Origin of the sequence: Microtetraspora glauca (assembly GCF_040656155.1) — a bacterium.
Lineage (GTDB): Bacteria > Actinomycetota > Actinomycetes > Streptosporangiales > Streptosporangiaceae > Microtetraspora > Microtetraspora glauca.
Genome location: NZ_JBFALK010000013.1, coordinates 55,691 through 112,847 on the forward strand (window position 1 = coordinate 55,691; position 57,157 = coordinate 112,847).

The window sequence follows — 57,157 nt, forward strand, 5'->3', positions numbered from 1 at the left end:
CTCCTCGGGGCGCGTCCTGGCGGTGGACACCCCTGACGGGTTGATCGCGCGAGCGGGCGGCGAGCAGCGGATCGTCTTGACGTCCACGGCCCAGGTCACGGCGCTCACGGCGTTGCCCCAGGTCACCGGCGTCCACCGGGACGGTGACGAGGTCATCGTCACCGGAACGGGCGATCTGCTCGCCGCGGTGGTCGGCGCGCTCCCCCCGGACCAGCTCGCCGGTCTGCGCACCGAGCGGATCACGTTCGACGACGCGTTCCTCGCGCTCACCGGCCACGCCCCCGGGTGAGGAGCTCGTCCCGCCGCCCGGCTCCGAACACCGAAGCCGCTCCGGAGCCGGCTCCCCACGCCGGCGACCGTCACCGCCGGACCCGGCTTCCCACGCCGGCGACCGTCACCGCCGGACCCGGCTTCCCACGCCGGCGACCGTCACCGCCGGACCCGGCTTTCCTCACATCCTCACCGTGACTCCTGGAGAACCCCGATGCTGGTCCAGAAGCAACTGATCCTCACCGAGTCGAAGCTGTTCCTCCGCGAACCGGCCGCGGTGTTCTTCGCGACCGTCCTTCCCGCCACACTGCTGCTGGTGCTGGGCGGTTCCATCCCCGGCTTCCGCGACGCCGATCCGTCGATGGGAGGCGAGCGGGTCATCGACACACAGCTTCCCGGGATGATGGTCCTGCTCTCCGTCGTGACGCTGGCGCTGAGCACGCTTCCCTCGGCGCTGGTCGCCTACCGGGAGAAAGGCGTGCTGCGGCGGATGTCCACCACGCCGGTCCGGCCCAGCGCCCTGCTGGTCGCGCAGATCGTGATCAACGCGGTCGTCGCCGTGCTGAGCACGGCCCTGACGCTGTCGCTCGGCCACATCGTGCTCGGCGTGCCGATCCCCCGGCAGCTCGCCGCGTTCGCCGGTGTGTTCCTGCTCGGTTCGGTCGCCATGTTCGCCGTCGGGCTGTGTCTGGCCGCCGTGTCGCCGAACTCGCGGGTCGTCCAGGGGGCGGGGGCCGCGGTGATGTTCCCCCTGCTGTTCCTCGGGGGCATGTGGCTTCCGCGCGAGCTCATGCCGTCCGCGCTGCGCGTGGTCAGCGACATCACGCCGACGGGGGCGTTCGGCCAGGCGCTGCGGGACACGATGGCGGGGCACGCGCCCGCGCTGTCGCACCTCGCGATCCTCCTCGGCTGGACGTTGGTCGCGGGGTTCGCCGCCACCCGCATGTTCCGCTGGGAATGACGGCCGTCCCGCCTACCGGACCGATCGCATCCCGCTTACCGGACCGATCGTTCCGCGTTCCTCATCGGCCGGCCTCAACCGAGGCCGGCTTCGCCGTCGGCCACGACCCGGTCCCGGACCTCCGGCCACGACCCGGTCCCGCACGCGCCGTCACCGTCGCACGCTCTCCATGACCTCCGAGGGAATCGCGGCCGTTCACCGGCGGGCATACTGTCGGGGCGTGACCACAGCCCCGATCTACCGGCGACCGGTCGGCGAACTGCTCCGCCAGTGGCGCGAGTACCGCCGGTTGAGCCAGCTCGACCTCTCGATCCAGGCCGAGATCTCCACCCGGCATGTGAGCTTCCTGGAGACGGGACGGTCCAAGCCCAGCCGCGACATGATCCTTCATCTCTCCGAGCATCTCGACATCCCGCTCCGTGAACGCAACCACCTGCTGCTCGCGGCCGGATACGCCCCGGTCTATTCGGAGTCGACCCTGGCGTCGCCACAGATGGTCGCCGTACGCGAGGCGATCGGGAAGCTGCTCGCCGGGCACGAGCCGTACCCCGCGGTGGTGGTGGACCGGGGGTGGAACCTGGTGGACGCCAACGCCGGCATCGCCCAGCTCGCGGAGGGGATCTCCCCCGACCTGCTGGCCAACGTGCTGCGCGCCAGCCTGCACCCCGACGGGCTCGCACCCAGGATCGCCAACCTGGGCGAGTGGCGGGCACACCTTCTCGGGCGGCTCAAGCGGCAGATCGGCCTCACCGGAGACTCCGGGCTGGCCGAGCTGTACGCGGAGCTACGGGGCTATCCCTGCGATCAGCCGGAGCCCGAGGTGGAGGTGCCGGGGCCGGGCGACATCCTCGTGCCACTCCGGTTGCGGCAGGCGGACCGCGAGTTGTCGTTCTTCAGCGTCATGGCCACGTTCGGGACGCCGCTGGACATCACCGTCGCCGAGCTGATGATCGAGTCGTTCTTCCCCGCCGACGAGGAGACCTCCCGATTCCTCCGGGGCGCCTGACCAGTCGGCCTGTGGTGAACCGGTCCGGCCCTTATTGGGCACGCGGGTGACCGGCACCCGCCTCCGCGCTCGGGAGCAGGAAGCAGACGCCGTCTCGATCCCGACCGAAATTCGGCGGTACGGGCTTCTCCCAGGGCGCGGACTTTGTCACAATTCCCGGCATAGATCACGAACCATGGCCGGAGGCGTCGTGCCGCAGAGGGTACTGACCAATACATTCCACGTCGAAGCCGCCCCCGAGGCGGTGTTCGAGCATCTGACGACGCCCGAGAGCTACATCGGGCTGTCACCGCTCGTCGTAGCGGTCGAGGACGTGGATCGTTCCGAACCGGGCGTCGTCCGCTACACCTCGATCGAACGGTTCACGTTCCTCGGCGTGTTCACGCACGACAATCCGATCAGGGTCACCCTCCTCACCGAAGGACTCTCCGTACGCGGTGACGTGAAGAGCCCCGGCAACGTCCGCCTGGTCTACCGGTTCGATCTGGCACCCGACGGGCCCGGCACCCGGGTGGACGACCGGCTGGAGATCACCGCCCCCTGGTTCCTCGTGGGGTACGCGGCGCGCGAGGCGCGCAAGGTCCAGCTCGCCCGGGCCCGCATCCTCGCCGAGCGCCTCACCGCGCCGGTCGGCTGACCCCCGGACCGGCCCGTGAGAGCCTGAGATCCCCGACCCGGAGGCGACGACCATGCTCGTGCTGGCCCACGTGAGCGATATCCACATCGACGGAAGCGATCGGAACACCGCACGCGCGACCAGAGTCCTCGATCACGTCGGACGGCTGCCCGTCGACGCGATCCTCCTCACCGGCGACATCGCCGACCACGGAGCCGTCGAAGAGTACGAGATCACCCGCGGGCTCATCGAGACCCGCGCACCGCTCGTGCTCTGCCCCGGCAACCACGACATCCGCGAGAACCTCCGCAAGGTCCTGCTCGGCGACCTGAACGGGGACGGCGTGGGAAGCGGCGGTCCGGTCAACCAGGTCCTCCGCCTGCCGGGCGCGACGATCGCGCTGTGCGACTCCAGCATCCCGGGGCGGCCGGACGGGCTCCTGAGCGACGAGACCCTCGACTGGCTCGACAGCGTCCTCACCGCCGCCCCGGACGTGCCCGCATTCGTCGGCATGCACCACCCCGCCGTCCCGCTGGGCATCCCGTACGTCGACGAGATCAGGCTGGGCGAGCCCGAGCGCCTGGCCGGGGTGCTCGCCCGCCACCCGCAGGTGGTGGCCGTCCTCGCCGGGCACGCCCACACGGGTGCGGCGACGACCTTCGCGGGCCTTCCACTGCTGGTGGCGCCGGGTGTCGTGAACACCGCACTGCTGCCGTTCGAGATCGAGTCCCATCCGCCGGTCGACCGCGATCTCCCTCCGGCCGTCGCCTTCCATGTCCTCGACGAGGGGCGGGTCACCACGCACTATCGCCCGGTCGGGTGAACCTGCGTCACGCCTCGTCCCCGATCCAGGAACCGTGGAATCCGGCGGGGACGCGGCGCGGCAGCCGTACCGAGGCGACCCGGGTCAGGTCGGCCGCGTCCAGGACGAGCAGCTCGGCGCACGACCCGACGATGGAGAGCAGCCACCCGTCGTCCTCGGCGCCCGATCCGGACCCGCGGGGCACGAAGACCGCCTCGCCGGGAGGGCCGTCCGTGCGGTGCATACGGCTCGCACCGGTCCTGATGTCGTACTTCACGATCTCCCCGTCGGTCACCGCGTAGAGATAGTCGTTGGCCAGGCCGGTGTGCCGCTCGTTGATCGTCGGGAACTCGACGCCGAGATCGTCGAGCGGCTCCTCCTTGGCCGTGCCGGAGGCCGGGTCGAGCACCCAGCGGTGCAGGACCGCCCCTTCGGCCTGCGCCGCCGGGTCGGCGGCGCCGCCGATGTGTCCCCAGAGCCGCATGAAGGCGCCCGGCGCGTACCTCGCCGCGTCGATCACGACACGGCCGAGCGTGTCCTCGCGGGCGTTGCCGACGTGGAAGACATAGCAGGGATCGATGTCGAACCAGCGCACCTCGCCGCCCGCGCGCGGCATCACCCCGAGCCGCGCCCCGTAGGAGTCGTCCCATCGGTACGGCATGCCGTGCCCGATCAGCCCCAGATCGAAGACCACGGGCAGGTCGAGCCACACGACGTGGTTCCGCGTGATCGCGAAGTCGTGCATCATCGTCGGCCCGGGAACCGGGATCTCCCTGCTCTCCACCAGTTCGCCGGCCGCGTCCAGCCGGTGATAGGTGAGGTACGGCGCGGCGAAGCCGTACCCGAAGAAGTGCAGTTCCCCGGTGAGCGGGTCCTCCTTGGGGTGGGCGGTCATCGCGGTGGTGAGCCGGCCGCCGAAGTCGCACGGACCGACGGTCTCCAGCTCGCCGGTCACCTCGTACGGCAGGCCGTTCTCGACCAGCGCGAGGATCTTGTCGGCGTGGTGGATGACGTGGGTGTTGGCGATGACCGCGGACAGGTCGATTCCGGCCGGGCCCACGAACTGCGCTCCCGCCAGCTTGCGGGTGCGCACCCAGCGGTTGCGGTACCACTCGGCGCGGCCGTCGCGCAGCCGTACGCCATGGATCATGCCGTCGCCGGTGAACCAGTGACCGGGGTCGTGGCCGGGCGGCGGGTTGGGGCCGTTGCGGAAGTAGCGGCCGGTCAGCTCGGGCGGCAGCGTTCCCTCGACGGGCAGGTCGAGGGCGTCGATCTCGTCGGGAACGGGGGCGAGATGGCCCTGGAGATAGGTGGCGGTCATCGCGGGCTCCAATCAGACGGTGCGGCAGGTCAGCCGGTTGTGGCAGGTCGGATGGTGCGGCGGGTCAGGCGGCGTACCGGGCGCGGACGATCTTGGGGTAGCGGACGGTGAACAGGGCGGGCAGGGCGAACCCGCAGATCTTGACCGCGATGATCGCGATCGTCGCGTGCGGGGCGAGGGCGAGCAGCACCGCGAGGCCGACGGCGTTGAGCGTGAACGCGACCGCCCAGACCGCGGTGATCGTCGCGTTGACCCGGTAGAACAGCGGGCTCGCCTGGACCTCGGGAGGGGTCATCCCCCGGGCGATGCCCAGGGTGAACGGCCGGCGGATGGCGAGGGAGCCCCACGCCGTGACGGCGAGCCAGCCCACCGACACCGCCGGGCCGTACTCGCCGAAGGGCGCGGGGGCGATCACGAACGCGGCCAGCGCGAGCCCGGCGAAGAACACCGCGGAACTGGCCTCGATCACCAGCGCGTCCCAGGCACGTCCCTTCCTCCGGTCCATCAGCAGCAGCACGACGGCAAGGGCGAATCCGGCGAGCGCGCCGATCCGGGCCTCGCCGTTGGTGCTGAGCACCGCGAAGGCGATCCACGGAAGGAAGGTGCGGAGATAGCTGATCACAAAAGGCTCCCTGACGTTCCAATAGTGACAGGTCGAACCTAGAACCTCCTGTAGCGACATGTCAACAGTGGAATGTAGGCTGTGCGGCATGAGTCTCCGTCACGCCATGCTCGGCCTGCTGGCCCGCGGCCCCGCCAGCGGCTACGACCTGCTGAAACTGTTCGAGATCTCGCTGGCCAACGTCTGGCCGGCCACGCAGAGCCAGGTGTACGCGGAACTGGGCCGCCTCGCCGACGCGGACCTGGTGAAGGTCGCCGCCGAGGGGCCGCGCGGCCGCAAGGAGTACGCGATCACCGATGACGGAGTGGCCGAGCTGCGCCACTGGCTGACCGACGTCGAGCCCAACCGGGTGGGCCGCAGCGACATGCTGCTCCGCGTCTTCTTCCTCGACAGCGTCGATCATGGCCAGGCCCGGGAATACCTGGAACGCCAGGCGGTCGTGGCCGCGCGAAGCCACCAGAGCCTGCTCGGGCTCCGCGACGTCGTCGCCGGAAGCGACCCGCTGGAGACATACGGCAGGATCGCGCTCGAATATGGCCTCCGCTTGACCTCCATGCAGCGCGAATGGGCGGAATGGGCCGCCGGCGAGATCGATCGGCAACCGGGGACATAACTCCCGTTGGTGTCAGCCTCCTGATTTTTGGGGATTCCTTTACCGAGTCTCATCGGGGAGGCGGCTCTGGGCGCGCGCGAAGTGATCACTGTCGTTGTGGCGGGCATAGCGCTCGCATCTCTCACTACTCGGAACGACGCACACGACCGACTTCGGAACGAGACCCGCGCCCAGAGCGCGGCCGGAACCGGGACCGGCCGCAAGGCAGTGGTCATCCCCCTGAAGAACCCTCGGGGGACCCGACCGGGGCTCGCGCCGATCACCTCCGCGGCCGGCCGGGCCGCCGCGACCAGGCTGATCAGGAAGCTCCGCGTCAGGCGCATGGGTTCCAAGGCCGGATACTCCCGGACCCGGTTCGGCCCCAACTGGGCGGACACCGCGCGCGGCGTGCCGTACGCGGGGAACGGCTGCGACACCCGCAACGACCTGCTCGCCCGTGACGGCCAGAACGTCAGATACCGCAAGGGGTCCGACTGTGTCGTGATCAAGATGACCTTGCGCGACCCGTACACCGGCAGAACCATCCGATGGCGTAAGAAGCACGCGGGCCTCGTCCAGGTCGATCACGTGGTGCCGATGTCGTACTCGTGGCGGATGGGCGCCGCACGATGGCCGAAGGCGAAACGGCTGCGCATCGCCAACGATCCGCTCAACCTGCTCCCGGTCTACGGCCCGGTCAACCAGGCGAAGCGCGGCTGGGGGCCGGGGTCCTGGCTGCCCCCGGCACGGAAGATCCGCTGCGCCTACGCCGTACGGTTCACCCAGGTCGCGCTCAAGTACAACCTCCCGGTCACCAGAGCCGACAAGGCCACGATGCTCGCCAAATGCCGCTGAAATCCCGCAACTTCGTCGCTGACGACAGCATCTAACGGCTGAGTCCATCTAAGACGACGGGGTGCGATCGTATGAGCCTGGCCACAGCGCTGCTTCCCGGCGACCCGACCCGGCTCGGAGACTTCTGGCTCGCCGGCCGGCTGGGCGCGGGCGGGCAGGGCGTGGTCTACGAGGCGTACGACGCCGAGGGCACCCGGGTCGCGGTCAAGGTGCTGCACGGCGACGCGGCGAGCGACCCCGACCTGCGGGCGCGTTTCGGCAAGGAGGCGACGGCCGCGCGACGGGTCGCCTCCTTCTGCACCGCCCGGGTGCTGGCGGCCGAACTGGACGCGCCCAAGCCGTACATCGTCAGCGAGTACGTCGAGGGCCCGAGCCTGCGCCGCGCGATCGCCGAAGGGCGCCGCTTCACCGGGGACGACCTGCACCGCCTGGCCACGGCCGTCGCGACCGCGCTGACCGCCATCCATGACGCCGGGGTCGTCCACCGCGATCTCAAACCGGACAACGTGCTGCTCGGGCCGGACGGTCCCCGTGTGATCGACTTCGGCGTCGCCCGGACGCTGGAGATGTCACTCACCGCGTCCGGCCTGGTCACGGGCACTCCGACCTACATGGCCCCCGAGGTGTTCACCGGCCAGCGTGCCGGGGCACCGGCCGACGTGTTCGCCTGGGGCGCGATCGTCGTCTACGCCGCCTGCGGGGGCGACCCCTTCAGGGCGGAGACCCTCGGCGCGGTCATGCACCGCGTGCTGTCGACCGATCCCGACCTCAGCGTCATGCCGGAGTCGCTGCGGCCCCTCGTCGCGGCGGCCCTGCGCAAGGATCCGCTGGCCAGACCCACGGCGCGGCAGCTCCTCCTCGGTCTGGTCAGCGGCCCGGCGGTCGGCGACATCGACCTGCTCACCATCGGCAGCGCCGAGGCCGGGCTCCTCGGAGGCGGAACACCGGGCGATCCCGCGCTCGGGACGCTGGCCGAGGACGCCTACGGATTCCTCAGTCCCTTCGAGCGCAACCTCGTCCCCGACCTCTTCCTCAGGATGGTGAGCGTCGACGAGTCCGGCGACATCACCGTCCGGCCGGTGGCACGCGGCGAGTTGTTCGACGGGAGGACTTCTGAAGAGGGCACCGCCCTCCACCGCGTCCTCGACGTCTTCTCCTACCTGCTCGTCGTCGACGACCACGAGGTCTCCCCGGACACCGCCACCCGGGCGGCGCTCGCCAGTTCGTGGGCGCAGCGCGAGCGCGCCTCGTTCACCGATCCGAGCAGCGGCGGAGAGACCGTGCGGCTGCTTCCCCAGGACGGGCGGAGCCTGGTGAGCGTGTCCCCCGAGGGCGTGCGGATCTTCGACCTGCGCAGCGGGAAGCGGACCGGCGGTTGGAACGACCCGGACGTCGGCGACGGCGGCCTCCTCGGGGCGAGTCTCAGCCCGAACGGTCGCTACCTCGCGGTCGCGGCGGAACATGACGTCCGCGTCTGGGACGTACGCACCGGTACGCCGATCAAAGAGCGATACGCCCTGACTACACCGTCTTCACGCACGCGGCTACGTGGCCCGGTTGGTTCGCCAGCGGGCCTGTTTGACACGGTTCCCGCACAGTTGCATCGAGCACCAGCGGCCCGTCCGGAACCCCCCGCCCGGCACGTCCGCACGATCGAGGAGGTCGCCCCCTGACGGGCCGAACGCGGCGGCGTACCCGCGGCCGAGCCCCAACCGCGCTAGCTTGATCTTTAACCTGTGCGACGTGGATGCGGGTTGGCAGATTTCTTGGCCGGCGGTTTCTTCAGGGCCGGTTTCGTGCTGGTCAGCCCGGTCGCGGTGTGCACGTCATGACGTGGAGCCGGTCGCTGGTTGGGCGTCCCGTAGGCCAGTTGAACACTCGAATACCGAAGCCGGCCACCGGCCCAGGAGTGGGTCTGGCCCCACCCACCCGTACGGCCAAGCCCATATTGGGACGGCCAGGCGCTACCTAACACCGCTACTACAACGACACGGAGGAGAAAGATCATGGCGAACGCCGGCGACATCACGATCGCGACGGCGCACATCGGCGACGCCCGCACCCCGGAGGCGTTCACCACGGTGAAGAAGTGCATCATGCTCTTCGGCGCCGTCAGCGCCATCGCCCTCGGGACGGTTGCCGTGATGGCGTTCACCGGCCACGAGGCGACCTCGTTCATGTGGATCCGGGGAGCCATCCTGCTCGCGGTCACCCCGCTGATCTACCGGATGACTGTCCGCGCTTCGGAGGGGTCACAAGGCTTTCGACCGCGTGCGCACTCTGTCCACCATCATGCCGGTCGCGATCACCGGCGTCGACCTGATCCCCGGCCTCTACCCAGAGTGGTACGCCGTGCTCCAGGGCCTGTCTGCGCTGCCCCTGATCGGCGTCGCCTTCATTACCCGCGGTTCCGCACTGAGCGCTGCCTTCCCCAAGAAGAATTGAAGTCCTGAGGACCTGCTCTGCCCTTCGGATGGCCGGACCGCCTTCGGTATCCAGCCATCCGACATCTGGACAAGTGATGTCCGTGGGCTACCCGCGCGACCCCGCCGAACAGGTTAAAACTCAAGCTAGTGGCTCGTCCGGGCCCGGTCTTCCGGACCGGCAAGGCCTCGATCAGTGCGTGGCCATGTCGACGAAGCGGCTGTAGTGGCCCTGGAAGGCCACGGTTACCGTCGCCGTGGGGCCGTTACGGTGCTTGGCCACGATCAGGTCGGCCTCGCCCGCCCGGGGCGACTCCCGCTCGTACGCGTCCTCCCGGTGCAGCAGGATCACCATGTCCGCATCCTGCTCAATCGACCCGGACTCCCTCAAGTCGGACACCTGGGGGCGCTTGTCGGTGCGTTGCTCGGGACCACGGTTGAGCTGCGAGATCGCGATGACGGGCACCTCGAGCTCCTTCGCCAGGAGCTTGAGGGATCGGGACAGTTCCGAGACCTCCTGCTGGCGGCTCTCGGTCCGCTTGGGCGAGCTCATCAGCTGGAGGTAGTCGACGATGACGAACCGCAGGTCGTTGCGCTGCTTGAGACGCCGGCACTTGGCCCGGATCTCCATCATCGACATGTTCGGGGAGTCGTCGATGAACAGCGGCGCCTCGGCCACCTCGCCCATCCGGCGGGCCATCCGGGTCCAGTCGTCGTCGTTCATCAACCCCGACCGCATGGTGTGCAGCGCGACCCGCGCCTCCGCCGACAGCAGTCGCATCGTGATCTCGTTGCGCGACATTTCCAGCGAGAAGATGACAGTCGTCAGACCGTTCTTGATAGCGGCAGATCTCGCGAAATCCAGCCCGAGGGTGCTGTTGTGCGTGGGAACACAGGCCCTGCTCGCGAGATACATGTGGTCGGCGTTGTCCACCTCCACGCAACGCACCGGCACCGACGTCACCGGGCGGACGTCGGTGATGGTGCGGCACGTCGCCTCGGGATGGGCATTGGTGTTCACGCGGGCGTTCTTGCGGCTCAGCCGGAAGACCTTGTCGGAGGGCGTGAACGTGATCGCATAGCTGGCTGAGCTGGCTTCAGTGCGTCCTGGTACCTCCTTGGAAGTCCAGGTTGCTTTGTATCCCAAACTCAGGATCAGTTCACAGGCGTCCTCTGCCAGGCGGCGGTTCGTGACGGCGAACTGGACTGTCCCGGCGGCGCTGATGTAGCCGTCGGTGTCCAACAGCCCGGCCAGGAGCGCTCTGCGCTGCGCCTCAGACGCGCGCAGGTATACGCCCGGGATGTGCTTGTTGCCCAGTACGCCCAGCTTTCTCAGTTGAGCGTGCATAGTGCCGTGGTCGTTGCGGCACTTCTGGCACTGGCGAAGCCCGCTGGACGGACCTCCGCAGTCCGGGCACATGGACGGCCGTGAGGAGCCGTGTTCGGAATTCCTTGACTGGCAGCCGCACACCCTGCCGCAGGTGCGCACCTGCGCTGTTTTGGGCGTGAACGGCTTTCCGCACACGATGCACGGTTGTTCGGCGATCGGCTCGGGCTCGGGCTCGGGCTCGGGCTCGGGCTCGGGCAGTAGCATCGCGTACAGCAGTCCGCCTCGGTGCTCCACCCGAAGACCTTCGGCGGCCACGTGCTCAGCGATCTCCGGATCTCCAGTGGTGAACCGCGCGCTGCCGGAGTGGCCCTCTCCGAGCCAGACGCCCAGCGCATACGGAGGGATCAGCAGGTCACGGTTGGGCAGGTCCAGCGGCTGGGCGTTGACGACCGTGTGATTGAGCCGCTTTTCTGCGGTGTCGCACCACAGCGTCGCGGCGATCTCCTCTGTCGTGCGCACCTCAGCGAATGTCTTCTGATTCCGGTACCTGTCGTAGCCGGACGCAGCGGCCTGAGCCGATTTGCGGGAGGCGCGCGTGTCGGTGAGCCACTGGTGCTGAGCATCGGCCACGATCACCGCGCCATCGCTGAACTCCACCTCGTAGCACGGGCGGCCGTACATCACTTCGGTGGCGGCCACCACGCGGGTCGGCTTACCATCCGCGCCGATCAGATAGTCGCCGACCTCCACCTCTCCCATGGTGGACCAGCCGGTGGGAGTGGGCAGAGGTGTGTCCAGGGCTAGAGCCTTGCCGATGGCGGGGCGAGCGGCCACGACGATCATCTGGCCGGGGTGCAGGCCGTTGGTCAGGGCGTCGAGGTCCTGGAAGCCGGTGGGGACGCCGACCATCTGGCCGCCGCGGCTGCCGATGGCCTCGATCTCGTCCAGCGCGCCGGGCATGATGTCCGACAGCGGGAGGTAGTCCTCGGAGGTGCGCCGCTCGGTCACCTTGTAGATCTCGGCCTGGGCGCGGTCGACGAGGTCGTCGACCTCCTCGCTCTGCCCGCCGTATCCGTAGGAGACGATGCGGGTGCCGGCCTCGATCAGCCGTCGCAGGATGGCCTGCTCCCGCACGATCTTGGCGTAGTACCCCGCGTTGGCCGCCGTGGGGACGACCGCCGTCAGCGTGTGGAGGTAGGGGGCGCCGCCGACCCGGCCGAGCTCGCCGCGCTTCTGCAGGTCGTCGAGGATCATGATCGAGTCGGCGGGCTCGCCCCTGCCGTAGAGGTCGGTGATGACCTCGTAGATGATCTGGTGCGCGGGGCGGTAGAAGTCGTCGGAGCGGAGGACCTCCACCACGTCGGCGATGGCGTCCTTGGACAGCATCATGCCGCCGAGGACGGACTGCTCGGCTTCGATGTTGTGCGGAGGAGTCCGCTCGAACGTGGCGTCGGAGCCGCCGGGGCCTCCAGGGCCGCCGGGGAAATCAAGCACGCTCACCTACACACCCCCCAACACAGCAACCCCAGTTGTAACCCGCCGGTCTGACAGTTTCGCGGCTGCCGCACCCTACCGGCAACGCGACCTGTGGACGTGCCTGTGGATAACGTGTGCACTTCCGCAGCTCAGATGTGAACACCCTGGGGACGAGCCTGGGGATAACCCTGTGTCCGTCGCACATGAAGCCCGTCTGACCAGCGGAAACATTATCCAAGGGCTGTGGAGGAAGGAAAGTAGGGAGATACCTGAGACCAGATGGGCATGGCCCGTCGCCCCGCGCGGAAAGACGACACCGAGCAATCGGATGTAAGTGGCAAAATACCTCTATGCCACTGTCAACGGACGCCGGTCCGCAGAGCGGGCCTGGTACGGGGAACAGGGAGATCCTCCGGCTCGCCGTACCCGCGTTCGGAGCCCTGGTCGCCGAGCCGCTCTTCCTGCTGACCGACTCCGTCATCGTCGGGCGGCTGCCCGATCCGGCACTGGGCGCCCTCGGCGTGGCGAGCGCCGCCCTGTCCGCCATCGTCGGCCTGTGCGTCTTCCTCGCGTACGGCACGACCGCGGCCGTGGCCCGGCAGATCGGCGCGGGCGATCCGCGCAGAGCCATGCGGCAGGGCATCGACGGGATGTGGCTGGCGGCGGCGGTGGGCGTCGCCGTCATCGCCGTCTGCTGGCCGCTGGCCCCCGGGATCGTCGACCTTTTCGGCGCCTCGGAACGGCTGGCGGAGCTGGCGACCACGTACCTGCGGATCAGCCTGCTCGGCACGCCCGCGCTGCTCCTCGTGCTCGCAGGGACGGGGGTCCTGCGCGGCCTCCAGGACACCGTGACGCCCCTCGCGGTCTCGGTGACCTCCTTCCTGCTCAACGGTGTGCTGAACGCCTGGTTCGTCCTCGGTCTCGGCTGGGGGATCGCGGGGTCGGCCTGGGGCACCGTCATCGCCCAGGCACTGGGCGCGGCCGTCTACCTCGTCATGGTCGTCAGGGGCGCGCGGCGGCACGGCACCTCGCTCCGGCCCGATCTCCCCGGCATCAGGGCCGCGGGCACCGCCGGGCTGGCCCTGGTCATCCGTACGGCGTGCCTGCAGATCGTGCTGCTGACCGCCACGGCGCTGGCGACCCGGATGGGCGACGCGCAGATCTCCGCGCACACCATCGCCACCCGGATCTGGACGTTCCTCGCCTTCGCCCTGGACGCCATCGCCATCGCGGGACAGGCGATCACCGGCCGGACGCTGGGCGCGGGGGACACCGCGGCGACCCGGTCGGCCACCCGCAGGATGGTCGTGTGGGGCGTCGCGTGCGGCGTCGTCTTCGGCCTCGCCGTGCTCGCACTCCGGCCGATGCTCCCGGGGGTGTTCGACGCCCCGGCCGCGGTGTCGGAACGGCTGGAGGCGGTGCTGTGGCTCGTGGCGCTGTTCCAGCCGGTCGCGGGAGTCGTGTTCGTGCTCGACGGCGTGCTGATCGGCGCGGGCGACCAGCGCTACCTCGCCTGGGCCGGTCTGATCACGACCATCGCCTACCTGCCGTTCGCCGTGATCGCGGGCAGTCTCGTCGCCCTCTGGGCGGCCTTCGGCGTCTGGATGCTGGCACGGATGATCACCCTGTCCCTCCGCGCGTACGGCACGGCCTGGCTGGTCACGGGAGCGTGATCGGCGGGTGGCCGGGAAGTGACGAGCACGTGACCACCGCTCCCCTTGCCACTCGCTGACCACTTAGGGCACTGTGGCCACCGGTCACGCCTCTCACGATTGGCCGTGGTGTGTCCTTCTCCCCCCGCGTCCCACGCTCCACCTCGATCCTGCGCAGGATGTCGCCGGACGAGGTCTTCGGCCTGCGCACGATGGGCCTCACCGAGATCTACGGCCGCGGCGACCTGGTCGTCCTCGGCCTCGGCGTGATGATCGGCGCGGGCATCTTCAGCATCGCCGGGCGGCAGGCGGCCACCACGGCCGGGCCGGGCGTCTTCCTCTCCTTCATGATCGCCGGCATCACCAGCCTGCTCGCCGCGCTCTGCTACGCCGAACTGGTCTCGTCGATGCCGGTGTCGGGCAGCGCGTACACGTTCTCGTACGTCGTCTTCGGCGAGGTGTGGGCGTGGATCGTGGGCTGGGCACTGATCCTGGAGATGGAACTCGCCGCCGCCGTGGTCGCGCGCGCCTGGTCGCTGTACGCCGTGCAGACACTGACCGAGTTCGGCGTGTCACTTCCGGGTCTGATCACCGGCGCCGGAGGCTTCGACCCGCTCAGCATGGTCATCCTGGTCGCGCTGACCGGCGCCATGGCGTTCAACGCCCGGGTCGGCCTGCGGGTCCTCTGGGTCATGGTGGCCGCGAAGCTGCTGGCCATCGGGGCGGTGATCGTGGTGGGCGCGGTCCATTTCGACGCGGCCAACCTCGCCCGCATCCCCGCGCCCGTGGCCCCGTCGCCCGGAGGCGGGGACGCCCTGCACACGACGCTGGTCGGCCTGGTGATCGGGGAGACCCACAGCTTCGGCTGGTTCGGCATCATCGCCGCCGCCCCCGCCATCGCCTTCGCGTACATCGGGTTCGACGTGGTGGCCACGGCCGCCGAGGAGACCAAGGACGCGCCGCGCGCGGTCCCGGACGGCATGATCCGCAGCCTGGCGCTCACCACGCTGATCTATCTGGCGGTGGCCGTCGTGATGGTGGGCATGGTGGCCTACACCGCGATCTCGACCAAGGCACCGCTCGCGGACGCGTTCGACCGCGTCGGCGAGGGGTTCATGGTCCACGTCATCAACGTCGGCGCGGTTCTGGGGCTCACCACCGTCATCCTCGTGCTGCTGGTCGGGCAGACCCGGGTGGTGTTCTCGATGGCCCGCGACGGCCTGCTGCCCCACGGCCTGTCCCGGCTGAGCGGGCCCCACGCGACCCCTCTGACGGCGACCCTGGTCATCGGGGCGGTCGCCGTGCTGCTCGCCGGGTTCCTGCCCGTCCTCACGCTGGAGCAACTGGTCATCATCGGGACGATGGTCGCGTTCATGTCCGTCGCGGCGGGCGTGCTCCGGATGCGCCGCATGCTGCCCGACCTGCCGCGTCCGTTCCGGGTACCCTTCGCGCCGGTGGTGCCCGCGCTGTCGATGGCCGCGACCCTGTGGCTGATGGTGAACCTGGAGGCGCTCACCTGGGTGTACTTCACCCTGTGGACGGCCTTCGGCCTGCTGGTCTACCTGCTGTACGGCAGACGGCACAGCCTCCTGGCACCGAACGCACCGAACGCGTCGAACACACCGCACGCGCCACACGGGCGCGGCCGCCACCGCCGCTGAGCGGCGCTCAGCGGGCCGGCGACGCGGTCACAGGCGCCCCGCGTCCAGTACGCGCTGGAGGAACTCCCGGGTACGCGGATGCTCGGGCGAGGAGAAGATCTGCTCGGGAGAACCCCGTTCGAGCAGGACACCGCCGTCGAGGAAGCAGACGGTGTCGGAGATGTCCCTGGCGAAGTTCATCTCGTGGGTGGCCAGGATCATGGTCATCCCGGTGTCCTTGAGCTCGCGGATGATGCTCAGCACCTCGGTGACCAGGATCGGGTCGAGCGCGGAGGTCACCTCGTCGAGCAGCAGCAGGCGGGGCTGGGTGGCGATGGCCCGGATGACGGCCACCCGCTGCTGCTGGCCGCCGGAGAGCCGGTCGGGGTACTCCCCCGCCTTGTCCGCGAGCCCGAATCGGGCGAGCAGTTCCCCGGCCTGCTCCTCGGCCCGCGCCCGGTCCACCTTGTGCACCTTGCGCGGGGCCAGGGTGATGTTGTCCAGCACGGTCATGTGCGGGAAGAGGTTGTAGGACTGGAAGACCATGCCGATCCGCTTGCGGACCTCGTCCACGTCGGCGCGGACGTCCGTGATCTCGTCCCCGTCCAGGTGGATGGCGCCGTCGTCGATCGTCTCCAGCAGGTTCACGCAGCGCAGCAGCGTCGACTTGCCGGAGCCGGAGGCGCCGATCAGGCAGACCACCTCGTGCGGCGCCACGTCCAGGTCGATGCCGCGCAGCACGCTCTGGTGGCGGTAGTTCTTCCAGACGCCCTCGATGCGCAGCAGCGTCATCAGGCACCTCCGGGGCCGCGGCGGCGGGCGGCCCGCGCCGACAGGTAGTCGGTGAACCGCGCCATCGGGATCGTGAGCAGGATGAACAACATCGCCGCCACGAGATAGGGGGTGTAGTTGAACTTACTCGCCGCGTAGATCTGCGCCTGCCGCAGCGCCTCGATCACGCCGATCGTGGAGACCAGCGCGGTGTCCTTCTGCAGCGAGACGAAGTCGTTCAGCAGCGGCGGGATCACCCGGCGCACCGCCTGCGGAAGCACGACGTGACGCATCGCCTGCCCGTGGGACAGCCCGAGCGAGCGCGCCGCCGCGATCTGGCTCGGATGCACCGTGTCGATGCCCGCGCGGAAGACCTCCGCGACGTACGCGCTGTACGCGAGGACGAGGGCGATCACCCCCAGGGTGATCTCGTCGGACGGCACGCCGGTGAGTTGGAGCGCGGGCAGGCCGAAGCCGACGATCATGATGACGAGCAGCGTCGGGACCCCGCGGAACACGTCGGTGTAGACGACGGCCAGCACCCGCAGCGGGAAGAAGACCGGTGCCCGAAGGCCCCGGGCCAGCGCGACCAGCAGCCCGACGACCAGGATGATCGGCTCCGCGATCAGGAAGATCTTGACGTTGGTCCAGAAACCCTGGAGCACGTCGGGTAACGACCGGACGAACCACTCGGGGTCGAAGAACGTCTCCCGGACCCGCGGCCATCCCGGCGAGTTGGTGACCAGGACGGCCACCAGGGTCAGGAAGACGATGGTGGACGCCGTGGCGATGGAACTGGAGCGGACCGCCTGCCTGCGGCGGATCCGCTCCCTCTCCAGCTGCCGCGCGCTCCTCGCGGGCCGCGTCACTTCATCTGTCACTTCATCTGTCACTTCAGCTCCGGCGCGCCGGCCGCCGCGCTGAGCCACTGCTGCTCGATCTGGGTCAGCTCACCGGAGGACTTCAGCGCGCCGATGGCCTCGTTGACGCAGGACACCAGGGCGTTGCCCTTCTGGAAGACCAGGCCGAACTCCTCCGGCGTGCCACCGGTGGCGGCGAACTGTCCCACGATCTTGGAATTCTCGACCTGGGCCGCGGTGACGTAGAACGCCGTGGGCAGGTCCACCACGATGGCGTCCACCTGCTTGTTCTTGAGGGCGTTCACGGCGTCGACCTGCTGGGTGTAGACCTTCGGGTCCTTGGCCGGCTGCACCACGCTCTTGACCGCGTCGAGCGCCGTGGTGCCGACCTGCACGCCGATCGTGGCGTCCTTGAGGTCGGCCAGACCGGCCGCCGAGGCGTACTTCCCGTTGTTCAGCGTGACGACGCCCTGCTTGACCGTGTAGTACCCGTCGCTGAAATCGACGACCTTGGCCCGGTCGGGCGTGATGGACACCTGGTTGAGGTCGAAGTCGAACTTCTTGTCGCCCGGAGCGTACGCGCTGTCGAAGGGGATGGTGGCCCAGGCGACCTCGTCCTTGGTGAAGCCCAGCTTCTGCGCCACGGCGTAGGCGACGGCGCTCTCGAAGCCCTCGCCGGTCGTCGGGTCGTCGTTCTTGAACCAGGGCTCGTACGCCGGCTTGTCCGTGCCGATGGTGAGCTTGCCCGGGGTGATCAGCTTGAGCTGGTCCTTCGTGCAGCTCGCGGAGGCCGCCGGGCTGGCGGCGGCGGTGCTCCCCGCCGTGTCCGCCGCGTCGTTGGCCGGTGCGCACGCGACCGCCGCCGTCGTGAGGACGCCAAGCGCCAGCAACAGCGAGGTACGGTGCATTTCAGCCTCCATGAGGTACATCTTCCGCGAAATCCGCGTTGGGACGGGCTAGATACTATCGGCCATATATTTCAGCCCCGTTCGGGTACGGTGCGCGCACGTCAAAGGGCCCCTCCCGGCATGGGAAGGGGCCCTTCGAACAGCTATCGTGCCGGGATCAGCCGGCGACGACCTCGACATCGAGGGTGGCCGACACCTCGGGGTGCAGCTTGACGCTGACCCGGTGCGAGCCCACGCTCTTGATCGCGTTGCCGATCTCGATGCGGCGGCGGTCCAGCTTGGGACCACCGGCGGCGGTGACGGCGTCGGCGATGTCGCCCGTGGTGACCGAGCCGAAGAGACGACCGGCCTCGCCGGCGCGGGTCTTCAGGACCACCTTCAGAGCGCCGAGCTGGCCGGCGACCTCCTTGGCGGTGCCCAGGTCACGGATCTCGCGGGCGTCGCGCGCCTTCTTGATCGAGGCGACCTGCGACTCGGCGCCGCGGGTCCAGCGGATCGCGAAGCCGCGCGGAACGAGGTAGTTGCGGCCGTAGCCGTCCTTGACCTCGACGATGTCACCGGGAGCGCCGAGGCCGGAGACCTCAGTGGTGAGAATGAGCTTCATGTCCTGAGACTCCTTTCCTTAGCGCGCGGTGCTCGTGTACGGCAGCAGGGCCATCTCACGAGCGTTCTTGATAGCGGTGGCCACGTCGCGCTGGTGCTGGGTGCAGTTGCCCGTCACCCGGCGGGCACGGATCTTGCCGCGGTCGGAGATGAACTTCCGCAGCAGCGCCGTGTCCTTGTAGTCGACGTAGGAGATCTTGTCGTGGCAGAACAGGCAAACCTTCTTCTTCGGCTTGCGCAGTGCCGGCTTCGCCATCGTGGTGCTCCTTTCAGAGCCCCGCATGATGCGGGAATGGTCGCTCGGATACGTGTTCGTGTGGTGCTGTCACCCGGAGGGGTGACTAGAAAGGCGGTTCGTCGCTGAAGTCGCCGCCGCCGAAGCCGCCGCCACCGCCGCCGCCACCCTGGTTGTAGCCGCCACCGCCGCCAGGAGCGGGGGTGGCCGACGCCCAGGGGTCATTGGACGGGCCGCCGCCGAAGCCACCGCCGCCGCCCTGCCGGGCGGTCTTGTTCACCTTGGCGGTGGCGTTGCGCAGCGAGGGGCCGACCTCGTCGACCTCGACCTCGTAGACCGTGCGCTTCTCGCCTTCCTTGGTCTCGTACGACCGTTGGCGCAGCCGTCCCTGCACGATGACCCGCATGCCGCGCTGCAGGCTCTCGGCGACGTTCTCCGCCGCCTGTCGCCACACGTTGCAGGTCAGGAACAGGCCTTCGCCGTCCTTCCACTCATTGGTCTGGCGGTCCAGGAACCGCGGAGTGGATGCGATGCGGAATCGGGCCACAGCCTGCCCCGTCGGGGTGAAGCGCAGCTCCGGGTCGTCGACAAGGTTGCCGACGATGGTGATCGTGGTGTCGCCTGCTGCCATCGGTCGCTTTCGCCTTCCTATCCCGTCAGCTCAGCCGTAAGGGCTTCAGAGTACGGCCATGGCCCGACAAAAACGCCGGGCTTGGCCGTTCCCGCTCAGTGGAGCTCGGGACGGATGACCTTGGTACGGAGAATGCCCTCGTTCAGGTTGAGCTGGCGGTCCAGCTCCTTGACCGTGGCGGGCTCCGCGGTCAGGTCGACCACGGCGTAGATGCCCTCGGGCTTCTTCGCGATGTCGTAGGACAGCCGGCGACGGCCCCAGACGTCGACCTTCTCCACGGTGCCGCCGTCGTTGCGGACGACACTCAGGAACTGGTCGAGCGAGGGCTGCACCGTGCGCTCATCGAGGGCCGGGTCGAGGATGACCATCAGCTCGTAACGACGCATGCGGAATCCAACCTCCTCTGGACTCTTGCGGTCACGACGCCTTGCCGTGACAGGAGGACGCTGTGGGCGGCGCGGGGGAAGTCCACCCCACGCTGTACAGAACACAGCCGATTCAGGCTACCAGGCCCCTGGCCGTTCGCCGTCCCGCGAGGGAAACTGAGCAGCAAGAGGGGGTGACGCACATGCCGAACGTTCTTGGCCGCGTCAGAAGGCCGCCTTTCCGCCTCACCTTGAACACGGATGGCAGGCCGCACACGCTGGAGAACGCACTGGCGCTCAGCACGCTGGTCCTCGGTCTCCTGGCGATCGTCACCGGGTTCGTCGTCAGCCTCCACATGGTCGCCTCATGGGTGGGCGCCATCGGCTTCTGCGGGGGGCTCTACGCGCAGTACGTCTCCGTGACGACGCCGCAGCGCAGCCTCATCATCTGCGGCCTCGTCGGGTCGTTCGTCGGAGCCGCGCTCGGAATCGCCCACGGAGGGTTCCTCCCGACCGGCTGACCACACCGGACGCTCGACCGGGCGCTCGCCCGGGCGGCCGCCCGGGCGGCCGACGACCTCGCGGACGCGACGGCCGGGCCGGGTTCGGCCGGCTCGGCCGTTCAGCGTGACAGCCGGCCGTTCAGCGTGCCAGGTGCAGGTCCACGCCCAGCAGAACGAGGACCCAGAGGAAGACGGCCAGCAGCGCCTCGCCGATCTGCCGCAGGATGCCGGGGGTCAGATAGTGGTGCACCCAGGCGACATAGACGCCGACGACGATGTAGATCACCAGGATGACGCGCAACAGTCGGGGGGTCATGTCGCCTCCTCGTGCGTCGGCGCGCACGGCGCCGTCGAAAGAGCGCTTCCCGGTCAAGTCCGCTTAAAACCCTCTTTGCCGGTGGCATGGAGTGCTTCTCCACGCTGTCCGCCGCCGAGACGCCCTTCGCCCGGAGCGTCTAGTGTCTGTACGGCGTGCCGCCCGGTACGGCACGGCCGACGGCGGCCCCCGGCGCGCGGCTTTCCACACACGACTTCCAGACACGACTCACACACACGACTTCTCCACACGACTTCTCCAACGGAGGTACGACGACGATGGGCAGTGGTCAGGACGGACGGTTCCCGCGCATCGGCGCGCACGTCGACCAGGACGACCCGCTCGCCCACGCGGCGGCGCGCGACGCCGACGTCGTGCAGTTCTTCCTCGGCGACCCGCAGGGCTGGAAGGGACCGGTCCTGCCGGAGAGCGCGGACGCGATCAGGGACTCGGAGGTGGACGTCTACGTCCACGCGCCGTACGTGATCAACGTGGCGACGGCGAACAACCGGATCCGCATCCCGAGCCGCAAACTCCTGGAGGGCCATCTGAAGGCGGCCGCGTCCATCGGCGCCAAGGGCCTGATCGTGCACGGCGGCCACGTCAACAAGGACGACGACCCGCAGATCGGGTTCGACAACTGGCGCAAGGTCTTCGAGCGGATGGACTGCCCCGTCCCCGTGCTGATCGAGAACACGGCCGGCGGCGGCAACGCGATGGCGCGCAAACTCGACCGGATCGCCCGCCTGTGGGACGCCGTGACCTCCGGCGCGCGGGACGCCTCGATGATCGGCTTCTGCCTAGACACGTGCCACGCGCACGCGGGCGGCGAGGATCTCACCGACGTCGTCGACCGGGTGAAGGCGATCACCGGCCGCATCGACCTGGTCCACTGCAACGACTCGCGCGACGCGTTCGACTCGGGGGCGGACCGCCACGCCAACCTGGGCGCCGGGCAGATCGACGCGGAGCGGATCCTCGCCGTCTGCCGGCAGGCGGGGGCGCCGATCGTCGTGGAGACGCCGTTCGAGGGCCAGGCGGACGACATCGCCTTCCTCCGCAAGCACCTCTGACATCCACAGGCTGTGGATAACTTCTCTGGATTACGACCGGCTCAGAACGGGTAAGGGTTCACGTTACGCGCATCCGGGGACCGCGCCCCGCGCCGTCCCCCAGATCGTCGAGACCCTCACCGGCATCGGCGTTCTCGGCGTCCGACCCGCGTGAATCATGCGAACCGCGCGGGTCGAGGGTGACCCGCGCGGGCCTGCGGGTGCTCCGCCAGAGCTGGACGAACGACACGACGGCCGCCGCGAGGAACACGAGGTTGCGCGCGACCAGGACCAGCGTGCCCGGCAGCCGGCCGCTCCAGCTGTAGTCCTCCTCCACCCACGGGTACATGATCCCCGTCAGCAGGGTGGCGACCAGGACGAGCCAGGCGGCGGGCCGCTGCCGGGTCCGTACGACGAGAACCACCGCCACGGCGCCGAGCAGCCAGATCAGATACTGCGGCGACAGGACCCTGCTGGTCACCACCAGGAAGAGGATCGTGGTGAGCGCCGCGTCATAGTACGTGTCATCTGTCGGCGCGGCGCGGAACCACCACACCGCGAGCAGGACGAGCGCGGCCGGCGTGGCGGCGACGCTGACCAAGGTGGCCGTCTCCACACCGGGACCGACGAGCTCCATGGCGCCGTGCTGGTACGTGGTGAACCCGTCCCACCAGCCCAGCGCGCGGCCGAGCGCGAACGGCGTGGCCGTCAGCGACTCGATCTGGAGACCCCGATCCTGCTGGGCGGTGAGGAAGTCGAGCGCGTGCGGCAGGACCAGGGTGGCCACACCGCACCCGAGCGCCACCACGACAACGGCCGAGGCCGTACTCGTCAGCAGCTCGCGCCAGCGGCGCAGCCCGGTGAGCAGCGCGACCGGCCACACCTTGATCGCGAGCCCGAACCCGATCAAGGCTCCCCGTACCGCCGGGTCCGTCGAGGCGGTGAGCGCCAGGACCGCGACCAGGGTGACCATCAGGTCGTACCGGGAGATCAGCAGCGGCCCCAGCAGGGCCGCGCCCACCGTCCACGCCCACACGCCGGTACGGCTCCCGCCGGTCTTGACCGTGAACCGGCACAGCAGCAGCAGGATCGCCAGGTCACACACCAGCGCGAGCACGTAGAAGTCGATCCGGTAGCTCCACGGCAGCAGGTGCGGGGCCAGCATGGGCAGCGCCGCGTAGGGCGGGTACTGCCATTTGTCGTCCCCGGCGGGGAACTCTCCGCCGAGCAGGATCTGCGACCAGTTGCCGTAGAGCCTGACGTCACCCTCGAACGATCCCTCGTGCCCGACCGGGATGACCTGCGTCGCGGCGAGGAAGAGCACCAGGCGAGTGATCACCCAGACGGGCAGCACCTGCCAAGGGAAGCGGTGTCGCACCCTTTCAGGCTTCCATGGTCGCGACGTCGGCCTTCGGCCGGGGCGGGAGCACGAACCGGTCCTCGGCCCGGTCGAACACCCCTCCGGAGGGGTCGTCCACGCCGGCCCGGCGGATGACGTCCGACTCCGGCCGCAGGATGTCCCGGACGACCAGGGCCATCAGGAAGACGATCGTGATCGCCCGCACCCACACCGACAGGAAGTACGCGGTGTCCCCGATGCCGAGGTTCACGCCGTCGGGGTACTGCGCGGTGAGATAGAGCCAGATCGCGAAGAAGTACCAGCATTCGGCGATCTGCCAGGCCACCAGCGCGCCCCACTTCGGCCGGGCGAGGACGGCGAACGGCACCAGCCAGAGCACGTACTGCGGCGACCACACCTTGTTGGTGATCATGAATGCCGCGAGCGCCAGGAAGCAGAGCTGCATCAGCCGCGGACGCCGCGGGGCCATCACGGCGAGCGCCGCGATCCCCAGCAGCAGCACGGCCAGCGCGGCCATGGCCATCGTGTTCAGCGCCTCGGCGTCGGCGAGGAAACCCCAGTTCTTGCGCTGGAAGAAGAACCACAGGCCGCCCCAGTCGGCGCCGCGCTCGCTGCTGAAGGAGTAGAACCGCTTCCATCCCTCGAAGTTGATCAGCATGACCGGCACGTTGGCGACCAGCCACGTCCCTGCCGCCGCGACCGCCATCCGGGCGAACGGCATCCACTTGCCCGTACGCACCGTGAGCAGGAACAGCGCGCCGAAGAACATCAGCGGATAGAACTTCGTGGCCACCGAGAGCGAGAGCAACACCCCGGCGAGCACGTGCCGGTCGCGCGACCACGCCAGCAGCCCGCCCAGCGCGAGCGCGCCCGCGGCCAGGTCCCAGTTGATGTACGCGCAGAGGATGACGGCCGGTCCGATGGCGTACCAGAGGGCGTCCCAGCGGCGGGCGGGTCCGGCCAGGGCGGCCATCAGCAGCGCGCCCGCGACCAGGGTGGCACCCATGAGGATCACGGTGATGTCGTAGAACGCGACGCCGTCACCGCCCGCGAGGCGCCGGGCGAACTCCATGATCGCGCCGATGCCGACGGGGTATTCGACCGGATAGTCGACGTAGGGGATCTTCCCCTCGTTCAGATGCTCGGCCCACCACAGCGGATAGATGTCCGTGTAGCAGAAGTTCGTGTACTGCCCGAGGCCGCCGTTCCACGCGCCGCCGAACCGGCACGGCCATTTCCACAGGAAGGCGAGCACCGCGCCGAGACCGGCGAGGAGTCCGATCGGGAGATACGGCACCGCCCTCTGCGTGACCGCGCCGAGCGGTCCAGGAGCGTTCGTGGTCCGGGTCATCACGCGCCTAACGATCACTGTGCGGGGGACGGTGCAGCGGAACTGCGCTGAAGAACGATCAGCTTTTCAGCATCGGTACGGTACGCACAATAAGCCAAGAACGGCGGAGCGGCCTTTCCACGCGTTGGACGCGATGAATTCACGGCATTCCTCGCTGAATCTTTCATGAGAATTCTCCGTACCCCCGGAAGTGCCCGGAAATGGCGAAGCCCCCGCAGGCGCAGCGCGCGCGGGGGCCTCGATCACTACATACCCGTGGTGGCCGTGGACTTCCTGCTACCGGAAGGTGAGGGTGCCGGGACCATCATCGGGCTGTGGCCGAAGCCGTCACCGCCGCCGAACGGGTCCTCACCGTCGCCGCCCGGATTCACGTCCTCGGTGCCGTTGCAGGCGAGGTCCATGGGGTCGCAGTTGCTCGTGTCGTCCGGCGGGAACCCGCCGTCCGGGGGGAAGTCGTCCTCGGGCGTGGGCGACGGCGTCGGCGTCGGGCTCGGCACGATGTTCTCCGGCGCCCCGGACGACGCCCTGGCCGGGAACTGCTCGACCTTCTCGCCCTCCATAGCCGCCATCATGAACGCGCGCCAGATGCTGGTGGGCGGACCGGCGCCTTCGAAGCCGAGCGAGATCTCCTTGGGATCGGTGTACTTGTTGTCGGGCCCGTACTTGGGCGCCTTGCCCTCCGGGCAGTTGGAATGCTGCGGCTGGACGATCTTCCCGCTCTTGGTCCGGCACTGCTCGCGGTACATGCCGACCGCGGTGACGAGTTGCGGGGTGTAGCCGACGAACCAGGCTTCCTTCTCGTCGTTGTTCGTGCCGGTCTTGCCGGCGGCGGGGCGGCCGATGCCCTTGCCCCCGGCCGTACCGGTCTTGAGCACTTCCTCCATCGCCACGGTGGCGTCCGCCGCCGCCTCGGGGCTGATCACCTGCTTGACCGCGCTGATCTCGGGCAGGGCGACGATGTCACCCTGCTTGACCTCCTTGACGACGTGGTAGTCCACGTGCTTGCCGGCGTTGGCGAAGATCGAGTAGCCCGCCGCCTGCTCCATGGGGCTCACCAGGGCGCTGCCGATGGTGAACAGGTACTTGTGGGCCTCGACGTCCTGATCCATCCGGCCCTTGTCCAGCCCGGCGTCGATGGCGATCTGCTTCACCGCGGCGAGCTGGCCGATCGTGCCGTTCTTCTCGTCCAGCGCGTATCCCATGGAGGCGAAGGCCGTGTTGACCGACTGGGCGGTGGCCTTGACCAGGTCGATGGCCGCGCCGACGTTGTGACTGTTCCCGATCTTCGTCGTGCCGGGCAGCTTCTCCGGCACGGTCGCGTTGCCGGGCACGAAGCTGTTGAGGCTGTAGCCGGCGTCCAGCCACGCGGCCAGCACGTAGGGCTTGAAGGCCGAGGCCGCCTGCTTCTTGGAGTCGAACGCCTCGTTCCACTCGTCGTTGAGGTAGTCGTCGCCTCCGTAGAAGGCGACGACCCGGCCGTTGCGCGGATCGACCGCGGCGAGACCGGCGTGGAACTCGTTGGACATGCCGTTGGTGACGTCCTTCACGGCCTTCTTGGCCGCGATCATCAGCTTCTTGTCGAACGTCGACGTGATCTTGTAACCGCCGCTCCTGACCGTGTCCGGCGACAGCCCGCGCACCTTCAGCTCCTGCAGGACCTGAGTGATCATGTAGCCCTTGATGCCGCTGTAGACGTCCTTGTCGTTCTCCTTCGCCAGCTTGGGGAACTTCTTGACGTCGACGAGCTTGGCGTCCTGCACGCCGTACTTGGCCGGGAGCCCGCCGTACTTCGCCGGGTCCAGCTTGGCCATGCCGTCGATGGCGTACGCGAACCGCTCGTAGGTGGGGGCGAAGTTCTTCTTCTGCTCCTCCACGTCGAACCTGCTCGGGCTCTGGATACGGCCGGCGAGGTAGGCGGCCTGGCCCTCGTTCAGCTCCCAGACGTGCTTCTTGAAGAAGGCCCGGGCCGCCGCCTCGATCCCGTTGGCGCCGCGCCCGAAGGGGACCGTGTTGAGGTACTGCAGGAGGATGTCGTCCTTGGACATCGACTTGTTCAGCTTGATCGCGACGAAGATCTCCTTGATCTTCCGCTGCGCGCTGACGTCCCTGCTCAGACCGTCGTAGTAGTTCCTGGCCATCTGCTGGGTGATCGTGGAGGCGCCCTGGATCTGCTCACCGCTGACGGTCATCCAGACCGACCGCATGAGACCGCTGAACGAGATGCCGGCGTCTTCGCGGAAGCTGCGGTTCTCCGCGGCGATCACCGCGTCCTGCACATGCCGGGGGATCTTCTTGATGTCGTCGATGATCACCCGCGTCTGGCCCACCCGGGCGATGGCGGTCTTGCCGTCGCGGTAGTAGATCACGCTGCCCTGGGCCGTGGCCTCCGCCTGCTTCCCGGTCGGCACCGGTGTGTTCGCGTACGCGACGGCGATCATGCCGAAAACGCCCGCCACCAGGATGGTGAACGCGGCGACGACGATCTTCCAGTTGGGGATGAACCGCTTCCAGCCGGTACGGCGCGGCTTGCGGTCATCGTCGTCGTCGGAATCACGCGGACCGCCGGGACCGCGCCCTCCGGGGCCACGGCCTCCTGGACCGTCGGGCCCCCGCCCACCCGGACCTCTGCCACCGGAGCCCGGTTCTCCCCTGCGACGGCGGCCGTCCGGGGGCATCGCCTGGGTCTCCTCGCCGCTGATCCGGCGACGCGGGTCGCCGGAGGGCATGCCCATGGCCTGCGTCCTGTCGCCACCGGGCCCGCCGGGGCGCTGGGGACCTCCCTGACCGGGGGGACCGTCAGGTCGCCCACGCCCAGCGGGCCCACCGGGCCCTCCCGGACCACCGGGAGCGCCCGGGCCGTTCGGCCGCGGCAGGTTCTGGGTCCGGTCCTGTCCCCCGGGCGCACCCGGGCCGCCGGGACCGTTCCTGCGGGGATCCGGTCCGGGCCGGGACTGCTGCACGGACGGCATGCCCTGGGTGTCCTCGAAGGCGGCCTCGCTGCGGCGCGGGGCGCCGGGCCGTCCAGCGGGAGGGCCCTGGGGAGCACGGCCGTACTGGTCACCGGGCGCCTCGTCCGCGCGACGGCGGCGCCCAGGGCGGGCTGATCCACCGGAGCCCGAGGAGTCCTCGGGACGGCCGGTCGGCTCCGGTCCATAGTTGCTGTAAGTCACGCGTCCTCGTCCAGTCAATCAGGGAAAATCGCCGGCATCGGCCGACGGGCAGGTGAGCGTATCTCCTCAAAGGGAGGACCGCCCTGAACCGGAGGGTCGTCGCCCGTACCGATGACGAACGCGACATGCCTGTGGTTCCAGCCCCAACCATGGCAGACCTCGACCACGTAGACGCTGGATTCTCCGCATTCCCGAGCGGTCTCAGGAAGGTCTGACGTGGCTTTTACCCTGGCCGCCGATCGTCCCCGCCGAACGTGCGTGATCTTGGTCACATCGGGGCCGGGGGGCCGGAAAGGGGAATGTCTCCCACGGTTCGGGGTAGCGCGCGGGCGCACGAGACCACGACGGATCGGCGAGAACGCCGTCCGTTCCGTACGACCGGCGAAACCGGCCGTCCAGTGTGACCGCATGTGACACAGATTACGGCTCTTTACCGGATCGTGCCCCGCGCTTGACACGTTGCACGGTATGCCAGCCAGACGTATCCTGCGGATGTATCGCTTCGATACATCTGCGAGATACAAGGGGGTGTTCCGGTGACCGGCCCACGTGGTGGCATGCTGGAGCTCGCCGTCCTTGGCTCGCTACACGAAACCCCCCTGCACGGGTACGAGCTGCGGAAACGGCTCAACACCCTGCTCGGGATGTTCCGCGCGTTCTCCTACGGCTCGCTGTATCCCTGTCTCAGGGCGCTGCTCAACGACGGTCTCATCACCGAAGAGGAGCCGCCGGCGGACACCGTCATCGGCCGCAGGTCGAAGATCGTGTACAAGCTGACCGCCGAAGGCAAAGAACGGCTGCACGAGCTGCTCACCCAGGCCGGGCCGTCCGCCTGGGAGGACGAGAGCTTCGGCATCCACTTCGCCTTCTTCCGTCACACGGAGGCGGAGGTACGCCTACGCATCCTCGAAGGCCGCCGCAGCCGCCTGGAAGAGCGTCTGGACAGCGTCCGTACGGCTCTCTCCCGGACGAGGGAACGGCTCGACAGCTACACGCTGGAGCTGCAGCGCCACGGGCTCGAATCGGTCGAGCGCGAGGTGCGGTGGCTGAACGAGCTGATCGACTCAGAACGGCGGGGCACCGCGGCACGCGAGGACCCGAGCACGACCACAGAACGACCGTCTGCCGTACAGGACACGACCACCGGGGCCGAAGAGCCCAGGACAGATGAGTAAAGGAGCGAGTGCGATGGGTTCGGTGCGCGTAGCCATCGTGGGTGTGGGGAACTGTGCCGCGTCACTGGTGCAGGGCGTCCACTACTACAAGGACGCCGACCCGGCCAGCCGAGTGCCGGGCCTGATGCACGTGAAGTTCGGCGAATACCACGTCGGTGACGTCGAGTTCGTCGCCGCTTTCGACGTGGACGCCAAGAAGGTCGGTCGCGACCTGTCGGAGGCGATCGTGGCCTCCGAGAACAACACGATCAAGATCTGCGACGTGCCGCCCCTGGGCGTCACCGTGCAGCGTGGGCACACCTTCGACGGTCTCGGTGAGTACTACCGCGAGATCATCGAGGAGTCCGACGAGCAGCCGGTCGACGTCGTGCGGGCGCTCAAGGACGCCGAGGTCGACGTCCTGGTGTCCTACCTGCCCGTCGGGTCCGAGGAGGCCGACCGGTTCTACGCCCAGTGCGCGATCGACGCCAATGTGGCGTTCGTCAACGCGCTGCCGGTGTTCATCGCGTCCGACCCCGAGTGGGCGGCCAAGTTCACCGAGGCCGGCGTGCCGATCGTCGGCGACGACATCAAGTCCCAGGTGGGCGCCACCATCACGCACCGGGTGATGGCCAAGCTGTTCGAGGACCGCGGTGTCGAACTGCTGCGCACGTACCAGCTCAACTTCGGCGGCAACATGGACTTCATGAACATGCTGGAGCGCAAGCGGCTCCAGTCCAAGAAGATCTCCAAGACGCAGTCGGTCACCTCGCAGATCCCGCACGAGATGTCCAAGGCCGACGTCCACATCGGCCCGTCCGACCACGTGCCGTGGCTCGACGACCGCAAGTGGGCCTACGTCCGCCTGGAGGGCAGGTCGTTCGGCGACACGCCGCTCAACCTGGAGTACAAGCTGGAGGTCTGGGACTCCCCCAACTCCGCGGGCATCATCATCGACGCGGTCCGCGCCGCCAAGATCGCGCTTGACCGGGGCATCGGCGGCCCGCTGCTGTCGCCCTCGTCGTACTTCATGAAGTCCCCGCCGGAGCAGTACTCCGACGACGTCGCGCGTGAGGCCGTGGAGAAGTTCATCCGCGGCCAGCTCGAGCGCTGACGCCCCTCCCTCCGAGGGGCCCGGAATCGACGGACGCCCCGGCTCGTGTTCGAGCCGGGGCGTCGTCGTCAGATCATGTGCTTGCCCGTCCCCGGCGAGCGCTCCGCCGAGCACCGCGATCTTCTTGTTCTGGTCCTGGCGCGGTCGGCCTCTGGTCAGCGGACCGCGGCGGGCAGCTCCGCCGGATCGCCCACGGGCCAGGTGAGCGGGTCGGGCCCGAGCGCCACGAGCTGCGGCACCTGCTCCCGCGCCCAGGGCGAGATGTCCATCTCGCCGCTCAGCACCATGTCGGCGAACTGCTTCCACGGCATCCAGCGGACCGCGTCGACCTCTTCGGGGTTGGGCACCGCCTCCTCCGAGACGATCACCCGGTAGACCGGGCACAGCTCGTTCTCGACGGTCCCGTTGTCCATGACCGCCCGGTACGCGAACCGGGGCAGCAGGAGATCCACGCTCTCGACGGCGAGCCCGAGTTCGTACCGCAGCCGCCTGATCACCGCCGTGGGAAGGGCCTCATCCGGCAGCGGATGCCCGCAGCAGCTGTTCGTCCACTGCGCCGGCCAGGTCAGCTTGTGCCCGGCCCGCTGGGAGAGCAGCAGCCGCCCCTCGCGGTCGAAGACGTAGCTGGAGAACGCCAGATGCAACGGCGTGTCGGTGCCGTGCACCTCGGCCTTCGGGGCCGTGCCGATGGGGTTTCCCTCGCCGTCGACCAGCACGACATGTTCGTCATTGGTCACACGACCGAGGTTACGGGGTTTGTCCCGGGAATCCTCACGAACCATGAATATCTTCAGGGGCGGGTCAGGGATCTTCCTGATACGCCGGTCCGGCGGCCCCGCGTAGGCTGTCGCACGTGTCATACGTCTCAGATCTGCGTGTGGTCCTGCGGGGGCGGGATTTCAGGCGGCTCTTCGGAACCCGCCTGGTGTCGCAGTTCTCCGACGGAATCTTTCAGGCCGCCGTCGCCGGCTTCGCCTTCTTCAGCCCGGAGAAGCAGGCCACCGCGACGGCGATCGCGGCCGGCATGGCCGTGCTGTTCCTGCCGTACAGCGTGCTCGGGCCGTTCGTCGGGGTGTTCATCGACCGCTGGTCACGTCGGCAGATCCTGGTCGTCGCGCCCGTCGTCCGGGGCACGCTGCTGGTCCTGACCGCGGCCCTGCTGGCCGGCGGGGCCTCTGAGGTCGTCTTCTACACCGCGGCACTCGCCGTGCTCGGCGTCAACCGCTTCTTCCTCGCCGCGCTGGGAGCGTCGCTCCCCCATGTCGTGCCGTCCGACCGGCTCATGATCGCCAACTCGGTGACGCCGACCTCGGGCACCGTGCTGACCTTCGTCGGCGCGGGCATCGGGCTCCTCCTCCGCTTCGCGCTCGGCCCGCACACCGGCGGCACCGTCGTCCTACTCGTCGTCTCGGGCCTGGCCTTCGGGTTCAGCGCGCTGATCGCGCGCACGATGCCGCGCGAACTGCTCGGTCCGCCGTACGACCCGGACCGGCCGCGCGCGAGCGAGGTGATCCGGGACGTCCTGGCCGGGCTCGTGAACGGCGCGCGGCACATCCTCTCCCGCCGCCAGGCGGCGGCCGCGCTCGGCGCCATGGCCACCCACCGTCTGATGTACGGCATGTCCATCGCGCTGGTGGTCATGCTGTACCGGTACTACTTCACGACGGACGCCGAGGTGGCGCTCAGGGGCATCACGCTGGTGGTGGCGACTTCGGGCGTGGGGTTCTTCGTCGCCGCGCTGATCACGCCGTGGGGCGCCGAGCGGTTCGGCATCGAGAACTGGATCCCGGCCATGCTGGCGGGCTGCGGAGTGCTGGAGCTGGTGCTCTGCCTGCCGTTCCACCAGTGGGGCTTCCTCGTCGCCGGGTTCGTGCTCGGCGTGGGCGGCCAGAGCGTCAAGATCTGCGCCGACACGGTCGTGCAGCGGGACATCGACGACGTCTATCTCGGCCGGGTGTTCTCGATCTACGACATGCTCTTCAACGGCACGACCGTGCTCGGCGCGATGATCGCGGCGACGATGCTCCCGCCGAACGGCAAGTCGTACACCGCCCTCGGCGTCATCGCGGGTGTGTACGCGCTGGGGGCGGTGGGGTACCGCCTGCTCGTCCCGTCGGGCGGCGCCGCGACGGTCGGAGCGTCGAAGAACGTCTGAGGCCGCGACCAGGGCTCCGGTGATCCTGCCGATGTCCTCCGGCGTGCAGGCGTACGCCCTCGGCCCGGCGCACCGCGTGGACCGGGACGCCCGCCGGCACCGCCGCGTAGAGGTGCCACACGTACTCCCGGTCCAGCCGCAGGATCTCGTCGCCGCCCAGGCCATGCACCCCAGAGGGTGACCGCGTGCCGGATCAGGGCAGGACGTTCTGCGCCCTGGCCCAGGTCAGCAGCTCCTCGCGGGCCGCGTCCTTGCCGATCACGCCCAGATCCATCCGCACTTCCAGCATGTGCTTGTACGCGCGGCCGACGACCGGTCCCGGGGAGATGCCGAGGATCTCCTGGATCTCGTTCCCGTCGAGCTCGGGACGCATCTTGGCGAGCTCCTCCTCGTCGGCGAGCCGGGCGATGCGCTCCTCGAGCTGGTCGTACGTCCGTGACAGCGCGGCGGCCTTGCGCTTGTTGCGGGTCGTGCAGTCGGCCCTGGTGAGCTTGTGCAGGCGGTCGAGCAGATGTCCGGCGTCGCGCACGTAACGCCGCACGGCGCTGTCGGTCCACTCGCCCGAGCCGTACCCGTGGAAGCGCAGGTGCAGCTCCACCAGCCGGGAGACGTCGGCGACGACGTCCTTGGGGAACCTCAGCTCCGCCAGCCGCTTCTTGGCCAGCTGGGCGCCGACGACCTCGTGGTGGTGGAAGGACACCCGCCCCGCGGACTCGTTCCTGCGGGTCTTGGGCTTGCCCACGTCGTGCAGCAGCGCGGCCCAGCGCAGGACACGGTCGGGCCCGGGATCCTCCAGCCCGATCGCCTGCTCAAGGACGATCAGCGTGTGCTCGTAGACGTCCTTGTGCCGATGGTGCTCGTCGATCTCCAGGCGCAGCTTCGGCAGCTCGGGCAGGACGTGCGCGGCCAACCCGGTCTCCACGAGCAGCGACAGGCCCTCACGGGGGTGCGCGCCGCAGACGAGCTTGTCCAGCTCGTCGCGGATCCGCTCGGCGGAGACGATCTCGATGCGCCCGGCCATCGCCGTCATCGCCTCGACGGCCTTCGGATCGACGGTGAACCCGAGCTGGGAGGCGAACCGCGCAGCGCGCAGCATCCGCAGCGGGTCGTCGTCGAAGGACTGCTCCGGCGTGCCCGGGGTCCGCAGCACCTTGGCCATCAGGTCGGAGAGCCCGCCGTGCGGATCGACGAACTCGTGGCCGGGCAGGCGCACCGCCATCGCGTTGACCGCGAAGTCCCTGCGGGCGAGGTCGCCGTCCAGCGTGTCGCCGTACGCCACGTCGGGTTTCCGGGAGGCGCGGTCGTACGACTCGTCGCGGTAGGTGGTGATCTCCAGCAACCAGCCGCCCTTGCGCACGCCCACGGTGCCGAAGTCGATCCCGATCGTCCAGATGGCGTCCGCCCAGTCCTTGACGATCTCCAGCACCTGCTCGGGCCTGGCGTCCGTGGTCAGGTCCAGGTCGTTCCCGATCCGGCTGAGGAAGACGTCGCGGACCGATCCGCCGACGAGGGCCAACTCGTGGCCGCGCGCGGCGAACATCGCGCCGACCTCGTCGGCGACCGGAGCGATCCGCCGGAACAGGTCGTCCACGGCGCGTTTCTGAAAGTCGCTCAGATTTGAAACGGACAAGGCTGGGTACGTCCTTCGGTCACGGAACAGGTTTCCCCCGACACGCTGCGATCACGTTCTACGGGTGGGCCGGGGGCTCTGGGACGAGGCAAGGAGCATTGAGATGAAGGACGCTCTCGCCATTCACCGCTGGCTCCTCGCCCACCAGATCCACCATGAGATCGTACGTCTTCCGCGTCCCTTGACATGCGCCGACGAGTTGCCGGAGGTCCTCGACGCCCCGGCCTCCCGGTGCGTCTGCGTCACGGTGTTCGAGGCCGTGACGCGCGGCGTGGCCGAGCCTGTGGCCGTGGTCGGCGCGGCCGGGACGGTCCCCGCGCCGTCCGCGGTGGCGGCCGTCCTCGGCGCCGACCGTGTTTCCACGGCGTCGGCCTTCGTGGTGAATTCGGTGACCGACTACGCCGCCGGGCTCGTCTGCCCGCTGCTGCTCCCCGACGGCCTGGCGGTCCTCGTCGACCAGCGACTCGCCGACGGCCCCCATCCGGAGGAGTCCGTCTACACCGCCACGGGCGAACGACGCACGGCACTGCGAATCCGTGCCGCGCGCCTCTTCTCGCTGGTGGCGGGCAAGCCCGCGGACCTGACAGTGCCCCGGCCACGCGGTTTGACGACCCTGGCAAGCCCAATGAGGACGGCTTAGGCCATACCATTCTGGGCGTGCGCCGATCCTCACACCTGGCCCGCACGTGATCCGTAAGGCCGCTCCGCTGATCCTGCTGACCGCCCTGCTCGCTCCGACGGGCATGGCCGGTACGGCTGTCGCGGGCACGGCGGCGACGAGTGCCGTGACGACCAAGGCGACGGCGGTCGATCCGCTGGTGATCGAGCAGATCAGCTCCGGAGTGCTACGGGACCAGGCCAGCCCAATAACGATCTCCGGTGTGGTCACGGGCACACCGTCGGCCTCCGTACGGGTCCGCATCCATTGGGGACAACCGTTCCGGTCGCGGGCGGAGATGGCGAGCTTCGCGACCGGCCAGGAGTACCCCACTCCCTCCTACAGCACGAAGGTCCAGGCCACGCCGCTCGACGGGGCCGGAAAACTGCGCTTCGAGTTCACCGTGGCCCCGCGCGATATCGGCATGACGCGCCAGGGCGTCTACCCCCTCGCCATCGAGGTCCAGGACGGCGTCAGCCTGCAGTCGATCGAGATCGAGCGCACCTTCCTGACATACGTGCCGCCCGAGCAGCCGGTGCCCAAGGTGAAGCTCGCCATGGCGATGCCGATCGTGGACCGCCCGCACCGGGCGAGCGACGACGACTTCATGGACGACGACCTGCGCGCGTCGGTCTCCACGGGCCGCCTCGCCTCCCTGCTCGACCTGGTACAGAAGAGCGGGCGCACCGTCACCTGGTTCGTCGATCCAGCGTTGCTCGACGACGCCCGCCGTACGGCCACCGGGGAGTACACCGTCAAGACGGCGAGCGGCGGCGCGAAGAAGGCCGCCGACCCCGCCGCCCGCCGCTGGCTCGACGGCCTGCGCGCCGCGCTCACGAGCAGGCCCGTGGTGGCCACGCCGTACGCGGATCCGGACGTGACGGCGCTGGTGCACGCAGGACTGGACGCGCCCACGCAGGATGCGGTCAAGAAGGGCGCGGAGGTCGCCGGGGATGTCCTCGGCCGCGAGATCCCGACCTCGACGACGTGGCCGGTCGGCGGCGCGCTGGATCGCGACGGCCTCGACGAACTGGCGACGGCGGGGGTGCGCACGGTCCTGATGTCCGGGGCGACCCTGCCACCGGATCCGCAGATCGCCACGACGCCGGACGCGGCGACGACCGTCGACACGGTCTCCGGGTCGCTCACCGCGCTGCTCACCGACCCCACGCTCAGCGCGGCCCTCGACGTGGACACGTCCCTCCCCGGGGCCGCCCTGCTCGCGCGGCAGCGTTTCCTCGCCGAGACCGCGATGATCGCGTTCGAGCAGCCGCAGCCGGCGGGACAGGCCGGGCTCTCGCAGCAGGCGGGGGCGACCGGGCAGGCCGTCCAGCCGCAGCAGCAGCCCAGGACGGTGATCGCCGCGCCGTCCACACGTCTGTGGAACCCCGATCCCGAGTTCGTGTCCGGGTTGATCAAGGCGGCGTCGTCGGCTCCCTGGCTGCAGCTGACCACGCTGAACTCGGTACGGCCCGGCAAGGTGCAGGTGCCGCGCTCCGACCTCGTGTACAGCGACCAGGATCGCGCGGCCGAGCTGACCCGCTCCTATCTGGGCGGTGTGAAGAAGCTCAGCCGCCAGGCGGTGATCGCCGAGACGGTGACCGCCGAGCAGCAGAAGCTGTTCGGTGACGCCATCCTCCGGCTCGCCTCCGCCTCCTGGCGTGGCGACGCGAAGCGGGCGGGCGGCTTCGTCAAGCAGGTGCGCGCGTCCATCGAGCAGCGGGTCGCCCTGGTGTCGGTCATCGACACGCCCCGGGCGCTCGCGGGCACCAACGGCCAGGTGCCGGTCAGCGTGGACAACTCGCTGCCCGACAGCGTCGCGATCAAGATCAGAGTGACGTCCGACGACAGGTCGCGGCTGGGGATCGACGCGCCGGGAGGGGTCTACGAGACCGAGCGGCTCGACATCTTCAAGAACCGCAGCCAGCTGGTGAACGTCCCCGTGACCGTACACGGCAGCGGCGGAGAGAGCACGATCGCCGTGCAGCTCCTGACCGCCGACGGCAAGCCGTACGGCAAGGAGGTCCACGTGACCGTCCGCGCCACCGGCTACACGGGCATCGCGCTGGTCATCGTCGGCGCCGCGCTCGCGATCATGCTGGCCGCCGTGGTCATGCGCATCCTGCGGCGCCGGTCCGGCAAGTCACCGCCTCCCAGTACGCCCGGGGCGGCCCGCGAGCAGAGCACCGTACCCGCCGAGCACGGCGAGGGGCAGGCATGAGCGAGCGAACCAACGATCACAGAGCTTTCCGCGCATCCCGGCCCGAACCGTCAGGCGAGGGGCAGGCATGAGCGAGCGAAGCGAGCGAATCAATAAGCGCAGTGCATTCGGCGCATGCCGACCCGAGCCGTCAGGCGAGGGGCAGGCATGAGCCGGGTGTTGCGCGCGAGCGCGGTCATGATGGCCGGGACGATGGTGTCCCGGCTCACCGGCTTCCTGCGGACCGCGGTGATCGCCGCGGCCATCGGCACATGGGCGCTGGGTGACGCCTACAACGCGGCCTACCAGATCCCGTACATCCTGTTCGACCTGCTCATCGGCGGCGTGCTGAGCAGCGTGATCGTGCCCATGATCGTGCGGGCGCAGAAGCGGGACGCCGACGCGGGCAAGGCGTTCGAGCAGCGGCTGATGACGCTGGCGATCCTCATTCTCTCCGTGATCGCCGTACTCGGCGTGCTGCTGGCCGGACCGATCATGCAGCTGTACACGGCGGACAACTGGACGCCGCGGAAGGTCGAGATCGCCACCACGCTGGCCATGCTGATCCTCCCGCAGATCGCCTTCTTCGGGATCGGCGCGCTGGCGGGCGCGATCCTCAACACCCGCGACAGGTTCGCCGCCCCGATGTGGGCGCCGGTGCTGAACAACATCGTCGTCATCGGGGTCGGCATCGCGTACATCGTCATCGGCGGCGCCTCGGCGAACATCGAGGAGGTGACCGACCGCGACCTGGTCCTGCTCGGCCTCGGGACCACGGCGGGCATCGTGGCCCAGGCGATCATCCTCATCATCGCCCTGCACCGGGCCGGGTTCCGGTTCCGGCCGCGCTTCGGGCTGCGCGACACCGGGCTCGGAGAGGCCGCGAAGACGGCGAGCTGGACGTTCGTCTACGTGGGCATCACCCAGCTTGGCTTCCTGGTGACGACCAAGCTCGCCACCGGCGCCGGCGAGCAGGCGCCGGGCATGGGCAACAGCGCCTACGCCTACGCCTTCCAGCTCTTCCAGCTCCCGTACGGGATCATCGCGGTGTCGGTGATCACGGCGATGCTGCCGCGGATGAGCCGGTACGTGGCCGACGGCGAGTTCGGCTCGGCGCGGGAGGAGTTCGGCTCGGCGGTGCGGCTCATCTCATCGGTGATCGTGCCGGCCGGGATGCTGCTCATGGTGCTCGGCCCGGCGGTGACGACGCTGATCTTCTCCTGGGGCCGGATGACGGGGGGCAACGCGCTCTACATCGGCAACGTGCTGCAGGTCTTCGGTCTGGCCCTGGTGCCATTCTCGATCTTCCAGCTGCTGCTGCGGGTGTTCTACAGCTTCGGGGACACCCGGACCCCCACGATCCTCGGCGGCCTGAACGTCCTGATCAACGCCGCCCTGAGCCTCGTCGCGTACTTCATGCTCCCGCCGCGCTACATCGTGATCGGCCTGGCGTTCTCCTTCATGATCGCCTATGTTCTGGGTAGCGGTGTCGCCTGGGCGCTGGCCAGCCGGAAGGTCGGCGGGCTCGGCGGCCGGGACGTGTTCTCGGGGCTCTCCCAGATGTACACCGCGGCGATCCCGGCGGCGCTGATCGCGTTGCTCGCGCTGTGGCTCACCCGGCAGTTCGCCGACATCACCGCGCTCACCTCGGCGATCATGCTGGCCGCCGGAGGCGGGTTCGGCGTGGTGCTTTACCTCGCCACGGCGCACAGGATGCGGATACCGGAAGTCAGCTCCATCATTGGATTGGTGGCGGGGCGGGTAAGGCGCTAGTGTCCGCCTGCCCGTTCGAGGCGTCTCCCAACAGGAAGGCGGGCAGGACCGGCACGGCACTAGCATGGTGCGCCAGGAGTTAGACCGGCGAGCGGAAGCGAGAAGGCGTGGGCGGATCCACCCGGCATCGTCTGATGCGTGCCGGTCGGCTGCGGGGTAAGGCGGCCTGATGAGTATGTCCACGGTAGAACCGGGGTCTCGTCTGGCCGACCGGTTCCGCCTTGAGGACCGGGTCAGCGAGTCCAATGGCGTGACGCTCTGGAAGGCCATCGACGAGATCCTCGCCCGCCCGGTCGCGGTGCACACCTTCTCCCCCGAGTTCGACCGGGTCGAGGAGGTCGTGACCGCCGCCCGCGCGGCGAGCCGTCTCACCGATCCCCGTCTGACGCAGGTGTTCGACGCCGCCGACGAGGACGGCACCGCGTACGTCGTCAGCGAGTGGGTGAGCGGCGACTCGCTCGCCGACCTGATCTCGGCCGGAGGGCTGGAGCCCGAGCGCGGCGCCGCCCTGGTGGCCGAGGCCGCCGAGGCGCTGGCGCACGCGCACGAGGCCGGGCTGACCCATCTGCAGCTCACTCCCGCCCGCCTGGTGTGGACCTCCAGCGGCACGGTCAAGCTGCTCGGCTGCGCCGTGGACGCCGCGATCGTCGGCCTGTCCAGCGACGATCCCGCGAAGGACGACGCCGAGGGCCTCGGCCGGCTGCTGTACGCCGCGCTGACCGGTCACTGGCCGAGTGACGAGGACACCGGGCTTCCCCCCGCGCCCACGGACGACGGCAAGCTGTGCACCCCGCGCCAGGTCACCGCGGGCGTGCCGGGCTATCTGGACACCATCACCTGCCGGACGCTCCTCCCTGAGAGCAGGCGCGGGCTGACGCCGCTGACGACCCCGTCCGAGGTCTCGGACGCGTTGTCCGAGGTGCCCCGGCCCTCCCCGGTTCCGGTGTCCGCGGTTCCGCCCGCGGTGCTGCACTCAGAGGGGCGGGACACGATGGCTTCGCGGCCGCCCCTGCCGCCCACGCTGCCGAACCCCACACCGCCGCACCGCCCTTCGTCGGGAACGCTCAGCCGGGCCCTGGTCACCGTGCTGGTGCTGATGATCATGCTCGCGGTGGGGATCGGCGCCTGGACGGTGGGCAGGAGCCTGGGCAACAACCCGGTCGCCGCGCCCACGACGTCCCCGTCGCCGACGGCCATCCCCAAGCCGGTGGCCATCAAGCCGGTCAGCGCCGCGGGGTTCGACCCCCTTGGCGACGATCTCGAGGAGAACCCCCAGTTCGCGCCGTACGCCATCGACAACAAGCCGTCGACCGAGTGGCACACGACGAACTACAACACCGCGGAGTTCGGCCGGTTGAAGGAGGGCGTCGGGCTCATCCTCGACATGAACGGCCCGGTCCAGATCTCCGACGTCGTCGTCTCGCTGGCCAACACCCCCGGCGCGTCGGTCCAGCTCAAGGTCGGGAACGCCGCCGATCTCAGCGTGCTGAAGACCGTGGCCGAGAGCAAGGACGCCTCCGGCACGGTGACCCTCACGCCCGGCAAGCCGGTGACCGGTCAGTACGTTTTGATCTGGTTCACCCGGCTTCCGCCACATGAGGGTAGGTATCGTGGCACCATCTATGACGTAATAGTGCATTCCCCTGGATCGGCATAGCAGGCCTTGTGAATCCCCCACCTGAGAACTTCCCACCGGCTGAGCACGCCGCCCGGTCGGCGGTGAGCGATGCCGACCTTCTGAGCCGCCACATCGGCGGCGATCCCCACGCGTTCAGCGAGATCGTCAAGCGCCATCGAGACCGCATGTGGGCCGTCGCCCTGCGGACCCTCGGCGACCCTGACGAGGCGGCCGACGCCGTACAGGACGCGTTCGTATCCGCCTATCGCAAGGCGGAGAGCTTCCGCGGCGAGGCCGCGGTCACGACCTGGCTGCACCGCATCGTGGTGAACGCCTGTCTCGACAGGATGCGCCGCAAGTCGGTACGGCCCGTGGCCGACGACGAGCTGATCGAGGCCGCCGAGCGTGACACGCCGATGCCCGACCAGGCCGGCGAGCGCGAGATCTCGATGGACGTCTCCGCCGCGCTCAAGGTGCTGCCCGCTGACCAGCGGGCGGCCCTGGTCCTGGTCGACATGATGGGCTATTCGGTGGAGGACGCGGCAGGTGTGCTCGGCGTCCCCGCTGGGACGGTGAAGAGTCGATGCGCACGCGGACGCGCCAAACTTGCCCCCATTCTTTCGCATTTGCGGAACCGATCGGACAGAACTCGCGTCTCATCCGCGAAGGGAGCAGAACTTCGTGACGGGTGATACGCACTACGACCTGGAGATCCTGGCCGAGCTGGCCGAAGGTCTCCTCGACGACGCCACGGCCCGGCGGGTCCGCGAGCATCTCGCGATCTGCGATCCCTGCGGGGAGAGCCTTGCCGACCTGGCGGCGGTTCGAGAGGTGCTGGCAGCGGTCCCGGTGCCGGCGATGCCGTTGGGCGTCGCCATGCGCATCGATCGCGCGCTGGCCGCCGAATCGTCCCGTGATCTCGGCGACGGCGGGCTCCGCGTCGTGGAGACCCCCGACTGGGACCGGATCATGCGGGACGCCCCTTGGGAGACGGCTCCGCAGGAGGAGACCGCACCCGCGGTACCCGCCGCGGCCACTCTCGGCGTCGTCGCGGACGACGGCACAATCGTGCCCGTCGCCACCAAGAAGCGGCGGCGTCTCTGGGCGATGCCGGCTGTGGCCGCCGCCGCGGCCGCCGTCGTCATCGGAGGCACCGGGGTGGCCACCACCGTCCTGTCCGCCCAGGGCGGCGGGTCGACGCCGTACGTGGCGAGCCAGGCGGATCCGAGCAGCGACCCGACGGCGAGCGAGCTGAAGGCGACGACCTACACCGTGTCCGCGAGCGGCCACAACTACACCAACCGCGAGCTGAGCGGCCCGCTGCTCGGCTACTTCGGTGTCGGCCCCGCGTCGGACACCACCGACGACGAGCCGCTCGACAAGTGTGTCAGGCGGTTCTCCAACCAGCTCGACCGCAAGCCCATCGGGGTCGACAAGGCGCTCTACAACGGCAACGAGGCCACGATCATGGCCTTCTGGGAGGACAAGAACATCAACGCGGTCCGCGTGGTGGTCGTCGACTCCTCCTGCAAGAGCCTGCGCCCCGAGAGCCTGGCCTCCTGGAACTGACGCGTACGGCACCGCCGTGCTGACAACTTCCGGACAGCCCCTCGCTTCCACGCGGGGGGCTGTTCCCGTTCTCGGGTGGATGGGGTGAAGCCGGAGCGGCGGTGGCGGGTGGCGGGAATCCCGGACGCCTAGGATCTGTTGACGCGACTGGCATTACCCGGATCGAAAGGCAGACCGTTGAGCGACGTCCGTAACGTGATCATCATCGGGTCGGGGCCCGCCGGCTACACGGCGGCCGTCTACTCGGCCCGCGCGGAACTGAACCCCCTGGTGTTCGAGGGGTCGGTGACCGCGGGCGGCGCCCTCATGAACACCACCGACGTGGAGAACTTCCCCGGGTTCCCCGACGGCATCATGGGACCCGATCTCATGGACAACATGCGCAAGCAGGCCGAGCGGTTCGGGGCCGAGCTGGTCGCCGACGACGTGATCGAAGTCGACCTGAACGCCACCCCCAAGGTCGTCAAGACCCACACCGGCACCTTCTACGCGAAGTCCGTCATCCTCGCGACCGGATCGGGCTACCGGGAGCTGGGCCTGGAGAACGAGAAGCGCCTGTCCGGCCACGGCGTCTCCTGGTGCGCCACCTGTGACGGTTTCTTCTTCCGCGGCCAGGACATCGTCGTGGTCGGCGGCGGAGACACCGCGATGGAGGAGGCCATCTTCCTCACCCGGTTCGCCTCGTCGGTGACCGTCGTGCACCGCCGCGACGAGCTGCGCGCCAGCAAGATCATGCAGGATCGGGCGTTCGCCAACGAGAAGATCCGCTTCATCTGGGACAGCGAGGTCGTGGACGTCCTCGGCGAGAACAAGATCACCGGTGTGCTGATCCGCAACCGCAAGACCGGCGAGGAGACCGAACTCGCCGTCGGCGGCCTGTTCGTCGCGATCGGCCACGACCCGCGCACCGAGCTGGTCAAGGGCCAGGTGAACCTGGACGCCGACGGGTACATCCAGGTCGAGGCGCCGAGCACCCGCACCAACATCGATGGCGTCTTCGCCGCGGGCGACGTCGTGGACCACACCTACCGCCAGGCGATCACCGCCGCCGGCACGGGCTGCGCCGCCTCCATCGACGCGGAGCGCTGGCTCGCCCACCACAACAGCTGACCTGGGAATGCGGGGCCCGGCTCCGCGGTTGAACCCTCCACACCGAGCAAGGGGAGAGATACATTGGGCGCCATCAAGAGCGTGACCGACGCCACCTTCGAAGCCGACGTCCTCAAGAGCGACAAGCCCGTCCTCGTCGACTTCTGGGCGGAGTGGTGCGGTCCGTGCCGCCAGGTCGCGCCGATCCTTGAGGAGATCGCGACCGAGAACGCGGACCGGCTCGCCATCGTCAAGCTCAACATCGACGAGAATCCCGTCACTCCTCGGGACTACGGCGTACTCCAGATCCCGACGCTGAACGTCTACAAGGGTGGAGAGGTCGTGAAGCAGATCATCGGCGCCAAGCCGAAGGCGATGCTGCTTCGCGAGCTCGAGGGCATCATCTGACGATCTGCCCCCTGCGGCGCGAGCCGTACCACCGCCTTCCGGCGGCACCCACCCACACCGAAGCCCCCTCGCCGTCCGCGGCGCAGGGGGCTTCCACATGGTCCGGCATCCGTCGGGTCCACGAGCGACCGGAGGGCATCGCCACCTCGATCGCGCTGCGAAGGCGTCGCGTCGCTCGCGGAACGAGGTCGGTGGCGCCCGAAGGCGCTGAGATGGCCTCAGACCGGTCGAAGCGCCCGCTCCGGACTCATTGACCCGAGCAACCTCTCCAGGGCCACCTCGACGTCCTCGCGCCAGGAGACGGCGGTCTTCAACTCCAGCCGGAGCCTCGGGAAACGGAGGTGCGGGCGCACCGTCTTGAACCCGACGGACAGCAGATATTCGGCGGGGACCAGACAGCCCGGCTGCTCCCACTTCAGATCGCCGAACGCCTCGATGGCCCGGACTCCGCGCCGGGTGAGGTCCTTGGCGACGCCCTGCACCAGCATCCGGCCGAGCCCGCCACCCGAGAACTCGGGGATGATGTGCGCCGTCATCAGCAGCACGGCGTCCGAACTGACCGGCGACGTCGGGAAGGCGACCGAGCGCGGCACGTAGAGCGGCGGCGCGTACAGCACGAAGCCCGCGGCCACACCGTCGACATACGCGATCTTCCCGCAGCTCCCCCACTCCAGGAGTGTCGCGGAGATCCACGCTTCCTTCTCCAGCCCGGGATCACCGGCCTGCGCGGCACGCTCACCGCTCATGGGGTCGAGTTCCCAGAAGACACAGCGCCTGCATCGCCGCGGCAAATCGTCGAGGTTGTCCAGAGTGACGTTGGCCAGCCGACGCGACACGTGTTGCCCCAATCCCCGAGAGGAGTACATGAGCCCCCAAAGACACCGTCGCATGTGCGGAAAACCACACGACCACCGCGTCTCCCGCTGGCATCGTAACTCAGCGACCCGGCCCGGTCCCCGTACTGCCGACCCCTTGCGGTACGTCCGCGCGTCGAAGGCGGCCACCAGCTCCGGGATCGCTACGCGTCACCGGGAAGCGGCCCGGCGACGATCGAACAGCAACACTGCCGTAGTCTGGTTTCTCGGCTATGTGAACGGAGGTGGACCGTGACGCACGAGCTCGATCACGGTCGGACGACCGCGCCCCACGGGTCGCGAATTGACGCCTATGTCGATCGGTACGCCGCACGAGCTACCGGGATGGTCGCCTCCGAGGTCCGAGCTCTCTTCGCCGTCGCGTCGAGGCCCGAGGTGGTCTCGCTCGCCGGCGGCATGCCGTACGTCACGGCTCTCCCCCTCGACGTGGTCGGCGAGCTGGTCGCCGATCTGGTCGCCCGACGCGGCCCGGTCGCACTCCAGTACGGCTCCGGCCAGGGCGACCCCGATCTGCGCGAGCAGATCTGCGAGGTCATGCGGATGGAGGGGATCGAGGCCGGGGCGGACGACGTCGTCGTCACCGTCGGCTCCCAGCAGGCTCTCGACCTGATCACCCGGATCTTCATCGATCCCGGCGACGTGGTGCTCGCCGAGGGGCCCTCCTACGTCGGGGCGCTCGGCACCTTCAGCGCCTACCAGGCCAAGGTCGTGCACATCGCGATGGACGACCAGGGACTCATCCCCGAGTCGCTGGCGCAGACCATCTACGCGCTGCACACCGCCGGCAAGCGCGTCAAGTTCCTCTACACCATCCCGACCTTCCAGAACCCCGCGGGTGTGACCCTCAACGAGGTCCGCCGCAGGCAGGTCCTGGAGATCTGCCAGCGGGCCGGTGTCCTGGTCGTCGAGGACAATCCGTACGGGCTGCTCGGGTTCGACGGCGAGCCGCTGCGCGCGCTGCGGGCCGACGATCCCGATGGCGTGGTCTATCTCGGCTCGTTCTCCAAGACCCTCGCTCCGGGCTTCCGGGTGGGATGGGCGCTCGCCCCGCACGCGGTCCGCGAGAAGCTGGTGCTCGCCATGGAGTCGGCGGTGCTGTCCCATTCGACCTTCACCCAGCTCGCCGTGGGGCAGTACCTCGCCACCCAGCCGTGGCGCGAACAGATCAAATCGTTCCGCGAGCTGTACCGCGAGCGGCGCAACGCCCTTCTCGGCGCGCTCGAGGTGCTGATGCCCGCCGGCTGCTCATGGACCCGCCCCGCCGGCGGGTTCTTCGTCTGGATGACGCTCCCCGAGGGGCTCAACTCCAAGGCGATCCTTCCGCGCGCGGTGGCCGAGCGGGTCGCGTTCGTTCCCGGGACCGGCTTCTACGCCGACGGCGGCGGCAAGCAGCACATGCGGCTGTCCTACTGCTATCCCGAGCCCGACCGCATCCGTGAGGGCGTGCGCCGGCTGGCCGGCGTGATCGAGCAGGAGCTGCAGCTCCGCGACACCTTCGGCACCGGCTCCGCCCCGGAGCACCCCGGAGTCGACACGCCGGGTCCGGACCTCGCCTGAGATTCCGGTACGGCTAGCCTGTTCGGGCTGGCCGTACCGGAATCCTGAAGTGAGAAAGGCCCTCTCCCTATGAGTGACTTGGCGCATGTGCTGGTGTTGGCGGGGGGCCTTTCCTATGAGCGAGAAGTCTCCATCCGCTCCGGCCGCCGGGTCAGCGAGGTGCTGCGCGCGGCCGGGGTGGTCGTCGAGACCCGCGACACCGACTCCACGCTGGTCCCCGCAGTGCTCGCCGACCCGCCGGACGCCGTCTTCGTGACGCTGCACGGCGGAGCCGGTGAAGACGGAGCGATCCGTTCCGTGCTGGAACTGCTCGGCGTGCCGTACGTCGGTGCCACTCCCGACGCCTGCCGGGTCGCCTATGACAAGCCGACGGCCAAGGCCGTCGTCCGATCCTGGGGGCTGAACACGCCCGACTCGGTCTCCCTCCCCAAGGAGACCTTCCACGACCTGGGCGCGACGGCAGTTCTGGCGCGCATTGTGGACCGGCTCGGGCTGCCGCTCTTCGTGAAGCCCTCACGCGGAGGTTCCGCTCTGGGCGCCTCCATCGTTCGCTCGGCCGAGGAACTGCCCGCCGCGATGGTGGGCTGCTTCGCCTACGGCGACACCGTGCTGATCGAGAAGTACATCGCCGGAGTGGAGGTGGCCGTCTCCGTCGTGGACCTCGGCGACGGGCCGGTCGCCCTGCCGCCGGTCGAAATCGTCCCCGACGGAGGCGTCTACGACTACGCCGCGCGCTATACGGCGGGGCACACCGAGTTCTTCGCTCCTGCTCGCCTGTCGCCGGAGGACACCGAAGCATGCGCCGCGATGGCGGTGACCGCCCACGCCGCACTCGGCCTCAGGGACGTCTCCCGTACCGACCTCATCGTCGACGAGAGCGGTCGCCCCTACTTCCTTGAGGTGAACGTCGCTCCCGGCATGACCGAGACCTCACTACTGCCGATGGCGGCCGAGGCTGCCGGCCGGGATCTCGGCGCCCTCTGCAAGGGACTCCTCGAACTGGCCGCCCGCCGCGGCTGACCGCCGCACGCGTTGCCACCATGAGGGATCGGCCACCAGGGCCGGTCCCTCATGTGTTTCACGTGAAACGGACCCACAATCCGCGCACCGCCACCTGGAATCCAGTCACCTCGCAGCTCCAGTGACATTCATTCGCTCGCCGCCTCGGTGCGAAAGTGCCCCTCCCCATCGTCCAGCGGTGCGAGCAAGCCCGGCTCCCGAGTTCCTCCGGTACCGCCCCCGCCTACATCCGCCGGCCCGATAGGTCGCCGAGCGCACACCGCCCTTCACCTCGCTCCCCAGAAGCCGAGTGTCCGGCTCTAACTCGCCACGCGAAAACACCCCCGCGGCGGTCACACCAGCATGCGTCCGGCGGCGTCGCCCACGACCCACCGACCGCGTTGGTGTGGGAGCGCCTACCGCTCACGGCGTACAGGAACAGCCTGGGCGGTGAACAGCGGCCAGCATCGGGCTCAGGCGCCGCGGAGAAGGCGAGGGAGAAAAGGCCGGATCGACGGTACGAAGGCGCGCGCCATGGGAAGCCGGCGTCACTGACATCGAAGGCGGCACGACGAAGGCGGCACGACGAAGGCGGCACGACGCGTGAGTGCAGCGGGAGAAATCACATGGATTGAAGGAGGGCGGCTTCATATGGCTTGAGCCGGGAGTGGATAGAGGTAGCGCACATGCACATTACGGGGCTGGCGCGAAGTGCGGCGGGAAAGCTTGGCGCGGAGGCGGGGGTTTGTGGAGGCCGGCGTAAGACCGTGCCAGCAACCACCGCGCCCGCGACGGCCGCGAGAGCGGCATCACCAGAGGCCCGCTATCACGGCCGGCCGGAGCAAGCCCCCGTCGCCGTGCCTACGGACACCAACCACCGCGACTCGCCCCACGGTGCAGCGCCCACGGGCGCCAGTCCCCGCGCTGCACCCAACCTAACTAGCCGTCCAACCAACCGACCGCCCTGCGGGTCCTCAACCGCAGGCGAAGCCGACTTCGCCCCCGGCTTTCGCCATCGACTTCGCCGCTGATTGTCCGGCTGATCTTCCTAGCCGGCCTTCCCCACCGATTCTCCCCCGCCGACCCTCATGCCGATCTTCACGCGGTGTTTCACGTGAAACACGACGGGTCACAAGGTCGGAGCTATTCCTCGCCGTCGCCCATGACGGATACAGCGTCAGGCGCCATGGTGCCGATGATCCGCTCCAGATCATCGATCGTGGAAAACTCGACGACGATCCGACCCTTCCGACTCCCCAGGTCCACTTTCACCTTGGTATCGAAATGGTCGGAGAGCCGTTCCGCCAACTCCGTCAATGCGGGCGCGGTCGGCTTCTTCGCCCGAGGCTTACGAGGAGCAGGGCCGGCCGTGGCCTCGCCCAAAGCGACGATCTCTTCCACCGTACGAACCGAGAGTCCCTCCGCGACGATCCGGCTCGCCAGGCGCTCCTGTGCCGCGGGGTCTTCCAGCGGCAACAATGCCCGAGCGTGCCCGGCGCTGATCGTCCCGGCCGCCAGGCGCAGCTGGACGTTCGAGGCCAGGTTCAGCAGTCGGAGCGTGTTCGTGATGTGCGAGCGAGATCGACCGACCTTCTTCGCCAGGACCTCGTGCGTGGCCCCGAAGTCATCGAGCAGCTGCCGGTAAGCGGCGCCTTCCTCCAGCGCGTTCAGCTGCTCACGCTGAAGGTTCTCGATCAGTGCCTCGCGAAGCATCTCGTCGTCCTGAGTGCTGCGCACGATCGCGGGAATCTGCTCCAAGCCCGCGAGCTTCGACGCCCGCCACCGCCGCTCCCCCATCACGAGCTCGAAACGTCCCTCGCCGAGAGCGCGTACGACGATCGGCTGGAGCAGGCCCACCTCCTTGATGGAGTCGGCCAGCTCGTCCAGGCGGTCCTCGTCGAACACGTCGCGCGGCTGGCGCGGGTTGGGCACGATCGCCTCAAGAGGGATCTCCTGGAAGTATGCGCCCTCGACAGGTCGCAACCCGGAATCCGCAGGCTCCGCCGATGGACCGGTCGCGATCGTCGGCTCGACGATCGGCCCGGTGGGAATCAGTGCCCCAAGGCCCTTGCCCAGTCCCCGACGCTGCTGAGACAACGCTGCTCCTTAACACCGCACGAAAGACAGTGCCCAGCGATCCAGAGTCGCCGGGCACTCCACCACGAGAGGTTACCGCTGTACGGGCTCGTTAAGTGCCCGCAACCCGCTACGCCTCCGCAACCGCCGCGCCTCGGTAGGCCATCTCGCGGGCGGCTTCCTTGTACGCCAGGGCACCACTCGATCCGGGGTCGTACGTCATGACCGACTGGCTGTAGCTGGGCGCCTCGGAGACGCGGACGCTTCGCGGAATGACCGCGTTCAACACCGTGTCACCGAAATGCGACCGCACCTCTTCCGCCACCTGCGACGCGAGCCGGGTCCGGCCGTCGTACATCGTCAGCAGGATCGTCGAGACGTTCAGATCCTGGTTCAGGTGAACCCGCACCAGTTCGACGTTCTGCAACAGCTGGGTGAGTCCCTCCAACGCGTAGTACTCACACTGGATGGGGATCAGCACTTCCTGCGCCGCCGCCATCGCGTTGACCGTGAGGAGGCCGAGCGAGGGCGGGCAGTCGATCAGGATGTAGTCCAGCTCCATGGAGTCGAAGGCGTTCAAGGCGCGCTTCAGCCGGGTCTCCCTCCCGACCATCGGCACCAGCTCGATCTCCGCGCCGGCAAGATCCAGCGTCGCGGGGGCGCAGTACAGGTTCGGCATCTCCGGAACCGGCTTCACGATGGACGCCAACGGGAGATCGTCCACCAGGACCTGATAAACAGACGGAACACCCGACCGATGCTCCGTCGCCAACGCCGTCGAGGCATTGCCCTGCGGGTCAAGGTCCACCACAAGAACGCGCTGCCCGTGCATCGACAGCGCCGCGGCCAGATTGACGGTGGTCGTGGTCTTTCCGACGCCGCCCTTCTGGTTCGCCACTGTCATAACGCGGCACTTCGGGGGGCGGGGCCACTCCCCTTCGTTCCGTGTCGAGTATCCAATCGAAGGCGCAGCCGCAGGAGCGGCCGTGGCTGTTTCACGTGAAACCACAGAGCTCAGTGCCTCTCGTACCAGCGGCGAATCGCCGGAAATAAGGGGGGTCTGGGACACGGTCGTCGCCCTTTCGCTCTGCGAAACAGAGATAAAAGGCCAGCCGACCCCGGACGGCCGACCTACCGACGCGATCTCCAAGGGTACGGCGATGTGATTCTCCGGCCAACCCAGGCCCGCTTCCGCACCCGGCAAGACCTTCACCTCTTTCGTCGGTGCCGCGCGCCCTTTCCACTCTGCTGGGGAGACCGGCCCGCGACGACGCGAACGAGAGTGGTGGGCGGCTCGACCTTACCGTGCCCCACCGTAACAAGCTCGGCGGTACGCGCCCCGTACGCCTTGAGTTGCGGCCCGGCGGCCTCAAGTTCCTCCGCCGCGCGCTCTCCCTTCATGGCGAGCAGCTCGCCACCCTCTCCAAGCAGCGGCATGGACCATGCAAGCAGACGGTCAAGTGGAGCCACCGCACGCGCGGTCGCGACGTCGAACAGCCGCTTGCGCGCCAGTTCCTCGGCCCTGCCGCGCAGCACCTCGACATTGCCCAACTCCAGCACCGTCACGCACTCCTCCAGGAACGTGGTCCGGCGCAACAGCGGTTCGAGCAACGTCACCGTGATGTCGGGGCGGACGATCGCCAGGACCAGACCGGGCAGCCCGGCACCGGATCCGATGTCCACCAGTCGAGTGCCCTCTGGGATGGCCTCCTCAACGACCGCACAGTTGAGAAGATGGCGGTCCCAGATCCGGGGAACCTCGCGTGGCCCGATCAGTCCGCGCACCACTCCGGGGCCCGCGAGCAGCTCCGCGAACGCCTCGGCCCTGCCCAACGCCTCACTGGTGAACACCTCGCGCGCCACCGCGGGCGCTTCGGGCAGCTCGTTGCTTTCCGTCATCACTCACTCATCTATGGATGCTCTCGGGGTAAGGGTAGCCGCCCCGCTCCGGCCGAGCCTGCGACGCATTCCCGCGCGCTCCCGCGAGGCTCGCTCGCCCGCGGGTACGGAAAAGGCCGCCGACCCTCGGAGGATCGGCGGCCTTCGATGCGAAAGCGCGACTACGCGGGAAGTACGACGACAAAACGCCGGGGCTCCTCGCCCTCGGACTCGCTACGCAGACCGGCCGCGGCGACGGCGTCGTGCACGATCTTCCGCTCGAACGGCGTCATGGCCTGCAGCGCCTTGGGCTCTCCGCTCCGCTTGACATCGTCGGCGGCGGCAGAGCCGATCTTCGTCAGCTCGGCCCTGCGGCGCTCCCGATAGCCGCCGACGTCGAGCATGAGCCGGGACCGCTCCCCCGTCTGGCGGTGCACCGCGAGCCGGGTGAGCTCCTGGAGCGCCTCCAGCACCTCGCCTCCGGGGCCGACGAGATCGCTTCCCTTGATGCCGACGACCGACACCAACGCACGGTCGCCTTCGACGTCCATGTCGATATCACCGTCGATGTCGGCGATGTCCAACAGGCCCTCGACGTAGTCGGCCGCGATCTCGCCTTCCTGTTCCAGGGCGGCGATGTCGGGAGCAGGCTTGACGCTCTCCTCGGCTTCGGTCACGTCCGGTCTCTCCTTCTGCTACGACTTCTTGCTGCCGGTCCGCTTGCTACGTGACTGCCGGGACGGCTGCTGACGGACGATCTTAGGCTCCGGCGGAGCGGCAGGCTCCCCCGGGGTGTTGACCTTCGGCTTGCCGAGCAGCTTCCCGAAGACTCCGTTGGACGGCGGCGGCGTCGTCACGTTGCCTTTCTCGTCGACGACCGGCATGGGGTGCCGGCTGTAGAACCAGTGCTGCTGGCTGAGCGTCCAGATGTTCGTGGTGACCCAGTAGAGGATCAGACCGAGCTGGAAGTTGAGGCTGAAGACGGCGAACAGCGGCGAGATGTACATCAGGATCTTCTGCTGCTGCGCCATCGGGTTGTCGGGCATCTGCTGCATCGACCGGGTCACGCTCTGGCGGACCGTGAGGAAGGTGGTGAGCGAGCTGATGGCCACGAAGCAGGCCAGGACGATCTTCGTGATGACCGGGTCGGCGCCCAGCGCCTGGATGTCCGCGCTGCTGGTGAAGAACGTGGCGGGAAGCGGCGCCATGATGACGTGCGCGTGACGCGCGCTGTCCACCAGCTCCTGGGTCATGCCGAACTTGGCCTGGTCCTCGGCGATCGCCCGGAGCACGGTGAACATGGAGATGAAGATCGGGAACTGCGCCACGATCGGCAGACATCCACCGAGGGGGTTGGCGCCCGCTTCCTGGTAGACGCGCATGACCTCCTGGTTCATGCGCTGCTTGTCGTTCTTGTAGCGCTTGCGCAGCTCCTGCACCTTGGGAGCGAGCTCCTGCATCTTCCTCGACGAGCGCATCTGCTTGAGGAAGAGGGGGAAGATCAGCAGACGCATCAGCACGGTCAACGTGATGATGGTCAGCGCCCAGGTCAGCCCGCTGTCAGGGGAGAGAAAGGTGCTGTAGCCCGCGTGGATGTGGGTGATGACCCACGCCACTGCCGTATACAGCCAGTTGAGGAATGACAGCTCCACCGAGCTAGCTCCCTTGCGTTGTGTCGTGAGACCGGACTCGGGGTGGGGGCACCGGGTCGAAACCTCCGGGGTGGAACGGGTGGCAACGCCCGATACGCCTGATGGTCAGCCACGAACCGCGCACCGCTCCGTGTACGGCGATGGCCTCCAGTCCATAGGCGCTGCAGGACGGTTCGAACCGGCATCGCGGCCCGAGTGCCGGGCTGATGAACGCCCGGTAGAACCTGATCGGGCCAAGCAACACACGGGCGGCCATTGAGGGCCGCACGCCGGAGGTGGCCGGCCTCTCGGGGCTCGACTGCTCGACTGTCATGACCGTCCATCCGTCAGGGTCCGCGGGGCGGACCCCCACCGCCGGAGTAAACGATCGAGCGCGATGTCGAGTTCGGCGGCCAGGTGCTCGCTTCGCGCGGACGCGGCAGCTGGGTTGGCGCGTACCACAAGCAGGCTACCTCGCGGAAGCCGGTCGAGTCGGGTCCGCATCAGGTGTCTGAGCCTGCGCTTCACCCGGTTTCTGGTCACAGCGTCACCGATGGCCTTGCTCACGACGAAACCCACCAACGGCGGCCCCTCACCTTCGCCCACGTTCATATGGGCGACCAGGGTGGGGCGACCGGCGCGTTGTCCACGCCGGATCGCGTCGGCGAACTCGTCACCGCGTCGCATGCGGGACGCGGACGGCAGCACCGGAACTTCCTCGAACTACGACTATCGCCCGCCGACACGTGGACGGCGGGCGATGACGGTTTCGCTCGTCAGACGGTCAGCTCGGCGCGGCCCTTGCGGCGACGGGCGGCCAGGATGGCGCGGCCGGCACGCGTGCGCATGCGCAGCCGGAAGCCGTGGGTCTTCGCGCGGCGACGGTTGTTCGGCTGGTAAGTACGCTTGCTCACGAGTGGACTCCAGGCTTCAGATACGTCCGCAGGAGGCCGCGGACGCGCAACATTCCAAGGATTCGGCTCGCCAGATGCGTGGACATGCGAAATAGCCGTCGCGTGACCAGCCGACCTCCACACGTTAGGCGGCAATGGTGCCACAGGTCAAACCAGACCGTGATCAGGGGCCGCTCCCACTCCTATGGCACTCCCCTGTGAAAGGGGTTTTTCTCCTGGTGCGGACATCGCCCACGCGAGGCGCCCATGGCTACCAGTAGGCTGTGGACAACGTCTTGAACCCAGGTCGCGCACACCACTACTGTCAACCCTCCGGACCCTCCTCCATCGAACGTGGATGCGCCCGGGACCTGTGCGTGGGCTGTGCATAACGTGTGGATCCTCTGTGGATCACGTATCGGGGGCTGGTACCGCCGGGGAGCCCCCGGCCGGGACCGGCGTGGAAAAACGGATCGCGGCGAATATGCGGGGGCCGCGCAAGGGAGGAGTGCCGGACCATGGAGGCCGACGACCTCAACGAGGTGTGGGCTCGCGCTCTGGGGACCCTTCTCGATGAGGGCGTTTCAGGACAACAGCGGGCGTTCCTCCAGATGACCGAGCCGTCCGGGCTTATCAACGACACCATCCTCCTCGCCGCCCCGAACGATTTCGCCAAGGAAGTCATCGAAGTACGACTTCGCCCCCTCATCGCGCACGCTCTTTCCCAGGAGTTCGGCCGTCCCGTTCGCATCGCGGTGATGGTCGATCCCCGCGAGAGCACGGGGGACACGCGCACGCACGACACCTTCTCCCCAGGGCCGTCCTTTCCCCAGGCCGGGCCGGGACCGCAGGTTCGCCCGGCCGCCGCACCGCCGCCACCCGGCGACTATCCACAGGCGCACCCGCAGCACGACGCCGTCCTGCCTCCTGAGCCGATGGACCAGGCCGTTCCCGAGCCCGCGCAGAACAGGTGGGAGACCCGCGGCAGCCGCACGTCCGGCGAGCCCGCGCGCCTGAACGCGAAGTACACCTTCGAGACCTTCGTCATCGGCGCGAGCAACCGTTTCGCCCACGCCGCCGCGGTCGCGGTCGCCGAGGCGCCGGCCAAGGCGTACAACCCGCTGTTCATCTACGGCGACTCCGGGCTGGGCAAGACCCACCTGCTGCACGCGATCGGCCATTACGCGCAGAGCCTGTACGACGGCGCGCGAGTCCGATACGTGAGCTCCGAGGAGTTCACCAACGACTTCATCAACTCCATCCGCGACCACAAGGCGGACGGGTTCCGTGCCCGTTACCGCGCGGTCGACATCCTGCTTGTGGACGACATCCAGTTCCTTGAGGGCAAGGAGCAGACGCAGGAGGAGTTCTTCCACACCTTCAACACGCTCCACAACGCCAGCAAACAGATCGTCATCTCCAGCGACCGCGCTCCCAAGCAGCTGGTCACCCTGGAAGACCGGCTGCGCAACCGCTTCGAGTGGGGACTGATCACTGACGTCCAGCCGCCCGAACTGGAGACGAGGATCGCGATCCTTCGCAAGAAGGCGATCCAGGAAGGTCTGGCCGCCCCGCCCGACGTGCTGGAGTACATCGCCAGCCGGATCGCGACCAACATCCGTGAGCTGGAGGGCGCGCTCATCCGGGTGACCGCGTTCGCCAGCCTCAACCGCCAGTCTGTGGACATCAAGCTGACCGAGATCGTCCTCAAGGACCTGATCAGCGAGGACTCCACACCCGAGATCACCATCTCGCTCATCATGTCGACGACCGCCGAGTACTTCGGCGTCTCCCTCGACGACGTCTGCGGCAGCTCGCGCTCGCGCGCCCTCGTGACGGCCCGGCAGATCGCCATGTACCTCGCCCGCGAGCTCACCGACCTGTCCCTGCCCAAGATCGGCCAGCAGTTCGGCGGGCGCGACCACACGACCGTCATGCACGCCGAACGCAAGATCAGGTCCCTCATGGCCGAGCGCCGGTCGATGTACAACCAGGTCAACGAGCTGACCACGCGGATCAAGCAGCGCGCACGCAACGCTTGATACACAGGCTGTGGATATCTCTGTGGATCGGCGTGCTCTGACGCCCGTCCACTCCTTCGAATAACCCCGTCGTCAGGGGGAAAATCGCGCCCACATGCTGGGGACAAGTGTGTGGACAACCTGGGGATGACCCGTGGATACCTTGGGGATGCCCTGTGCGTAGTGGAAAGATGTCCACCTGAGGAGGTCATTTACCCCGTGGATAACCGGTGGAAACCTCGTGGATAACCGGTGGACAGAGACCCCCTCTCCTGGGGACGTCCTGTGGGAAAAGGACGGTCATCCCCAGGCGGGCCCCGTTCATCCACCGGTCCTCCACACCCGGCAGTGGATGAATAATGGGCTCTGACCTGCAGAGGGGTCTGATTTCCACAGTATCCACCGCCCCTATGACGATGACGTTTAGCTCTCTCTACTAAGAACTCAAGAGCCATAGAGGGTTCTCGAGGCCCCAAGGTGCGGGAGAGTGAAGACTTGCGACAATGCACAAGCAGCGATACCCAGGAGGCTGATCCACGTGATGTTCCGGATCGACCGCGACGTACTCGCCGAGGCCGTCGCGTGGACGGCACGCAGCCTTCCGGCGCGGCCGTCCGTGCCGGTGCTGGCGGGCATGCGCCTAGAGGTCACCGACGACCAGCAGTTGAAGCTCTCGGGCTTCGACTACGAAGTCTCGGCGGAGGTGACGCTCGAGCCGCAGACCGGTGAGGCCGGTGTGGTTCTCGTCTCCGGCAAGCTCCTCGCCGAGATCACCCGAGCGCTTCCCGCACAGCCTGTGGATTTCGTGGTCGAGGGAGCCAAAGCGGTGGTCACGTGCGGCAGCGCGCGGTTCACCCTGTTGACGATGCCTGTCGAGGACTACCCCTCGCTGCCCGCCATGCCCCCGGCGGCCGGGCGGATCGGCAGTGACGTGTTCGCCGGAGCCGTCGGCCAGGTCGCCGTGGCCGCGGGCAAGGACGACACGCTCCCGATGCTCACCGGCGTCCGCATGGAGATCGAGGGCGACACGGTGACGCTCGCCGCCACCGACCGCTACCGCCTCGCCGTACGCGAGTTGAAGTGGCACCCCGAGCAGCCGGACCTCCAGGCGATCGCGATGGTGCCCGGCCGTACGCTCGCGGACACCGCCAAGGCGCTGGGCGCCACCGGTGCCGAGGTCGAGATCGCGCTCAGCTCGGTCGGCGGCACGGGCGAGGGCATGATCGGGTTCTCCAGCGCAGGCAGGCGGACCACCACGCGACTGCTCGACCCCGAGTTCCCGAAGTACCGCTCGCTGCTGCCCACCGAGTTCTCGGCGAGGGCCGACTTGTCCACAGCCTCGTTCGTCGAGGCGGTCAAGCGCGTCGCCCTGGTCGCCGAGCGCAACACGCCGGTACGGCTGGCCTTCCGCGGTGACGAGGTCGTCCTCGAGGCGGGCAGCGGCGACGAGGCGCAGGCGGTCGAGGTCCTGCCGGTCGAGTTCGACGGTGACGAGATCAACATCGCGTTCAACCACCAGTTCCTGCTGGAGGGCCTCGGCGCGATCGACTCCGACGTCGCCCGCCTTCAGTTCACCACGTCGACGAAGCCCGCCATCCTCACCGGTGGCAAGCCTGTGGACGAAGGCACCACCCCGGACTACCGCTACCTGATCATGCCAATCCGTCTGTCGAGCTGATCCGGGGGCGTACGATCTCCCGGCGTGGAGGTCGTATGTCCGGGTACGGCGTCCCTGTGGATGTTCGACCCTGAGGGGGTAGCTCTATGCAGATCGGCATGATCGGACTCGGCAAGATGGGCGGCAACATGGCCGAGCGGCTTCGCCGTGGCGGTCATGAGGTGGTCGGTTACGACCGCGATCCGCAGATCAGCGACGTCGGCAGCCTCAAGGAGCTCGTCGACCGGCTGGACGCCCCCCGTGCCGTCTGGGTCATGGTGCCCGCCGGGGAGCCCACCCACAGCACCGTCCGGCTGCTGGGCGAGATGCTCTCCCCCGGCGACATCGTGATCGACGGCGGCAACTCACACTATGTGGACGACCAGAAGCACGGCGCCGACCTCGCGGCCAAGGGGGTCGGCTTCGTCGACGTCGGTGTGAGCGGCGGCGTCTGGGGGCTGGAGAACGGCTACGCCCTGATGGTCGGCGGCACGTCCGACGACGTCGCGCG

At 68.7% G+C, this 57,157-nt stretch carries 57 protein-coding genes and 1 pseudogene (2 of these 58 cut by a window edge); 30 read left to right on the top strand and 28 right to left on the bottom strand.

From position 1 onward, the window contains the following. The 5 genes from AB0I59_RS23200 to AB0I59_RS23220 form a co-directional block, all read left to right on the top strand. Positions 1-289: the final stretch of an ABC transporter ATP-binding protein gene (locus tag AB0I59_RS23200; protein WP_358135914.1), read on the top strand. Its footprint begins 584 nt before the window's first position; 289 of the gene's 873 nt are visible here — the last part of the coding sequence; the start codon falls outside the window, past its left edge; its stop codon occupies positions 287-289. 195 nt (positions 290-484) lie between these two features. Continuing rightward, the gene (locus AB0I59_RS23205; RefSeq protein ID WP_358135917.1) at positions 485-1,231 is read left to right on the top strand and encodes an ABC transporter permease; all 747 of its coding nucleotides are present in this window, start codon (positions 485-487) and stop codon (positions 1,229-1,231) included. Positions 1,232-1,451: 220 nt separating this feature from the next. Then, positions 1,452-2,237 (top strand): helix-turn-helix domain-containing protein, encoded by a 786-nt coding sequence (locus AB0I59_RS23210; protein WP_358135920.1) that lies wholly within the window; start codon positions 1,452-1,454, stop codon positions 2,235-2,237. Positions 2,238-2,427: 190 nt separating this feature from the next. After that, positions 2,428-2,874: an SRPBCC family protein gene (locus AB0I59_RS23215; protein WP_358135922.1), complete on the top strand. Its 447-nt coding sequence runs from the start codon at positions 2,428-2,430 to the stop codon at positions 2,872-2,874. Between the two features lie 52 nt (positions 2,875-2,926). Beyond that, entirely contained in the window at positions 2,927-3,676 is a 750-nt protein-coding gene (locus tag AB0I59_RS23220) for a metallophosphoesterase (RefSeq protein WP_358135924.1), read from the top strand. 7 nt (positions 3,677-3,683) lie between these two features. On the opposite strand, the gene AB0I59_RS23225 is transcribed toward AB0I59_RS23220, so the two are convergent. Both AB0I59_RS23225 and AB0I59_RS23230 read right to left on the bottom strand, forming a co-directional pair. After that, on the bottom strand, positions 3,684-4,976 hold the full coding sequence (locus AB0I59_RS23225) for a carotenoid oxygenase family protein (protein ID WP_358135926.1): 1,293 nt from the start codon (positions 4,974-4,976) through the stop codon (positions 3,684-3,686). Between the two features lie 64 nt (positions 4,977-5,040). Further along, positions 5,041-5,598 carry a hypothetical protein gene (locus tag AB0I59_RS23230; protein WP_358135928.1) on the bottom strand — a complete coding sequence of 186 codons (558 nt, stop codon included), beginning with the start codon at positions 5,596-5,598 and terminating at the stop codon, positions 5,041-5,043. Between the two features lie 88 nt (positions 5,599-5,686). Between AB0I59_RS23230 and AB0I59_RS23235 the strand changes: the two genes are divergently transcribed. From AB0I59_RS23235 to AB0I59_RS23245, 3 genes and pseudogenes are all read left to right on the top strand, one after another. Further along, on the top strand, positions 5,687-6,211 hold the full coding sequence (locus tag AB0I59_RS23235; RefSeq protein WP_358135930.1) for a PadR family transcriptional regulator: 525 nt from the start codon (positions 5,687-5,689) through the stop codon (positions 6,209-6,211). 207 nt (positions 6,212-6,418) lie between these two features. Further along, complete coding sequence (locus AB0I59_RS23240) at positions 6,419-7,045, top strand: HNH endonuclease family protein (RefSeq protein ID WP_228641752.1); 627 nt, start codon at positions 6,419-6,421, stop codon at positions 7,043-7,045. 71 nt (positions 7,046-7,116) lie between these two features. Then, positions 7,117-7,890: pseudogene (locus tag AB0I59_RS23245) on the top strand (serine/threonine-protein kinase); the annotation flags it as partial. 699 nt (positions 7,891-8,589) lie between these two features. On the opposite strand, the gene AB0I59_RS23250 reads toward AB0I59_RS23245, so the two are convergent. After that, positions 8,590-8,649, bottom strand: a complete 60-nt coding sequence (locus tag AB0I59_RS23250; protein ID WP_358136225.1) for a hypothetical protein — start codon at positions 8,647-8,649, stop codon at positions 8,590-8,592. A gap of 125 nt (positions 8,650-8,774) precedes the next feature. After that, on the bottom strand, positions 8,775-9,224 hold the full coding sequence (locus AB0I59_RS23255) for a hypothetical protein (protein WP_358135932.1): 450 nt from the start codon (positions 9,222-9,224) through the stop codon (positions 8,775-8,777). A 92-nt stretch (positions 9,225-9,316) separates the two neighbouring features. Here AB0I59_RS23255 and AB0I59_RS23260 point away from each other — a divergent pair, with 92 nt between their 5' ends. Further along, the gene (locus AB0I59_RS23260; protein ID WP_358135935.1) at positions 9,317-9,490 is read left to right on the top strand and encodes a hypothetical protein; all 174 of its coding nucleotides are present in this window, start codon (positions 9,317-9,319) and stop codon (positions 9,488-9,490) included. A 171-nt stretch (positions 9,491-9,661) separates the two neighbouring features. Here AB0I59_RS23260 and dnaB read toward each other — a convergent pair whose 3' ends face one another. Then, on the bottom strand, positions 9,662-12,298 hold the full coding sequence (gene dnaB, locus AB0I59_RS23265; protein ID WP_435831044.1) for a replicative DNA helicase: 2,637 nt from the start codon (positions 12,296-12,298) through the stop codon (positions 9,662-9,664). Positions 12,299-12,624: 326 nt separating this feature from the next. On the opposite strand from dnaB, the gene AB0I59_RS23270 reads away from it, so the two are divergent. Together AB0I59_RS23270 and AB0I59_RS23275 are read left to right on the top strand one after the other, a co-directional pair. Further along, the gene (locus tag AB0I59_RS23270; RefSeq protein WP_061256140.1) at positions 12,625-13,947 is read left to right on the top strand and encodes an MATE family efflux transporter; all 1,323 of its coding nucleotides are present in this window, start codon (positions 12,625-12,627) and stop codon (positions 13,945-13,947) included. 110 nt (positions 13,948-14,057) lie between these two features. Continuing rightward, positions 14,058-15,587 (top strand): amino acid permease, encoded by a 1,530-nt coding sequence (locus AB0I59_RS23275; protein WP_358135938.1) that lies wholly within the window; start codon positions 14,058-14,060, stop codon positions 15,585-15,587. Between the two features lie 27 nt (positions 15,588-15,614). Here the strand turns inward: AB0I59_RS23275 and AB0I59_RS23280 are convergent, their stop codons facing one another. From AB0I59_RS23280 to rpsF, 7 genes are all read right to left on the bottom strand, one after another. Further along, complete coding sequence (locus AB0I59_RS23280) at positions 15,615-16,358, bottom strand: amino acid ABC transporter ATP-binding protein (protein ID WP_061256139.1); 744 nt, start codon at positions 16,356-16,358, stop codon at positions 15,615-15,617. Further along, positions 16,358-17,218, bottom strand: a complete 861-nt coding sequence (locus AB0I59_RS23285) for an amino acid ABC transporter permease (protein ID WP_358135941.1) — start codon at positions 17,216-17,218, stop codon at positions 16,358-16,360. Before AB0I59_RS23285 ends, AB0I59_RS23280 begins: the two co-directional genes overlap by 1 nt. 8 nt (positions 17,219-17,226) lie before the next feature. Further along, positions 17,227-18,105, bottom strand: coding sequence for an ABC transporter substrate-binding protein (locus AB0I59_RS23290; RefSeq protein WP_061256135.1), 879 nt, complete (start codon positions 18,103-18,105; stop codon positions 17,227-17,229). Between the two features lie 157 nt (positions 18,106-18,262). Continuing rightward, positions 18,263-18,709 carry a 50S ribosomal protein L9 gene (rplI, locus tag AB0I59_RS23295; RefSeq protein WP_061256133.1) on the bottom strand — a complete coding sequence of 149 codons (447 nt, stop codon included), beginning with the start codon at positions 18,707-18,709 and terminating at the stop codon, positions 18,263-18,265. Positions 18,710-18,727: 18 nt separating this feature from the next. Next, the gene (gene rpsR, locus AB0I59_RS23300) at positions 18,728-18,964 is read right to left on the bottom strand and encodes a 30S ribosomal protein S18 (RefSeq protein ID WP_061256131.1); all 237 of its coding nucleotides are present in this window, start codon (positions 18,962-18,964) and stop codon (positions 18,728-18,730) included. A gap of 85 nt (positions 18,965-19,049) precedes the next feature. After that, positions 19,050-19,574 carry a single-stranded DNA-binding protein gene (locus tag AB0I59_RS23305; RefSeq protein ID WP_061256129.1) on the bottom strand — a complete coding sequence of 175 codons (525 nt, stop codon included), beginning with the start codon at positions 19,572-19,574 and terminating at the stop codon, positions 19,050-19,052. Between the two features lie 95 nt (positions 19,575-19,669). Further along, positions 19,670-19,960: a 30S ribosomal protein S6 gene (gene rpsF, locus AB0I59_RS23310; protein ID WP_061256127.1), complete on the bottom strand. Its 291-nt coding sequence runs from the start codon at positions 19,958-19,960 to the stop codon at positions 19,670-19,672. Between the two features lie 182 nt (positions 19,961-20,142). Here rpsF and AB0I59_RS23315 point away from each other — a divergent pair, with 182 nt between their 5' ends. Next, positions 20,143-20,460: a hypothetical protein gene (locus tag AB0I59_RS23315; protein WP_061256295.1), complete on the top strand. Its 318-nt coding sequence runs from the start codon at positions 20,143-20,145 to the stop codon at positions 20,458-20,460. Between the two features lie 121 nt (positions 20,461-20,581). Here AB0I59_RS23315 and AB0I59_RS23320 read toward each other — a convergent pair whose 3' ends face one another. After that, complete coding sequence (locus AB0I59_RS23320; protein WP_358135949.1) at positions 20,582-20,758, bottom strand: hypothetical protein; 177 nt, start codon at positions 20,756-20,758, stop codon at positions 20,582-20,584. Positions 20,759-21,036: 278 nt separating this feature from the next. Between AB0I59_RS23320 and AB0I59_RS23325 the strand changes: the two genes are divergently transcribed. Next, the gene (locus AB0I59_RS23325) at positions 21,037-21,831 is read left to right on the top strand and encodes a deoxyribonuclease IV (RefSeq protein ID WP_061256125.1); all 795 of its coding nucleotides are present in this window, start codon (positions 21,037-21,039) and stop codon (positions 21,829-21,831) included. Between the two features lie 58 nt (positions 21,832-21,889). Here AB0I59_RS23325 and AB0I59_RS23330 read toward each other — a convergent pair whose 3' ends face one another. From AB0I59_RS23330 to AB0I59_RS23345, 4 genes are all read right to left on the bottom strand, one after another. After that, positions 21,890-23,188, bottom strand: coding sequence for a glycosyltransferase family 87 protein (locus AB0I59_RS23330; RefSeq protein WP_358135953.1), 1,299 nt, complete (start codon positions 23,186-23,188; stop codon positions 21,890-21,892). 4 nt (positions 23,189-23,192) lie between these two features. Next, positions 23,193-24,521, bottom strand: coding sequence for a glycosyltransferase family 87 protein (locus AB0I59_RS23335; RefSeq protein ID WP_358136230.1), 1,329 nt, complete (start codon positions 24,519-24,521; stop codon positions 23,193-23,195). Between the two features lie 245 nt (positions 24,522-24,766). Then, complete coding sequence (locus AB0I59_RS23340; RefSeq protein ID WP_358135956.1) at positions 24,767-27,253, bottom strand: transglycosylase domain-containing protein; 2,487 nt, start codon at positions 27,251-27,253, stop codon at positions 24,767-24,769. Between the two features lie 452 nt (positions 27,254-27,705). Next, entirely contained in the window at positions 27,706-28,101 is a 396-nt protein-coding gene (locus AB0I59_RS23345; protein WP_358135959.1) for a DUF5318 family protein, read from the bottom strand. Between the two features lie 126 nt (positions 28,102-28,227). Between AB0I59_RS23345 and AB0I59_RS23350 the strand changes: the two genes are divergently transcribed. Together AB0I59_RS23350 and AB0I59_RS23355 are read left to right on the top strand one after the other, a co-directional pair. Continuing rightward, positions 28,228-28,866 (top strand): PadR family transcriptional regulator, encoded by a 639-nt coding sequence (locus AB0I59_RS23350; RefSeq protein WP_061256115.1) that lies wholly within the window; start codon positions 28,228-28,230, stop codon positions 28,864-28,866. Positions 28,867-28,879: 13 nt separating this feature from the next. Then, positions 28,880-29,959, top strand: a complete 1,080-nt coding sequence (locus tag AB0I59_RS23355) for an inositol-3-phosphate synthase (protein WP_061256114.1) — start codon at positions 28,880-28,882, stop codon at positions 29,957-29,959. 155 nt (positions 29,960-30,114) lie between these two features. On the opposite strand, the gene idi is transcribed toward AB0I59_RS23355, so the two are convergent. Continuing rightward, positions 30,115-30,696, bottom strand: coding sequence for an isopentenyl-diphosphate Delta-isomerase (idi, locus tag AB0I59_RS23360; protein WP_358135963.1), 582 nt, complete (start codon positions 30,694-30,696; stop codon positions 30,115-30,117). A 116-nt stretch (positions 30,697-30,812) separates the two neighbouring features. On the opposite strand from idi, the gene AB0I59_RS23365 reads away from it, so the two are divergent. Both AB0I59_RS23365 and AB0I59_RS23370 read left to right on the top strand, forming a co-directional pair. Further along, positions 30,813-32,114 (top strand): MFS transporter, encoded by a 1,302-nt coding sequence (locus AB0I59_RS23365; protein WP_061256110.1) that lies wholly within the window; start codon positions 30,813-30,815, stop codon positions 32,112-32,114. Between the two features lie 19 nt (positions 32,115-32,133). Then, positions 32,134-32,295 (top strand): hypothetical protein, encoded by a 162-nt coding sequence (locus AB0I59_RS23370; protein WP_358135966.1) that lies wholly within the window; start codon positions 32,134-32,136, stop codon positions 32,293-32,295. Between the two features lie 12 nt (positions 32,296-32,307). Here the strand turns inward: AB0I59_RS23370 and AB0I59_RS23375 are convergent, their stop codons facing one another. After that, positions 32,308-33,744 carry a CCA tRNA nucleotidyltransferase gene (locus AB0I59_RS23375; protein ID WP_435831045.1) on the bottom strand — a complete coding sequence of 479 codons (1,437 nt, stop codon included), beginning with the start codon at positions 33,742-33,744 and terminating at the stop codon, positions 32,308-32,310. A gap of 103 nt (positions 33,745-33,847) precedes the next feature. On the opposite strand from AB0I59_RS23375, the gene AB0I59_RS23380 reads away from it, so the two are divergent. From AB0I59_RS23380 to trxA, 8 genes are all read left to right on the top strand, one after another. Further along, the gene (locus AB0I59_RS23380) at positions 33,848-34,384 is read left to right on the top strand and encodes an aminoacyl-tRNA deacylase (protein WP_061256107.1); all 537 of its coding nucleotides are present in this window, start codon (positions 33,848-33,850) and stop codon (positions 34,382-34,384) included. Between the two features lie 46 nt (positions 34,385-34,430). Continuing rightward, the gene (locus AB0I59_RS23385; RefSeq protein WP_061256105.1) at positions 34,431-36,623 is read left to right on the top strand and encodes a DUF6049 family protein; all 2,193 of its coding nucleotides are present in this window, start codon (positions 34,431-34,433) and stop codon (positions 36,621-36,623) included. Between the two features lie 147 nt (positions 36,624-36,770). Next, the gene (gene murJ / locus AB0I59_RS23390) at positions 36,771-38,375 is read left to right on the top strand and encodes a murein biosynthesis integral membrane protein MurJ (protein WP_061256103.1); all 1,605 of its coding nucleotides are present in this window, start codon (positions 36,771-36,773) and stop codon (positions 38,373-38,375) included. A gap of 175 nt (positions 38,376-38,550) precedes the next feature. Then, positions 38,551-40,032, top strand: a complete 1,482-nt coding sequence (locus AB0I59_RS23395) for a protein kinase family protein (protein WP_358135974.1) — start codon at positions 38,551-38,553, stop codon at positions 40,030-40,032. 8 nt (positions 40,033-40,040) lie between these two features. After that, a complete protein-coding gene (sigM, locus tag AB0I59_RS23400; protein ID WP_358135976.1) occupies positions 40,041-40,685 on the top strand; it encodes an RNA polymerase sigma factor SigM in 645 nt (214 codons plus the stop codon). Further along, the gene (locus tag AB0I59_RS23405) at positions 40,675-41,562 is read left to right on the top strand and encodes an anti-sigma factor family protein (RefSeq protein WP_358135979.1); all 888 of its coding nucleotides are present in this window, start codon (positions 40,675-40,677) and stop codon (positions 41,560-41,562) included. Before sigM ends, AB0I59_RS23405 begins: the two co-directional genes overlap by 11 nt. Positions 41,563-41,739: 177 nt before the next feature. Continuing rightward, entirely contained in the window at positions 41,740-42,672 is a 933-nt protein-coding gene (gene trxB, locus AB0I59_RS23410; RefSeq protein WP_061256096.1) for a thioredoxin-disulfide reductase, read from the top strand. A gap of 63 nt (positions 42,673-42,735) precedes the next feature. Then, positions 42,736-43,059, top strand: coding sequence for a thioredoxin (gene trxA, locus AB0I59_RS23415; RefSeq protein ID WP_061256094.1), 324 nt, complete (start codon positions 42,736-42,738; stop codon positions 43,057-43,059). Positions 43,060-43,277: 218 nt separating this feature from the next. Here trxA and AB0I59_RS23420 read toward each other — a convergent pair whose 3' ends face one another. Next, a complete protein-coding gene (locus AB0I59_RS23420) occupies positions 43,278-43,805 on the bottom strand; it encodes a GNAT family N-acetyltransferase (protein WP_435831046.1) in 528 nt (175 codons plus the stop codon). A gap of 453 nt (positions 43,806-44,258) precedes the next feature. On the opposite strand from AB0I59_RS23420, the gene AB0I59_RS23425 reads away from it, so the two are divergent. Then, the gene (locus tag AB0I59_RS23425; protein WP_082776920.1) at positions 44,259-45,491 is read left to right on the top strand and encodes an aminotransferase-like domain-containing protein; all 1,233 of its coding nucleotides are present in this window, start codon (positions 44,259-44,261) and stop codon (positions 45,489-45,491) included. A gap of 69 nt (positions 45,492-45,560) precedes the next feature. Then, the gene (locus tag AB0I59_RS23430; RefSeq protein WP_061256088.1) at positions 45,561-46,511 is read left to right on the top strand and encodes a D-alanine--D-alanine ligase family protein; all 951 of its coding nucleotides are present in this window, start codon (positions 45,561-45,563) and stop codon (positions 46,509-46,511) included. Positions 46,512-47,633: 1,122 nt separating this feature from the next. Here AB0I59_RS23430 and AB0I59_RS23435 read toward each other — a convergent pair. The 8 genes from AB0I59_RS23435 to rpmH all read right to left on the bottom strand — a co-directional run bounded on the left by AB0I59_RS23435 (position 47,634) and on the right by rpmH (position 52,989). Further along, a complete protein-coding gene (locus tag AB0I59_RS23435) occupies positions 47,634-48,587 on the bottom strand; it encodes a ParB/RepB/Spo0J family partition protein (protein ID WP_061256086.1) in 954 nt (317 codons plus the stop codon). A gap of 109 nt (positions 48,588-48,696) precedes the next feature. Beyond that, the gene (locus tag AB0I59_RS23440; RefSeq protein ID WP_061256084.1) at positions 48,697-49,470 is read right to left on the bottom strand and encodes a ParA family protein; all 774 of its coding nucleotides are present in this window, start codon (positions 49,468-49,470) and stop codon (positions 48,697-48,699) included. Between the two features lie 305 nt (positions 49,471-49,775). After that, complete coding sequence (gene rsmG / locus AB0I59_RS23445) at positions 49,776-50,465, bottom strand: 16S rRNA (guanine(527)-N(7))-methyltransferase RsmG (protein ID WP_358135984.1); 690 nt, start codon at positions 50,463-50,465, stop codon at positions 49,776-49,778. 161 nt (positions 50,466-50,626) lie between these two features. Next, positions 50,627-51,121, bottom strand: coding sequence for a Jag family protein (locus AB0I59_RS23450; RefSeq protein WP_358135987.1), 495 nt, complete (start codon positions 51,119-51,121; stop codon positions 50,627-50,629). Positions 51,122-51,139: 18 nt separating this feature from the next. Continuing rightward, the gene (gene yidC / locus AB0I59_RS23455; RefSeq protein WP_358135989.1) at positions 51,140-52,096 is read right to left on the bottom strand and encodes a membrane protein insertase YidC; all 957 of its coding nucleotides are present in this window, start codon (positions 52,094-52,096) and stop codon (positions 51,140-51,142) included. A gap of 4 nt (positions 52,097-52,100) precedes the next feature. Further along, positions 52,101-52,409: a membrane protein insertion efficiency factor YidD gene (yidD, locus tag AB0I59_RS23460; RefSeq protein ID WP_082776919.1), complete on the bottom strand. Its 309-nt coding sequence runs from the start codon at positions 52,407-52,409 to the stop codon at positions 52,101-52,103. Next, entirely contained in the window at positions 52,406-52,783 is a 378-nt protein-coding gene (gene rnpA / locus AB0I59_RS23465; protein ID WP_061256075.1) for a ribonuclease P protein component, read from the bottom strand. Before rnpA ends, yidD begins: the two co-directional genes overlap by 4 nt. A gap of 68 nt (positions 52,784-52,851) precedes the next feature. Next, a complete protein-coding gene (gene rpmH, locus AB0I59_RS23470) occupies positions 52,852-52,989 on the bottom strand; it encodes a 50S ribosomal protein L34 (RefSeq protein ID WP_015772801.1) in 138 nt (45 codons plus the stop codon). A gap of 497 nt (positions 52,990-53,486) precedes the next feature. On the opposite strand from rpmH, the gene dnaA reads away from it, so the two are divergent. The 3 genes from dnaA to gnd all read left to right on the top strand — a co-directional run. Continuing rightward, the gene (dnaA, locus tag AB0I59_RS23475) at positions 53,487-55,010 is read left to right on the top strand and encodes a chromosomal replication initiator protein DnaA (RefSeq protein ID WP_061256073.1); all 1,524 of its coding nucleotides are present in this window, start codon (positions 53,487-53,489) and stop codon (positions 55,008-55,010) included. A 517-nt stretch (positions 55,011-55,527) separates the two neighbouring features. Next, positions 55,528-56,667, top strand: a complete 1,140-nt coding sequence (dnaN, locus tag AB0I59_RS23480; RefSeq protein WP_061256072.1) for a DNA polymerase III subunit beta — start codon at positions 55,528-55,530, stop codon at positions 56,665-56,667. Between the two features lie 86 nt (positions 56,668-56,753). Next, a protein-coding gene (gene gnd / locus AB0I59_RS23485; protein ID WP_358135995.1) for a phosphogluconate dehydrogenase (NAD(+)-dependent, decarboxylating) crosses the window boundary here: on the top strand, positions 56,754-57,157 show its 5' end (the start). Its footprint extends 541 nt past the window's final position; 404 of the gene's 945 nt are visible here — the first part of the coding sequence; its start codon is at positions 56,754-56,756; the stop codon falls past the right edge of the window.

Excerpts from the sequence above, each read along its gene's own strand:
- AB0I59_RS23205 (WP_358135917.1), top strand. The coding sequence starts at position 485 with ATGCTGGTCCAGAAGCAACTGATCCTCACCGAGTCGAAGCTGTTCCTC.
- AB0I59_RS23220 (WP_358135924.1), top strand. The coding sequence starts at position 2,927 with ATGCTCGTGCTGGCCCACGTGAGCGATATCCACATCGACGGAAGCGAT.
- AB0I59_RS23225 (WP_358135926.1), bottom strand. The coding sequence starts at position 4,976 with ATGACCGCCACCTATCTCCAGGGCCATCTCGCCCCCGTTCCCGACGAG.
- AB0I59_RS23235 (WP_358135930.1), top strand. The coding sequence starts at position 5,687 with ATGAGTCTCCGTCACGCCATGCTCGGCCTGCTGGCCCGCGGCCCCGCC.
- AB0I59_RS23255 (WP_358135932.1), bottom strand. The coding sequence starts at position 9,224 with ATGAACGAGGTCGCCTCGTGGCCGGTGAACGCCATCACGGCAACCGTC.
- AB0I59_RS23270 (WP_061256140.1), top strand. The coding sequence starts at position 12,625 with ATGCCACTGTCAACGGACGCCGGTCCGCAGAGCGGGCCTGGTACGGGG.
- AB0I59_RS23280 (WP_061256139.1), bottom strand. The coding sequence starts at position 16,358 with ATGACGCTGCTGCGCATCGAGGGCGTCTGGAAGAACTACCGCCACCAG.
- AB0I59_RS23290 (WP_061256135.1), bottom strand. The coding sequence starts at position 18,105 with ATGCACCGTACCTCGCTGTTGCTGGCGCTTGGCGTCCTCACGACGGCG.
- rplI (WP_061256133.1), bottom strand. The coding sequence starts at position 18,709 with ATGAAGCTCATTCTCACCACTGAGGTCTCCGGCCTCGGCGCTCCCGGT.
- rpsR (WP_061256131.1), bottom strand. The coding sequence starts at position 18,964 with ATGGCGAAGCCGGCACTGCGCAAGCCGAAGAAGAAGGTTTGCCTGTTC.
- AB0I59_RS23305 (WP_061256129.1), bottom strand. The coding sequence starts at position 19,574 with ATGGCAGCAGGCGACACCACGATCACCATCGTCGGCAACCTTGTCGAC.
- rpsF (WP_061256127.1), bottom strand. The coding sequence starts at position 19,960 with ATGCGTCGTTACGAGCTGATGGTCATCCTCGACCCGGCCCTCGATGAG.
- AB0I59_RS23315 (WP_061256295.1), top strand. The coding sequence starts at position 20,143 with ATGCCGAACGTTCTTGGCCGCGTCAGAAGGCCGCCTTTCCGCCTCACC.
- AB0I59_RS23320 (WP_358135949.1), bottom strand. The coding sequence starts at position 20,758 with ATGACCCCCCGACTGTTGCGCGTCATCCTGGTGATCTACATCGTCGTC.
- AB0I59_RS23325 (WP_061256125.1), top strand. The coding sequence starts at position 21,037 with ATGGGCAGTGGTCAGGACGGACGGTTCCCGCGCATCGGCGCGCACGTC.
- AB0I59_RS23335 (WP_358136230.1), bottom strand. The coding sequence starts at position 24,521 with ATGACCCGGACCACGAACGCTCCTGGACCGCTCGGCGCGGTCACGCAG.
- AB0I59_RS23340 (WP_358135956.1), bottom strand. The coding sequence starts at position 27,253 with ATGGGCATGCCCTCCGGCGACCCGCGTCGCCGGATCAGCGGCGAGGAG.
- AB0I59_RS23345 (WP_358135959.1), bottom strand. The coding sequence starts at position 28,101 with ATGCGGTCACACTGGACGGCCGGTTTCGCCGGTCGTACGGAACGGACG.
- AB0I59_RS23355 (WP_061256114.1), top strand. The coding sequence starts at position 28,880 with ATGGGTTCGGTGCGCGTAGCCATCGTGGGTGTGGGGAACTGTGCCGCG.
- AB0I59_RS23380 (WP_061256107.1), top strand. The coding sequence starts at position 33,848 with ATGAAGGACGCTCTCGCCATTCACCGCTGGCTCCTCGCCCACCAGATC.
- murJ (WP_061256103.1), top strand. The coding sequence starts at position 36,771 with ATGAGCCGGGTGTTGCGCGCGAGCGCGGTCATGATGGCCGGGACGATG.
- AB0I59_RS23395 (WP_358135974.1), top strand. The coding sequence starts at position 38,551 with ATGTCCACGGTAGAACCGGGGTCTCGTCTGGCCGACCGGTTCCGCCTT.
- AB0I59_RS23420 (WP_435831046.1), bottom strand. The coding sequence starts at position 43,805 with ATGAGCGGTGAGCGTGCCGCGCAGGCCGGTGATCCCGGGCTGGAGAAG.
- AB0I59_RS23425 (WP_082776920.1), top strand. The coding sequence starts at position 44,259 with ATGGTCGCCTCCGAGGTCCGAGCTCTCTTCGCCGTCGCGTCGAGGCCC.
- AB0I59_RS23430 (WP_061256088.1), top strand. The coding sequence starts at position 45,561 with ATGAGTGACTTGGCGCATGTGCTGGTGTTGGCGGGGGGCCTTTCCTAT.
- AB0I59_RS23440 (WP_061256084.1), bottom strand. The coding sequence starts at position 49,470 with ATGACAGTGGCGAACCAGAAGGGCGGCGTCGGAAAGACCACGACCACC.
- rsmG (WP_358135984.1), bottom strand. The coding sequence starts at position 50,465 with ATGACGGAAAGCAACGAGCTGCCCGAAGCGCCCGCGGTGGCGCGCGAG.
- yidD (WP_082776919.1), bottom strand. The coding sequence starts at position 52,409 with ATGACAGTCGAGCAGTCGAGCCCCGAGAGGCCGGCCACCTCCGGCGTG.
- dnaA (WP_061256073.1), top strand. The coding sequence starts at position 53,487 with ATGGAGGCCGACGACCTCAACGAGGTGTGGGCTCGCGCTCTGGGGACC.